Consider the following 57,671-nt stretch of genomic DNA (forward strand, 5'->3'; position numbering starts at 1 on the left):
CCGAAAGGCATCCTAAATCTCACAGCCGTTTACACAAGTTTTTATACTGAACCTTTATTATTGCAATTTACGAAAATAAATTAACTGAAATTTTGACGAAAAAATAAACCCAAGCTTTTTGCTTAGGTTTAAATATTAATCGATATTATTTCTGTAAAGGCCAACTACTTTACCTAAAATACTTACTTTGGATAAGATAATTGGTGCCATTGTATCGTTTTCTGGTTGTAAACGGTAGTGATCGTCCTCTTTATAAAAACGTTTAACTGTAGCTTCATTTTCATCAGTCATGGCTACGACGATTTCGCCGTTATTAGCGGTATTTTGCTTTCTGACAATGACGCTGTCACCGTTTAAAATTCCCGCATTAATCATACTCTCACCGTGAACTTTTAACATGAAGAGTTCACCAGCATCGTTTTCAAGATCAGGTGGAAGTGGAAAATATTCATCTATGTCTTGAACTGCTAAGATAGGTTGACCAGCAGTGACCACACCAACAACTGGGATTTTCTTTGGCTTAATGCCTAATTCCTTTTTACCTTCATCGGTAATTTCAAGTGCACGAGGCTTAGTTGCATCCTTGATTAAAAGACCTTTGCGTTCTAAGCGGGCTAGATGACCGTGAACAGTAGATGTAGAAGAAAGTTTGACCGCAGCACAAATCTCTCGCACTGTTGGTGGAAAACCACGGCGTTCTACAGTATCATAAATATAGCGTAAAATTTCTAGTTGTTTAGTATCGTTGTTTTTCTTAGACATAATTTTTCTCCGTTATTGTAAAAAAGATAATATTTATGATTATTTTAACAAATAAATAGCATAATCTCAAACAAATGTTCTATAAAAAGCATCTTTTTTTATTGTATAAAATACGGTAGACTAAAGATTGTTAATGTGAGGTGAATATAAAATGAATAAAGATGCAATGAGTAAAGAAGAAGAAAAAAAGGTAACTGATCGAATTAATGAACTTTACCATAAGAAAGAAAAAGAAGGCTTAACTCCCGAAGAGGAACAAGAACGTAAAGAACTTCACAAAAAATTCCTTGCCAACTTCAGAGCTGCATTTAAGCAAGACGTTGAAAATATGGTAATTATCGATAAAAACGGTAAAGAAGTAACCTCAGAAAGAGCAAAACGTGCTCAAAGAAGAAAAGGTCTTAGAAAAGATTAATTAAGCCTTTTAAAAAAGTGAAAAATTATGTAAGATATTATTGTTAGTTAGATGGAGGATATAATATGAATTTAGGTTTAGCAATATTTTTGATTATTATTGCACTTTTAGTTGGTGCAACAGCAGGTTTTTATGGTGCAAGAGCATACATGAAGAAGTATTTTAAGGAAAATCCTCCTATTAGTGAAGATATGATCGTTGCTATGATGTCTCAAATGGGACAAAAGCCTTCTAACAAGAAGGTTCATCAAGTAATGAACATGATGAAGCATCAACAAAAGTAATTATTAGATTATTTTGTGGTGTTAAGGCGAGGGATTATTCCTTCGTCTTTTTTGGTGTTCTTTTTAAAGAATGGAGTGAGTAAATGAACATATTTAAAAAACTGGGTTGGTTTTTTAAACAAGAAAGGAAACGTTATATTATCGGAATTACTTTTCTTGCTTTAACCTCTTTAGCCAACTTAATTCCGCCAAGAGTATTAGGACTGATGGCAGATCAGCTGGATCAAGGTCACATCTCATGGGGGCAATATGGGATGTTGGTTCTAGCTGTTTTGGCTGCCGCCTTCGTTTTATATATTTTGCGCTACTTTTGGCGTAAGCAAATTTGGGGCGGGGCCGCAGAACTAGAACGACAAATGCGTTCTAAACTGTTCGACCACTTTATGATCATGGACAGAACATTTTATCAGCGCCACCGAACCGGTGACTTGATGGCCCATGCAACTAACGATGTGACTTCTATTCAAAACGTAGCCGGTGATGGCGTTTTAACTTTAGTTGACTCTCTTGTCATGGGATTATCAACTATGATTGCCATGATCATTTTCGTTGATTGGCGTCTGACTATCGTTGCTTTATTGCCACTGCCATTTTTGGCACTAGGTGCTTGGAAGCTTGGGGGTCGTTTGCATGATGCTTTTGATAAATCACAGGCTGCTTTTTCACGTTTGAATAATAAGACCCAAGAATCCGTTTCAGGCATCAAGGTGCTGAAGACCTTTGGTCAAGGAAAAGAAGATACTCAGGCCTTTGACAAAATGGTCGATGACACAATTAATATCAATAAAAAAGTGTTTGTATGGGACTCCTTATTTGATCCATTGGGTACGGCAATTATCGGTGCAACCTATGTAATTACCATTATTTATGGTGGACTTTTAGTTACAAATAAAGTGCTATCGATTGGTCAGCTCGTTTCCTTCATTGCCTATATTGCCAACATGGTTTGGCCGATGTTTGCGATTGGTTATTTGTTCAATATTTTGGAAAGAGGTAGTGCGAGCTACGACCGTGTAGAAAAGCTACTTTATGAAAAGCCGTTAATTACTGATGCCCACGCTGATCAAAGTATTAGGGCTCAAGACTTACAAGGTGATTTGCATTTTGATATTAAGTCGTTTGCTTATCCTGATGAAAAGGATATTCCAGTATTAAAGAACATCGATTTCACCTTAAAACCTGGTCAAACTTTAGGTTTAGTAGGTCGTGTAGGTGCTGGTAAAACGACAATCATTCAGCTGCTATTGAGAGAATTCGACCAATATGACGGTGAAATCACCTTAAATGGCATCAATATCAAGAAAATTCCGCTTAAAGTTTTACTTAGCCAAATATCTTATGTTCCCCAGAACAACTTCCTCTTTTCAACGAGTATTGGTAGAAATATTGCTTTCTCAGAGGCAGATGCAGGCAAAAATGAGATTGCGGTAGCTGCTAAGAAGAGTGATTTGCACGATGATGTTTTACAAATGCCACAGGGCTATGAGACTTTAGTCGGTGAAAATGGACTTTCACTTTCTGGTGGTCAACGTCAAAGAATGTCCATTGCCCGTGCTTTGCTTAAAGATAGCCAAATTTTGATTTTGGATGATGCTTTATCAGCGGTTGATGCAAAGACTGAAACCGAAATTCTAACTTCTTTGAGAAATGAAAGAAAAGATAAGACCACGATGATTGCGGCACATAGATTGACATCGGTCATGGATGCCGATTTGATCTTAGTCTTAAAAGACGGTCAAATTATTGAACGAGGCAATCACCAAGATCTGCTCAAAGAAAATGGCTGGTATGCGGAAATGTGGCGTAGACAAGAATTGCAAGCAAAGGTGGGTGAAGATGTAGATGAATAATGAAGAAAAGCAAGAATCAGTGTGGTCTAAGGCAATCCCATTTAAAGAGCAGGTAGCGATTTTTAAACGTTTGATGGGCTTTGTTAAACACTTCAAGTTTGAAATGACCATTGCCTTGATTGGTGCCTTCTTAGTCAGCATTATCAATATTTTGCTTCCGCGTGGATTGCAATATTTCTTAGACAACTTTTTGCTTAAACAAAGTGCAACTGTCCAAATTATTCTGTTTGCGGGTTTGCTTTATGCAGTAGGTTCCATTTTAAAAGCGGTCATTCAGTTTACTTACCAATATTTCTTTGCTTTGGGTTCTGAAAAGACCTTGGAAAGCATTAGAAGAGCGCTTTATCGAAAATTGCATAAGTTAGGGATGCGCTATTTTGACCAAACTCCTGCCGGTTCAATCGTTTCAAGAGTTACTAACGATACGATGACTCTTAGCAACTTCTTGACTGTGCTTTCAACTGTAGTAATTGGTGCTTTTTCTGTGGTTACAGCATTGGTCGCAATGTTTACTACGAACGTGATTGCGGGCTGGATTGTTTTAGCGTTTGTGCCAATTTTGCTCTTTGTTATTTGGCTCTATTCGCAAAAGAGTTCGCGGCTTTATCGTAACTATCGTGAACGGTTGAGTAGAATTAACGCTAACTTGAATGAGTCAATTGAGGGCGTCTCGATTATTCAGCAGTTTAACCAAGAAAAGAGAATGACCAACCAATTTGAGGGTGAAAATGGTGGGTTGATGAATACGCGTTTCAACATGATCCGTATTAACTCATTGCTGCTTTCACCTTTGACTAGTTTGCTTTATTCATTGGCTTTAGCTGTAACGTTGATGTATTTCGGTTTTCCATTGCAGGCAACATTTGTGCCAGCTGGTGTGGTATATGCTTTCTCACAATACTTATCACAATTGTTTAATCCAATTTCAACTATGATGGACCAGATGACTTTCTTCCAAGATGGTATCGTAGCCGGTAAGAGAATCTTTGCGATTTTAGATGATGAACAATATGAGCCAAAGCAAAATGCTCAAGAAGGATTGACTATCAGTCGCGGCAAGATTGAATTCAAGCACGTTAGTTTCTCATATGATGGTAAAAATGAAATTTTGCATGATATTTCATTCGTAGTAAATTCAGGTGAAACTTTAGGTATTGTGGGTCATACTGGCTCTGGTAAAAGCTCGATTATCAATGTAATGATGCGCTTTTATGAATTTGGTAAGGGCGAGATCTTAATTGATGATATAGATATCAAAAAATACCCTAAAGAAGAACTGCGTAAAAAGCTGGGGCTTGTTTTGCAGGAACCATTCATGTTTTATGGTGATATTTCTTCTAATATTCGTTTATATAATAAGAATATTACCGATGAACAAATTAAAGACGCAGCTAAGGCAGTTCAAGCAGATCAATTTATCGAAAAGATGCCAGGTAAATATCACGCAAAGGTAATTGAAGGCGGCGAAGAATTAAGTCAAGGTCAGCGTCAATTAATTTCTTTTGCTAGAACATTGGTTACAGACCCTAAAGTTTTGGTATTGGACGAAGCTACAGCTAACGTTGATACCGAAACTGAAACTATGATCCAACAGGGACTTAAACGTTTACGTAAAGGTAGAACAACTTTAGCGATTGCTCACCGTTTGTCTACAATTGCCGATGCGGATCAAATTATCGTGTTAGACAAGGGGAGAATCATTGAACGTGGTAACCATGAACAGCTTCTTGCTAAGAAGGGTTACTACTACAATTTGTATACTCTGCAGAATAATGAAAATAAAGAGTAGTTAATAAAAGACGTTTTCCATGATTGCAAACGTCTTTTTGTTATAATGATTAAAAAGAATGAAATAATTATTAATATTCATAGGAGGAAAAATGAGAAGATTTTACGCTGTTCGCGGTGGTGCGGGCGATGTTGCAGAACCAGATGTTAATGCTAAGCCACAAGATAATTTATATTTGGCTGTTAATTCAAATTGGCTTTCTAAAGCTGAAATCCCTGCTGACCGTACTTCAACTGGTGTCAACTCAGAACTTGACATTAAGATTGAAAATAGAATGATGAAAGACTTTGCCGATATTGCTGCAGGCAAGGAAAAGATGCCTGATATCAAGGAATTGGATAAGGCAATTGCTTTGTATAAGATTGCTAAGAATTTTGAGAAGAGGGATGCAGAAGAAGCAAACCCTATTCAAAATGACTTGCAAAAGTTATTATCATTAACTGATTTTGCTGACTTTGGTAAAAAAGCTAAGGACTTATACATGGGTCCATATATCTTGCCATTCGTCTATGGCGTCGATGCCGATATGAAGAATACCGACGTTAATGTCTTATACTTTGGTGGTCCAAGTACCTTCTTGCCAGATACAACAACTTATAAGACAGAAGATGCTAAGAAGCTATTAGACATTTTGCAAGATCAAAGCATTAATTTGTTAATGATGGCCGGTATTGGCAAGACCGAAGCAAGAGTATACGTTGATAATGCATTGGCTTTTGATGCAAAAGTTGCCAAGGTTGTTAAGTCTACTGAAGAGTGGGCCGACGATGCTGCTATTTATAACCCAGTTTCATATGACAAATTTATTGCTAAGTTTAAGTCATTCGATATGACAAAATTCTTAGATGAACTTTTACCTGAAAAACAAAAGCGTGTAATTGTGATGGAACCACGCTTCCTTGACCATGCAGAAGAATTAATCAATGCTGAAAACTTTGACGAAATCAAAGGCTGGCTGCTAGTTAAATACATTAATAGCGTAGCTAAGTACTTGTCACAAAAGTTTAGAGAAGCAGCCTTTCCATTTAACCAAGCAATTACTGGCGCACCAGAAATGCCATCACAAATTAAGCAAGCCTATCGTATTGCCAACAGTGCCTTTGATGAAGTAGTTGGTATTTTCTATGGTAAGAAGTACTTTGGCGAAAAGGCTAAGCATGACGTTGAAGATATGATTCACAACATGCTTAAGGTTTATGAAGAAAGAATCAACCATAATACTTGGCTTTCTGATGAAACTAAGAAGAAAGCAATTGTTAAATTAAATGCTTTGGTTCTTAAGATTGGTTATCCAGAAAAAATTGAAAAGATTTTTGATTTGTTACAAGTAGATCCTGAAAAGAGCTTATATGAAAATGAAGCTGCTATGGATAAAGTTCGTACCGAATATGAACTAGAGAAATTGACTAAGCCGGTTGATCGTTCAGTATGGCTCATGCCAGGTAACTTGAACAACGCTTGTTACGACCCACAAAGAAACGATTTAACTTTCCCAGCTGGTATTTTGCAAAAGCCATTCTATGATATTAACCAATCAAGAGGTGCCAACTACGGTGGTATTGGTGCTACTATTGGTCACGAAGTTTCTCACGCCTTTGACAACAACGGTGCCAAATTTGATGAAAATGGTAATATGAACAACTGGTGGACCAAGCAAGACTTTGCCGAATTTAACAAGCGTGTGGGCCAAATGATCGACATTTTCGATGGTTTGCAATATGGTCCAGCTAAGATTAATGGTAAGCAAGTTGTTTCTGAAAATATTGCTGACCTTGCTGGTTTAGCTTGCGCCGTTCAAGCAGGCAAAAATGATGGTGCAGATTTGAAGGATTTGTTTGAAAACTACGCTAGAAGCTGGATGGAGAAACAACGTCCAGAGGCAATTAAGACTGAAGTTCAAACCGATGTTCATGCGCCACAACCAACTAGAGTAAATATTCCGGTTCAATGCCAAAATGAATTCTATGATGCATTTGGCGTTAAGAAGACAGATGGTATGTGGCTTGATCCAGAAGATAGAATTACAATCTGGTAAAAATAACAAGAATCTATATTGGCCTAAGTGAATAAGATGAAGATAACCCATTAGGTTATGTAGCATTGACCTTTGATAAGCTTAACCACCAAATTTTAGGTGGGGTCGGAATGTCTACTTATGATTTAACAGGTCAAGGAAATGTCCTTAGTTTAGCTATTAGCCATAGACTTACTTTAGAAGATTTTGCAGAACAAGATTTCTTCTTCTCACCAAGTTTTGACCGTCAATGGAGTATACTTAACTTGGCGGCCCAACATACCTTAGGCTGGGCTAAATTTTAATTTAATGAAAGTAGGTCTCAATATGAAGTATCCAGAAACAAAAGAAAAGTTAAATGAATTAGTCATTAATTTATTGCATATGCATATGATTGTTCGCCGTCACCATTGGTATATGCGCGGCAGTCAATTCTTGAAGTTGCACCCATATCTTGATGACTTAATGGATGAACTAGATGATCAGATTGATGGTCTTGCAGAAAGACTAATTACCATCGATGGTTCACCTGTTGCCACTTTAAGGGAAGTTGTTCAATTAAATAAAATTCCTGGTGAAAAGGGGAGTTGGGACTTCACTAATACACAAAGACTTGAAAAGATCATTTCAGGCTATCGTTATTTAGATAAGCTCTATGAAGAAGCGCTTGAAGCTTCTGATAAAGAAGGAGATTACTCTACTAATGATATTTTGACTGGTTTCCATACAGATCTTGAAAAGCGGCTTTGGATGTTAACGGCTGAACTTGGTCAAGCTCCAGATATTGATGCATAAGTCGTAAATTTAGAGAAAATAGCGAATCTGTAGTGGTTCGCTATTTTTTATGGCAAAAAGCTCTATCACAATTTACGTAAGCACCTGAAATTTGGACTGTAATTTCGAGGCTTTTGTTATGTCTAAATTATCTGAACGAGACATTAATTATTTCTGAAACTTGCGAACTCTGTTCGCGGGTGTGTCATTGTTTCATAGCTTCTGCTTTAGTTTTACGCTTTCCTTCAGGTCTTTGTCTGTGTTGCAGGTTTATCCATCATTTGGCCCGACTAGACATCTATACGCGCACACGAAAAAATTGATGGTCAATTCCTTCATTAATAACGTCACTATTAGTGATACACAAGAAAAATGCTACCAAATCAGTCAGATTTAGTAGCATTTTTTAGATTAATTAAAGTAAATTTTAGAAAAGATATTTATTAGGCAAGACAGTTAGGTAATGTTTATTTTACAAACCCTGCACTAAACCAGTTAGTTGCGCTTGGTTTAACTGACCATCCAGTTACTTTTTTATTAACAGCGGTTAGTGAATATGAATTAGTGGTAGGTACAACATAGGCCTCATTGTACATCCATTTTTGCCATTTTCTGAATGCGTCAACACGATACTTATGGTTGAAAGCTTTTTCTGAGTCAATATCAGCTAAAAGCTTAGTTTGCTTAGGTGAAACGAAACGAGCAAAGTTGTATGGTGCAGCTTCATTGTAAAGGTCGTTAGGGGATGGTTCACTTGAAAGTGACCAGCCACCTTCAAAGACATCAATTTTTGGATCATCAGATTGAACTGCTTGTACCCAATTGTTAAATTCCATTGGACGACCGCCAACAAACTTAACGTTCAAACCGATTTTCTTCCATTGTTGGATATAATTACGCCATACGGGCTCTGCGGTAGTAGCATTGTTTCTAACAGCTAAATTAATAGTAAGCTTCTTTCCGTTAGGTTGAACTCTGAATTCGCCTTTCTTTTTATATCCGGCTTTATCTAGTAATTGGTTGGCTTTCTTCAAGTTATATGGGTAACCTTTAATTGAACTATCGGAAAAGTCACCAAATTGTTCTGGAATCAAAGTATTAACACGGAATGCTAATCCTTGGTAATAGCGTTTAGCAACAGCATCAATATTCATTGCATAGGCCATTGCTTTACGTAATGCTGGATTATTCATCTTGGCATTCTTATTTTCAACATTCTTTCCTAGCTTCTTATCCCATTTACCAACTTTAAAAGCTAAGTAGCTATAATTAAGTGGAACTTCACCAATAAAGTTAGTATCAGTTGCATTCTTAGTTTGATCCCATTGTGTATTAACCACATCAGCAATATCAAATTTATGATTTTTAATGGCTTGGGTAGCAGAACTGGAGCTGACAACAGATGCAGTTACTTTTTCAAAGTTTGGTGTACCACGCCAGTAATAAGGATTACGCTCCCAAGAAACAGATTGACCACGAACAATATTAGATACACGGAATGGTCCAAAAAATAGTGGGGATTTTCTGACCTTGTCACTAGATAAAAGCTTTGAAAAAGGTACATCCTTTAAGTAATGATAGGGTTCAGCATATTCCCAGAAATATCCATTACCTGATTGAAGCATACCAGGCTTCATTTGCTTGAAATGGAGTACGACTTTGCGTCCATTTTCACCATCAGGCATTTCAATTCCAGAAATTTTCTTGCTTTTGCCTTCATGATATTCAGCTAAGCCAACAATATCAGCTAAAGATTCAGTATATCTTTGTGATTTAGAGTCTTTATTTGCAATAATTTCATAAGCAAATTCAACGTCTTTAGCATTCACTTGCTTACCATCTGACCACTTAACTCCTTTTTTCACTTCGATTGTGATAGTCTTAGCTTTCCGATTTAGTTTAAAAGTAGCAGCTCCTTTATTATTGATCTTATATTGATCATCTGTTGAAAATAAAGTTTCTAGACCTGGGCTTTGTACCTCACCATCAATTGTAGTATCTGATAATTCTGGTAAGAAAATACCAGTGAATGGACTGTCTGTTTCAAGAGCATAGGTTAAAGTTCCCCCTTTTTTAATACTTTTTACGGGAACAGTTTCGCTAAACTTATGATTAGTTTTATTTGCATTACTACTGTTTGTATGTTTGTTATTACCACATGCAACTAAACTTAAAGCTGCTCCAGAAATAAGTGCTAATGCACCAAAATATTTTCTTGCTTTAGTCATGATAAAGCGTACCTCCAAAGAAATTTTATTAAATTATATTTTAATTTTATTATATGATTATTAAAAAAGCAAATCGTTTTTTTTACTTTTGTTAAAAAATATAAATAAAATTAAAAAGATTAGATCTTAGGATACTTAAAACATGATAGAGATAAGTCAGATCCCTGAACTCTATATAGCAGAATATGCAAAGTGCTAGGGAACATAACGATCGTAAGTTGATGAAAATTAGGAAAGATAAATGAAAGTATTTTTTCACTTTTAGCTTATTATAATGCGGAAAATAGAACATGCATTTTAGTAGGATTTCAAACCGCTTAGAAATGACAATATTAACATATAATGGTGTATTGATGGACAAGCTTTAATTAGCACCAAGCGTACATCTTATTACTACAATTATGATAGTATCAAGACATTAGAAAAACCATACTCCGATAAAATATCGAAATATGGTTTTAAAATAGAGTGATCTAAAATATGTCCCAAATTTGGCGTTCGCATCAAATTCAACTAGCCTTAAATTTAAATTAATTATTTGAATTTTATTCTTCTGGTGCAACAGCCAAGTTTGGCATAGTTGCAATGTCGTTCATATCAATGTATGACTTTTGACCCTTAATGCCGTATAAAGTCAAAGTTTGGTCGCCATTTTTAATAGTCTTAGTGCGGTCAACACTAACTTTGCTGCCAGCAGTTAATTCTTGGCTAACTGTTTTACCTTCGGCATCGTAAACAGGGACTTTAGATTCATTGCTATGCTTACCTAAAGTTACAGTTTGGTATGCAGCATATAATGGTTCATTATTTACGTAACTTACATTAGATACGCGGATATATGCGTTTTTACCGATGCTGTAATATTGGTGGCCCTTAATAGTCTTAGTTGATAAAGCCATCTTTTTGCCATCATTTACTAAGAAGCGGTATGCATCACTAGCAGCTGTTTTAATCAAGCCGGTGTAGTTTACAATTCGAGATCTACGCAATAAGACACGCTTAGAGTTCTTAGTTACGCGCTTACCATTTTTGTCGTAAACATATGAATTATTAGCAATATATAAGATGCTCTTGCCGTTTAATGTTGAAATTGCGGAAGTCGGAACGTACTTGTCTTTAGCGATCTTATAAGTATATTCATTGTTGATTAACTTAGGAGCGCCGTAGTATTTAAAAGTAGTGCCGTTCTTAATCTTTTGATTCTTTTGTTTGCCAGCAGCATTGTAGACACCGATTACACTACTATTGTTATTGCCAACAGTAATTGTGCCAGTTGACTTTTTAGTAGCAGCTTGAGCAGTGGTGATTGATGGATTTACAAGTGCAATAGCTGGTGCTGTTAAAGATAATGTGGCAGCAGCTAAGCTGATTGATTTAATGAGTTTCATGGATATTCCTCCCTTGAAAATATCAATATTTTATTTGCTATTATTATACGCTATTATTATACGCGTGGTGCTAGTTAAATTGTTTTAGTTAACAAAAAAAGTCCAATCTTGTTAGACTCGACTTGTAAACATATTAATAGAAAAGAGTCTGACTAGATTGAACTACCCTAAGCTTAAGCGTTTTTCTCATCCTAACACAAGTTAGTTTTAGTCGTTTAAATATAATTTGTCGCTGTTTGTACAAACTTCATGCCCCAGATGCATTAAAGCAAAGACGAAATATCAATCGATGTAAAATATTTGACAGTTCTATTCTGGCCTTGCTTATTTGGCAGGCTTCATTGGGCGTTGAATCTCAAAGAAGATTTTGTGAAAAGCTTGTTAATTTATCTCACTCTCGCTTTAATCGCAGAGCACGCATGCTTTTGCCATTAATCTATTTAATTCGACATGGCTTTAATGAGGAAGTAGATCTGTCAGGCGACATCTTGATTATTGGTAGCTTTCCTGTGCCAGTCTGTCAGCCAATTCGCAATCGTCGAGCAAAGATCTTTCGCGGCTATGCCGATATTGGCTATAAGGCAACCAAAAAAATCTATTATTATGGTTTTAAGGTTCACGCTATTGTTAGCGACGACGGCTACTTGCTAGATTATATCGTAACCAAGGCCTCAGTTCATGATGCTAAGGAAACAGTAGAACTGATTACTAACGCTCATCCTGACAATCGTTACCTTTTGGGCGATGAAGGATATTTGGGCAAAAACCTGCATCAACGCTTAGAGCAAATGGGCTATACGCTTTGGACACCATATCGTAAAAACATGAAGAATGCTCAAAAGCACAATAAGCACTATTTAATGGCACTCAGAAGGACCATCGAGAGTGATTTTTCGCTTTTGTCTTACTACAACGCTGAAAATAATCGAGCTAGAAGTTTAGCAGGTTTTCAAGAGAGACTCGAAACTGCCATTTTAGCTTATAATATGGCATATTGTCTAGAACGATTTAACTAGCACAACGTGTATTTGAATATATAAAAAACCCCATCTTAGCATGAACTGGATGGGGTTTTAAGATACTTCAGTTTTTGACGCTTACTTTTCTGTTTTAATTACTTAAGCATGTAATTTCTAGTCATTGGTAAGTTCTTGCCAGAAGGGCCCTTGGTAAGCAAGTATTGGATGACATCGATATTGCCTGATTCAAATGAAGCAGCACAAGCATTTAAGTACATGTCCCACATACGAGTGAAACGTTCGCCCATTTTATCTTCAACTTGATCACGAACAGCATTGAAGTTCTTGTCCCAAATTTCAAGAGTTCTTTGGTAGTGACGACGAAGAGCTTCCATATCAGTGATTTGCAAGCCACTGTCAGCGATGTCGCCGACAATTTCTTGCAAACCTGGAATGTAACCACCTGGGAAGATGTATTTGTTGATCCAAGCGTTAGTAGCACCACCTTGTTGACGAGTAATACCGTGGATCAAAGCAATACCATCTTTGTTTAAGTACTTGTAAACATCTTGGAAGTATTTAGGTAAGTTCTCTGAACCAACGTGTTCAAACATACCAACTGAAGTTACGTAATCCCAGGTTTGATCACCAAGTTCACGGTAGTCTTCAAGTCTAACTTCAGCTACATCTTGCAAGTTTTCATCGTAGATACGCTTTTGTACTAATTTGTATTGTTCTTCACTCAATGTAACACCGGTAACCTTAAGACCATATTCGTTAGCAGCAGTGAGCATCAATGTACCCCAGCCACAACCGATGTCGAGTAAAGTTTTGCCTTTTTGTGGGTTTAATTTGTTTAAAATGTGGTGAACTTTAGCAATTTGAGCTTGTTCAAGATCATTTTCATTACTATCTTCAAAGTAAGCACAAGAGTAAGTCATAGTAGGATCAAGCCATAACTTGTAGAAGTCGTTACCGATATCGTAGTGGCTTTGTACGTCTTCTTCACTTTGCTTTTCAGTGTGCTTTTGCTTTGGTAAAAATTTGCGGAACTTTGAGGAACGCATGAAACTGTCGGCACTTTCGTAAGCACCAAAAATTAATTTTTGAATATCCCCGTGGATTTCAATTTTCTTATCCATGTATCCTTCACCAAGTGCGAGTGAAGCATTTCTAGTAATGTCGCCCATAGGGATCTTTTCGTTAAAGACAATTTCGATTTCAGGAGTACCATTACCGTAGACTTCGCTTTTACCGTCCCAGTAGGTTACTTTAACGGGAAAAGGGAAGGACTTGCTAAGCATCGTTTTATAAAAAGTTTTTTCTAACAATTGCTTTTTCCTCCAATATTTAAAACCTAAAAGTATTTTAACACTTCTTTCTTTTTATTTGCTAATGGGATGAGAGCAAAATAAAAAACAGCTAATAGCTGTTTTATTTGGCAACATAATGGAAATTAGGGTCTAATTCTTTATCCAAGCTATTCCAGGCATCTTCAAGTTGCTTGAATAAAATTTGTTCATTTTCATGAGTTAATTTAGTTTTACGATCAATTGTAATTGGATCACCAAAGTTAACTTCTAGGGGTTTGCGCTTAAGCAGTCCTTTAAAAGTTAATGGACCTTGATAAACGACGGGTACCATTGGCTTTTTGGACATTTTAGAAATTAAAAGTACGCCACCTTTTAATTCAGCAGAGTGTCTTGTGCCCGATGGAAAAATGATTAATGATAATTCCCCTTTTCTTAATCCTTTTACTGGGATTTTTAATGCAGATGGTCCTGGATTTTTTCGATCGACAGGAAAGGCATGGGCATGATCTAAAATAAAACGTAAAACCGGATTTTTGAATAGTTCGATTTTAGCCATGAACATAAATTCCATTGGACTAGCACCTAAGGCAAACAAGATAGGTTCCCACCAGGTACGGTGAGGTGCTACTAAGATATAGTTACCTTTAGGTAAACGATTCTTGTGATGAATATGTAAGTGTCCATTTAGTACCCATACGATAAAGCGGGCAATCGGACGAATTATTTTATAAAACATCTTTTTGTTCCTCCAATTGTTGTAATATTATAAAAATAGATAGACAAGAAAGGCAAATATTTTTATGGTAGAACTTAAAGATAATGAACGAATTGATTATATGTACAGTGATGATTTGCGGATTATCCAAGATAAAACTGCCTTTAGCTTTTCTATGGATACATTGCTTTTGGCTTATTGGGCTAAGAATCAAATTCGTGATCGCGATAAAGTAGCAGATTTATGTGCGGGAAATTGTGCTGCAACGATTTATATGGCTTACTTCAATCGTGCGCACTATGATGCAATTGAGATTCAAGACGAAATATATTCGCAAGCTAAGCGTTCTATTGAACTTAATCAAATGGAAAATCGTATAGCAGTGTATAAGGATAATGTACTGAATGCCGCAAAATTTTTGCGTAAGGATAGCTACGATGTAGTAACAGTTAACCCACCTTACTTTAAGGCCCCTGAAGGGCATGAGGTAAACCCAGATAGAAAAAAAGCAATTGCTCGTCATGAATTGTTAATTAATTTAGAGCAAATTATTGAAGTTGCCAGTGGCTTATTAAAAATGAAGGGGAAGATGTTTATGGTGCATCGACCTGAGCGATTAGGCGAGATTTGTTACTACTGCATGAAGCATGATTTGAGTGTAAAATTAGTGCAACCATTTGTGTCTCACCGCGGAGATGATGCAAATTTAATTATCGTTGAAGCCGTAAAGCACACTGGGACAGATGGAACTGAACTTAGGGATGCAATCGAAGTTCATGACAAAAATGATGAATTTAAGCCATTAATTCAAAGAATAGTTCGAGAGACCCCTGAAGATAAAGCTAAACATGACGCCCGAGGTAAATACTATTTTTACGTTTTGCTTTGTAATGATGGTAGTTTTTATGGTGGCTTTACTAATGATTTAGATCATCGCCTGAAAATGCATAATTCTGGCAAAGGCGCTAAATACACCAAATCTAGGCGACCAGTTCGTATGATTTACCATGAGCAATTTGACGATAAAAGATTAGCTTTAAAAAGAGAGTATTGGTTTAAGCACCATTCACGCGCTTGGAAAGAAAATTTTTTAAGAGAGCATAATATTAATTTTTAGCTTGAAAAATAAAATTATTTTTTGTAAAATAGGCGAGTATGCTGTGTTAGCATATAATTTTTAAAACACATCAAGAGCGATCATCATCGTGGTGCCCTAGGTAGTGGTTTGATGATGAAATGAACGCTTGAGAGGATATAAAACCATAGGAGGAATATAAATATGGCAGACGTTGTTACAATGAAGCAATTGCTTGAAGCTGGTGTCCACTTTGGTCACCAAACTAGAAGATGGAACCCAAAGATGGCTCCTTACATTTTTACTCAAAGAAATGGTATCTACATCATTGACTTGCAAAAGACTATCAAGATGTTAGATGATGCTTACAACTTTATGAAGGCTGTTGCCGAAGACGGTGGCGTATTCTTATTTGTAGGTACTAAGAAGCAAGCTCAAGACTCAATTGCTGAAGAAGCAACTCGTGCAGGTCAATACTACGTAAACCAACGTTGGTTAGGTGGTACTTTGACTAACTGGACTACTATCCAAAGCCGTGTTAAGAGATTAAAGCAATTAAAGGAAATGTCACAAGACGGTACCTTTGATGTTCTTCCAAAGAAGGAAGTTGCACTTTTAACTAAGGAAATGGACAAGCTTGAAAGATTCTTAGGTGGTATCGAAGATATGCCAAGAATCCCAGATGTATTGTTCGTAGTAGACCCTAAGAAGGAAAAGATCGCTGTTCACGAAGCAAACATTTTGGGTATCCCAGTTGTAGCTATGGTGGACACTAACACTGATCCAGATCCAATTGACGTAGTTATCCCATCAAACGATGACGCTATTCGTGCTATCCGCTTAATCGCTGGTGCTATGGCTGACGCTATCGTTGAAGGTAAGCAAGGTCAAGATGACGAATCTGTTGAGGTTGACTTTAAGGAAAATGCTGATGGTTCAGAAGAAATCGTTAGCGCTGAAGAAAATCCAGAAGACTAGTTTTTACTGTTAGTTCCGTAGGAGGATCTATTAATGGCACAAATTACTGCAAAATTAGTTAAAGAATTACGTGAACGTACTGGTGCTGGCGTTATGGACGCTAAGAAGGCATTGGTAGAAGTTGAAGGTGACATGGACAAGGCTATCCAATATCTTCGTGATAAGGGTATGGCTAAGGCTGCTAAGAAGGCTGACCGTGTTGCAGCTGAAGGCTTGACTGGTGTTTACGTTAATGGTAATGTAGCAGCTATCACCGAAGTTAACTCAGAAACTGACTTTGTTTCTTCAAATGATAAGTTTGTTAACTTAGTAAAGGACGCAACTAAGACCATTGCTGAAGGTCAACCTGCTGATATGGAAGCAGCTAAGGAATTAAAGATGGACGATGGTTCAACTTTAGATCAAGCATTCGTTAATGCAACTGCTACCATTGGTGAAAAGATTGTTTTACGTCGCTTCGCTTTGGAAAAGAAGAATGATGATCAAGAATTTGGTGCTTACCAACACAATGGTGGCCAAATCGGTGTTATTACCGTTTTAGAAGGTGCCGATGCAGCTACTGCTAAGCACTTGGCAATGCACATTGCAGCTATGAAGCCAAAGGTTATCTCACCTGACGAATTAGATGATCAATTTATTACTGATCAATTAGCTGTAATGAACCACAAGATTGATCAAGATAATGAAAGTCGTGCATTGGTACACAAGAAGCCATTGCCACACCTTGTTTATGGTTCAGAAAAGCAATTAGCTGATGATGTTTTAGCTAAGGCTAAGGAAGACATTAAGGCTGAACTTAAAGAAGAAGGCAAGCCAGAAAAGATCTGGGACAGAATTATCCCTGGTAAGATGCAACGCTTTATCGATGATAACACTCAAGTAGATAAGCAATTTGCAGTCTTATCACAAGACTACATCATGGATGATAGCAAGACTGTTGGCGAATTCTTGAAGGATAAAGGCGCTAAGTTAGTTGCTTTCCAACGTTTCGAAGTTGGTGAAGGTATCGAAAAGAAGCAAGAAGACTTTGCTGCTGAAGTTCGCGAACAAATGAAGTAATTTAAAAATTACATTATGATAGAAAGGAGGAGTACATTAAGTGCTTCTCCTTTTTATTTTTTATTATGATTGTTTTTACTATCAAGACATTGTTGAGTTAGATATGGTAGAATGATTAAAGCTATTAGAGGAGGTCACTATGAGTCAAGTTAAATATAAACGTATCATTTTAAAAATATCAGGTGAAGCTTTAGCAGGTGATAAGGGAAATGGAATTAATCCAACTGTAATTGGTCATTTAGCTAAAGAAATTAAATCTGTTCATGATTTAGGTGTTGAAATCGGCATCGTATGTGGTGGCGGTAATATGTGGCGCGGTGAAACCGGTGCTAAGTTAGGCATGGAACGTGCACAAGCCGATTACATGGGTATGCTTGCTACCATTATGAATGGATTAGCATTACAAGATGGTCTTGAAAAAGTTGGTGTTCCTACTAGAATGCAAACTTCAATTGAAATGAGACAAATTGCTGAACCTTATATTAGAAGAAGAGCACTCCGTCATCTTGAAAAGGGGCGCGTAGTTATTTTTGGTGGTGGTACAGGTAACCCATACTTCTCAACTGATACTACTGCTGCTCTTCGTGCTGCTGAAATTGGCGCTGATGTAATTTTGATGGCCAAGAATGGTGTAGATGGTGTTTACTCAGCTGATCCTAAGACTGATCCAACAGCTACTAAGTTTACTGAATTAACTCAACTTGATTTGATTTCAAAAGACTTGAAGGTTATGGATAGAACTGCAAGTTCACTTTCAATGGATACTGAAATTCCATTAATTGTATTTAACGTTAATACTCCAGGCAACATTAAGAAGGTTGTTATGGGTGAAAATATTGGTACTGTTATTAGAGGTGACAAATAATGAATAACGAAACTATTAAAAAAGCACAAGATAACATGGATAAATCTATTAAGGTTTATCAAAAGAGATTAGCTTCAATTCGTGCCGGTGTAGCCAATGCTGCTCTTCTTGACAATGTTCAAGTTGAATATTATGGTGCACCTACTCCATTGACTCAAATGTCAAGTATTACTATTCCAGAACCACGTGTTTTGCTTATTACTCCATATGATCAAAATAGTTTGGATGATATTGAACATGCTCTTTTAGCCTCTAATTTAGGCTTAACTCCAGCCAATGATGGTAAGGTTATTAGATTAGTTATTCCTCAACTTACTGGTGAAAGAAGAGAAGAAATCGCCAAAGAAGTTGGAAAATACGCTGAGGATGCTAAAATCGCCGTTAGAAATGTTCGTCGCGAAGCTATGGACGCTTTGAAGAAAGAACAAAAAGACGGCAATATTACTGAAGATGAACAACGCAATTTAGAAAAGCAAGTTCAAAAGGTAACTGATGATTCTACTAAAAAGATTGATCAACTTGCTGATGAAAAGCGTAAGGAAATTACTCAAGGTTAAGCATGAGCAAGACGGATAATGAATTAAATCATTTAGCCATTATCATGGATGGTAATGGACGCTGGGCTAAGAAAAGGCACAAGCCTCGTTTTGTAGGACATCGTGAAGGCATGGATAATGTTGAGCGAATTACCCTAGCGGCTAATAAGTTAGGAATTAAAGTGCTAACTTTATATGCTTTTTCTACTGAAAACTGGGCTAGACCTAAAGAAGAAGTAGCTTATTTAATGAATCTTCCCGTGCGCTTTTTCGACAAATACATGCCGACTTTGATGGAAAATAACGTTAAAGTAAACATTATGGGTTACTTAGACGAATTGCCAGAAAAGACTTATAAAATAGTACAACGAGCAATGTCAGAAACTGCTCATAATACTGGCTTAATTCTTAATTTCGCTTTTAATTATGGCTCTAGAAGAGAAATAACGACTGCAATGAAAGAATTAGGTGGCATGATTGAAGCTGGTGCACTAAAAAGTGAAGACATTACCGAGAAAATGATCTCCCAGCACTTGATGACCAAAAATTTTGGCAAGTATCAAGATCCTGACCTGTTAATTAGGACATCAGGAGAACAAAGAATATCTAATTTCTTATTGTGGCAATTAGCTTATTCAGAGTTGGCTTTTAGTGATAAAAATTGGCCAGATTTTGATGAAGATGATTTAAGAAAATTTGTAAATGATTTTAAGCACCGTAATCGGCGCTTTGGTAAGGTAGACGAATCGGATAGTTAAATATGAAACAACGTGTAATTACGGCAGTTATTGCCTTGATTTTATTTATTCCAATTGTGCTTGCAGGTGGCCTTTGGATGGATTGGTTGACTGTATTATTTGCTGCAGTCGGCATTAGTGAGATCTTTTTAATGAAAAAACAGATTTTGGTCTCATTTGATTTCTTGCTAGCATTGCTTGCAACTTTGACATGGACAGTGCCGGATGCATTTTTTAAGGCATTCCCACCTAATATAACCAAATTCGGAGTATTCTTTGGAATTGTTATGCTGTTCTTAACCTGGACAGTACTTTCTAAAAATAAGACTACTTTCGATGATGTTGGTGTTTACATCTTGGCATCACTTTATATAGGGATTGGCTTCCACTACATGGCAGCCATTAGAGCTTACCCGCAAAATGGTTTAGCTTTATTGGGTTACGTGTTCGTAGTTGTTTGGTCAACTGATATTGGTGCTTACATGATCGGTCGTAAGATTGGTAAACATAAGTTATGGCCAGTAATTAGCCCTAATAAAACTTGGGAAGGATCAATTGGTGCCGTTATTTGTGCATTGATTTGTAGTGCAATTTACCTAGCAATTTTGAGTCACTTTAACATTGTTTTTGGAGTTTCCGAATTAACTATGGTAATTTTGGCATTCTTCCTTTCAATTGTAGGTCAAATGGGTGACCTAGTTGAGTCAGCATATAAGCGTTTCTACGGTGTTAAAGACTCTGGTAAAATTTTACCAGGACATGGTGGTATTTTAGACCGATTTGATAGTATGTTATTTGTTTTACCCGTAGTAGCTGCTATCTTAGGTATTGTTCACTAGGAGAATTTTATTGAAAGGTATACTAATCTTTTTAATCGTTTTTGGCTTATTAGTTTTTGTCCATGAATTTGGACATTTTATTGTAGCCAAAAAGTCAGGTATACTTGTGCGAGAATTCTCAATTGGTATGGGACCTAAGTTATTTCAGATTAGAAGAAATCCTACTACTTATACTATCAGGTGGCTACCACTTGGTGGTTATGTTCGATTAGCAGGATCTGATGATGAAAGCAAATTAGATCCGGGCATGACTGTAATTTTGCAGTTAAATGATCAGGATGAAGTGGTTAGAATAGATGCTTCTGAATCTGACATGCCAATAGAGGGTATTCCCGTTCAAGTTACTAAGGCAGATTTAGTAGATAATTTAGTAATTGAAGGCTATGAGAATGGCGATGAAAATAAACCGGTAACTTACCATGTTAATCATGATGCAACTATCATTGAAAAAAATGGTACCGAATTAATCATTGCACCTCGTGATACTCAATTTAATGAAGCAAAGGTCTGGCAAAAGTTAGCAACTAATTTTGCTGGTCCTTTTATGAATATTGTATTAGGTTTTGTTGTGTTCTTAATCTGGACATTTACGGTGCCAGGTCCAGCCACAACTACTATTCAATCTACTACGAATGGTTCACCTGCTCAGATTGCTAAAATTGAACCAGGTGATCGAATTGTAGCGGTTAATGGTCAAAAGATTAATAGCTTTGAACAGGTAACTGAAAAAGTTAATCAAAGCAAAGGTAAGAGTCTTAAATTTGAATTAAGTAAAGATGGCTCTACTAAAACTGTAATAGTTAAACCAAAGGCTCATCGAATTCAGAAGCAAAAAATTTATCAAATAGGTATTGTTGCTAAAAGTAATGAAAATGCTGGCGTAAAATTAAAAAGAGGTTGGGATACGGCTGTTTCTACAACCGGTTTGATTTTTAATGCAGTAGGTAACTTATTTAGACATTTTAGTCTTAATAAATTATCTGGTCCTGTAGGAATTTACTCTCAAACTTCGCAAGTTTCACAAATGGGCTTTACATATGTATTAGCCTTTTTAGCAATGATCTCAATTAATTTGGGAATTGTTAATTTAATTCCAATTCCAGGTTTAGATGGTGGTAAACTTTTATTGAACTTAATTGAATTAGTTCGTGGTAAACCAATTTCAGAAGAACATGAGGCAATTGTTGAATTAATTGGCTTTGGTTTATTATTAGTATTAATTATTGCAGTTACAGGCAATGACATTTATCGCTATTTTATAAAATAATTAATAATAGTTAGTTTTGTTTTTACTTTAGGAGAAAGTAATGCGTCAATCAAAATTTTTTATGCCAACTTTAAAGGAAGCTCCATCAGATGCTGTGGCAGAAAGCCACAAGTTGATGATTAGAGGGGGATATATTCGTCAGGTTACTGCTGGTGTTTATGCTTATCTTCCATTAGGTTATCGTGTATTACGTAAGGCTGAAGGAATTATTGAAGATGAAATGGAAAAAATCAATGTTCCTGAAATGATCATGCCTCATTTATTACCAGCTACTTTATGGCAAGAATCAGGTCGTTACAAGAAGTACGGCGCTGAAATGTTCAAATTGAAGGATCGCCATGGCCGTGAAAGTTTGCTTGGACCTACCCATGAAGAGACTTTTACTGAAATTATTGCTAAGAACCTTAAGAGTTATAAGCAAATGCCATTAGCTTTGTACCAAATTCAAACTAAATTCCGTGATGAAAATCGTCCTCGTTTCGGTTTACTCCGTGGTCGTGAATTTGTCATGCTTGATGGTTATAGTTTTGCCGCAACTCGTGATCAATTAGATGAGCAATTTGATGATCAAAAGAGTGCATATAAGCGAATCTTTAAGCGTGCCGGTGTTACTGTACACCCAGTAATTGCTGACTCAGGTACAATGGGTGGTAAAAACTCAACTGAATTCCAAGCACCAGCTGCTATTGGTGAAGATACTATTGCTACTAATGAAAAGGGAACATATGCTGCTAACCTTGAAATGGCTAAGAGTATTGATACCTTTAAACAAGAACCAGAAGATGCCAAGGAACTTACTAAAGTAGCAACTCCAGATTGTGATACAATCGAAAAATTAGCTAAGTTCTTGAATGTTCCAGCAACTAGAATTGTTAAGAGTATTCTTTATATTGCGGATGATCAAAAAGTTTTGGTTTTAATTCGTGGCGATAAGCAAATCAATGAAGTAAAACTTGGACATGTTCTTGACGCTGATGAAGTCCATGAAGCAGACACTGCTGATTTGAAAGAAATTACTGGTAGTGAAAAGGGCGGCGTTGGTCCTGTTAATGCTGATTGGGCTGACAAGATTATTGCAGACGAAACTGTTAAGAATCTTTACAACGTAGTCGTTGGCGCTGGTGAAACTGATTACCAATTTGAAAATGCTAACTTGGGTCGTGATTTTAAGGTTGATGAATTTGCTGACATTAGAACAGCAAACGAAGGCGAACCAGATCCTGTTGATCATTTGCCACTTAAGTTCACAACATCAATCGAAGTTGGTCATATTTTCAAGCTTGGAACTTATTACACTAAGACTATGGGTGCTGATTTCTTGGATCAAAATGGTAAGGCTAAGCCTGTTATCATGGGTTCATATGGTATTGGTGTTACCAGAATGCTTTCAGCAGCTGTAGAACAACACTTGACTGAACACGGTGTTGCTTGGCCAAAAGAAATTGCACCATTTGCAATTCACATTGTTCAAATGAAAATGAATAAAGAAGATCAAACCGAATTAGCTGAAAAACTTGAAAAGAGGTTCAGTGAAAAGTATGATGTTTTATACGATGACCGTAAGGAACGTGCTGGTGTTAAGTTCGCAGATGCAGATTTAGTCGGTGCACCTATTAGAATTACGGTTGGTAAGAAGGCTGCTGATGGTATCGTTGAGGTTAAGAGACCTACTGATGATAAGGCAACCGAAATGTCAATTGATGAATTAGATAAGTTTGTAAATCAAGAGTTAGGATAATTTTTGTGGCAAATAAAAATGATCTTTTCTTAAAATTGCTCAAACAAGTTCATTTCCCTGATAGTTTTGAAGATAATGATCTTCTTCAAAAGGGAAAGGTTGAAAACGTGGATGTTTACGCTAAAGAACATAGGTGGGATATCCATGTTTTTTTTGATACTCCTTTGAAATATGACACTTATGTAGCATTAAGAAAAGCAATAGAAGAAACTTTTTCAGCATTTGTAAATGTAAGATTTTTTGTTGGTACAGGTGATGGTTCTGATCAATACTTGCCAGATTACTGGCATTATGCGGTACAGAATTCAAATACTTTATCTCCCGTCGCTAGAGAATTTTTAGCTGGACAAAAACCTAAAAAAGAAAATGGTCGTTGGGTTATTCCAGTAGATAACAATGTAATTGATGGATTAATCGAACAAAAGGCTTTAGATGATTTGGCTGAAGAGATGCGTGACTTTGGTTTCTTTAATTTAAAATTTATAACCGAAGTCGATCAAACTAATTTACAAAACAGTTTAGAAAGTTTGCAAGAGCTTCAGCATGAACATGAAAAAAGTATGCAGGAGGCTTTTAACAATACTCCGGAAAAGCCGAAGCCTAAACCAAAGCAGCAGTACCAAACCAAGCGTACTAGTTATGGCAATCGAAAACTAGATGAAAATGCTCCGATTACGCAAATTCAAGATGTTGAAGATGGTACTCGAAATGTTGTAATTGAAGGTAATATTTTCAATATTGAAAGTAGAGAATTGAAAAACGGTTCAGTAATTTTTACAGGTGAAATTACTGACTATAGTGATTCAATTGCGTTTAAGAAATTTGCTTCAAATAAGGAACAAATTGAGCAAATGGCTGCAATTAAGCCTGGTACTTGGGCTAAAATGCAAGGTTCAGCAATCGATGATCAATGGGTACATGATGTAGTATTCAACATTAGCAGCTTTGAAACAGTTGAACATATCGGACGAACGGAAAAATATGAGGGTGAGCAAAAGAGAGTAGAACTTCATTTGCACACTAATATGAGTCAATTAGATGCAACTAATGCACCAAGTGATTTTATTAAAACTGCTAAAAAATTTGGTCAGAAGGCTATCGCTATTACAGATCATGGTGATGTTCAGTCCTTCCCAGAAGCTTATAGTACAGGTAAAGCTACAGGCACAAAAATCTTATATGGTGTTGAAGCGAATATGATAGATGACCATGCATTATTGGTTATCAATCCAGCTCCAATGACTTATGAAGATCGTGAATTTGTTATTTTCGACGTTGAAACTACTGGTCTTTCATCTGTTTATGACACTATTATTGAAATTGGTGCTGTTAAGATGAAAAACGGTGAAGTTATTGAACGTTTTGATAAATTCATTAACCCACACCATCCTTTGAGTGAACAAACCATTAATTTAACTTCAATTACGGATGAGATGGTTAGTGCTGCTGATGATGAAGATGTAGTTATTAAGCAATTCCAAGACTTTTATGGTGATCGTCCTTTATGTGGACACAATGTTCAATTTGATGTCGGCTTTGTTAATGCCGCTTTAAGAAGAGCTGGTCTTAGTGAAATCACACAACCAGTTGTCGATACACTAGAAGTTTCTCGTTTGCTTCACCCTGAACAGAACCGTCATACTTTGGATTCATTAGCCAAAAAATATAATGTTTCCTTGGAACATCACCATAGAGCTAATCAAGATGCGGAAGCAACTGGTTACTTAATGTATAAGCTGCTAGATGCATTTAAGAAAAAATATAATGAAGATAATTTGAATAACTTAAATGGTTATGCTGCACATGGTGAGGTTTATAAGCGAGCTCGACCATCTCACATGACGGTTTTGGCTAAAGATCAAAAGGGATTAAAGAATTTATACAAACTAGTTTCAATAGCAAGTACGAAAGACTTTTATCGAATTCCGCGTACTCCTAAATCAGATTTAGCTCGTTTGCATGAAGGTCTGTTTTATGGCTCAGGTTGTTGGCAAGGTGATGTCTTTGTAGCAATGATGCAGAAAGGTTATGACGAGGCTAGAGAAAAAGCTAAGTTTTATGACTTTTTGGAAGTACAACCTCCTGCAAATTATTCTCAATTAATCGAGGATGGATTAATTAAAGATGAAGCACAACTTGAAGAAATTATTGGGAATATTTATAAGTTAGGTAAAGAATTGAATAAGCCTGTTGTTGCAACAGGAGATGCACACTATGTTGAACCACATGATGCTATTTACCGAACTATTTTAATTTCAGCGCAACGATCTAATCCAAATAGAAATAAACCGCAACCTGATTTGCATTTTTATTCAACTCAGGAAATGCTTGATGCATTTAGTTTCTTAGGTGAAGATGTAGCCAAAGAAATCGTTATTGATAATACAAATAAGATTGCTGATGAAATTTCTGAGATTCGGCCAATTAAGGATGGATTATATCCACCTCATATTGAACACGCTGATGAAGAAATGAAAAAGTTAACTTATGATAAGGCGTATGAACTTTATGGCAAGCCGTTGCCTAAAATCGTAAAAGACAGAATTGATCTAGAATTAAATTCTATTATTTCTAATGGATATGCGGTTATTTACTTGATTTCTCAACGTCTGGTGGCCAAGTCAAATAAAGATGGTTACTTGGTAGGTTCTCGTGGTTCTGTAGGTTCCAGTCTGGTAGCTACTATGTCAGGAATTACAGAAGTTAATCCACTTGCACCACATTATCGTTGTCCTAAGTGTAAATATTCGCAATTCTTTGAAAATGGTGAATATGGTTCTGGATTTGACTTACCTGATAAGGATTGTCCAAAATGTGGAACGCCTTTAGTTAAAGATGGACAGGATATTCCGTTTGCGACTTTCCTAGGTTTCCATGGGGATAAAGTTCCTGATATCGATTTGAACTTCTCAGGAGACTATCAACCAGTTGCGCATAACTTTATTCGAGTAATGTTCGGTCCAGATAATTCTTATCGTGCCGGAACTATTGCGACGGTTGCAGATAAGACTGCATATGGTTATGCAAAACACTTTGATGAAGAGCGTGATTTGAAAGCTAGAAATGCGGAATTGGATCGCCTGGCTAGTGGTATTCGTGGAGTAAAAAGAACTACAGGTCAGCACCCTGCTGGTATTGTTGTAGTTCCTGATGACATGGATATTTATGATTTTACTCCTGTATCTTATCCAGCTGATGATGTTAATGCAGCATGGTTAATTACACACTACGACTTCCACTCAATTCACGATAATATTTTGAAGTTTGATATTCTGGGTCACGATGATCCAACCATGATTCGTCACTTGCAGGACCTGTCAGGAATCGATCCACTGACTATTCCACCAGATGATCCAGGTGTTATGTCATTATTCTCAAGTACTAAGGCTTTAGGAGTTACTCCTGAACAAATTGGTTCACAAACAGGTACTTTGGGAGTACCAGAATTTGGTACGCGTTTCGTTAGAGGGATGCTTGAAGAAACTAAACCAACAACTTTTGCGGAATTATTGCAGATTTCTGGTTTGTCACATGGTACCGATGTATGGTTAGGAAATGCAGAAGATTTAGTCAATAACGGTACTTGCAAATTAAAGGATGTTATTGGTTGTCGTGATAACATTATGATGGACTTGATTCACTGGGGAGTTAAACCAGAAGTTGCCTTTTCAACTATGGAGTCTGTTCGTCACGGACGTGGTATTAGTGATGAAAATATGGCAATTTTGAAGAAGAATAAAAATATTCCTGATTGGTATATTCCTTCTTGTTTAAAGATTAAGTACATGTTCCCTAAAGCTCACGCCACTGCTTATATTTTAATGGCTTTACGTATCGCCTGGTTTAAAGTATATTACCCAGAAATTTATTACACTGCTTATTTCTCAGTGCGTGCTGATTTATTTGATTTAGTTGCAATGAGTCATGGTAAAAACACTGTTAAAGCTGCAATGAAAGAAATTCAAGATAAAGGGAACGATGCTTCAGCCAAAGATAAAAGTTTATTGACAGTTTTGGAAATTGCTAACGAATGTCTTGAACGCGGCATTAAAATTAAAATGGTTGATATTGATCAATCAGAAGCTACGGATTTCAAGATTTTAGATAAGCATACTATTTTGGCACCATTTAATGCGGTTCCTGGTTTAGGTGACAATGCGGCTAAGCAAATTGTCGCTGCGCGTGCTGAAAAGAAATTCTTATCTAAAGAAGATTTAGCAAAACGCGGCAAAGTTTCACAAACAATCATGAATTATTTCGAAGACAATGGCGTACTGGAAGGTATGCCCGATGAAAATCAATTATCACTTTTCTAGGAGTTATTATTACATTGTTATGTAAAACATGGTATACTAATAGAGAAGTTCGAATAGGTAAATTCGAGTGAGCAGTAATGCTCACTCTTTTTATTACGGAGGAAATTTTTTGTCTAAAGTTATAGATCTTGTTCGTCCAGTTGTCGAAACAATTATTGACGAGCATGGCGACATGTTAGTTGATATGGAATACGTTAAGGAAAAAGGTCAAAACTATTTACGAATTTATGTTGATCGTCAGCCCAATGGTATCGATATCGATGAAATTGCGGCTTTAAGTGAATTGGTTTCTGAAAAACTTGATACAATTGATCCTGATCCGCTTCCTGATCCATATGTTTTAGAGTTATCATCTCCAGGTGCTGAACGCCCTATTAAGACTGAAGCTGATTGGGAGAGAGCACTGAATGATTATGTTCATATTGGTCTTTATCAAAAAATTGAGGACAAAAAAGTGTATGAAGGTACGCTTAAATCCTATAATAATGATGAGATTGTATTAGAAGTAAAAGATAAAACAAGACGAAAGAAATTAACTATCCCTCGTAAGTTAATTGCAAAGATTCGTTTTGCAATTGAATTTTAGAAAGGTTGATCAAAAACTTATGTCTAAAGAAATGCTAGAAGCGTTTGCTACCTTGGAAAAGACCAAGGGCATTAAACAAGATGTTATTGTTGATGCAATCAAGGCCGCTTTGGTAGCTGCATACAAGAAAAATTATAATCAAGCACAAAACGTTGAAGTTGACTTCGATGAAAGAAGAGGTAACTTCAAGGTAATGGCTGTTAAGACAGTCGTTGATGAAGTACAAGATGACCGTCTTGAAGTTAGTTTGAAAGACGCCTTGGCAATTAATCGTGCTTATGAAGTTGGGGATGAAATTCGATTTGAAGTTACACCAAAGAACTTTGGTCGAATTGCTGCTCAAACTGCTAAGCAAGTTATTATGCAACGGCTTCGTGAAGCAGAAAGAAGTCATATTATTGACGAATATTCTCAATATGAAGATGAATTAGTTACAGGTACTGTTGAACGACGTGATAATCGTTTTGTATATGTTAATATTGGCAATGTTGAAGCTGTGATGCCTCAACGTGACCAAATGCCAAATGAAGTTTACAACCCACAAGATCAAATTCGTGTACTTGTAACTCATGTTGGCTCAGATTCTAAGGGTGCACAAATCGTTGTTTCAAGAACTGCACCTGATGTTGTCAAGCGATTATTTGAACAAGAAGTTCCTGAAATTTATGATGGAACTGTTGAAATTGTATCAATTGCCCGTGAAGCTGGCGACCGTACTAAGATGGCTGTTAAGTCAAATGACCCTAACATTGATCCAGTTGGTACTTGTGTAGGTCAAAAGGGTGCCCGTGTTCAAAATGTTGTTAATGAACTTGGTGGCGAAAATATTGATGTCGTTAAGTACGAAGAAGATCCTTCTGACTTTATTGCTAATGCATTGAATCCAGCAGAAGTAATTGCTGTTCAATTTGGTGATAATGAAGAAGAAAAGAGTGCGTTAGTAATTGTTCCAGATTACCAATTGTCACTTGCCATTGGTAAGAAGGGACAAAATGTACGTCTTGCTGCTCGCTTAACAGGCTATAAGATTGATATTCGTCCAGAATCTGAAGTAGAATTTGTTGATGAAGAGTCAGACACTGCAGCCAAATCTGCTGATACTGAATCTGATGAGGATAGTTCAGTTGATACAGATGAAGCAGCTACACAGGTAGAAGAAAGTTCAAGCGAAGATAATACTGAAGAATAGGTGATTTTTTGAAAAAAAGAAAAATCCCAATGCGGAAGGATTTATTAACCGACACTATGCAACCTAAAAAAGAGTTGGTACGTGTCGTAATCGATAAAGAAAAGAATATTGCTGTTGATCCTACTGGCAAAAAAGCAGGACGCGGCGCATATGTTTCACTTGATCCAACCAAGATTAAAGCCGCTAAAGAAAAGCATATTTTAGATCGTAGCTTAGGGGCTAAGGTTCCAGATAGTTTTTATGACGAGCTTTATTCATATGTTGATCATCAAAAAGCAAGAAAAGAATTGTTTGGTGATAAATAAGTTTGCAAAATAGACAAAAAGCGATTAATTTGTTAGGTTTAGCACAGCGAGCTGGTAAATTAATTACTGGGACAGAAACTGTGATTGCCAAGCTTAACAAAGGAAAAATCACCGCGGTCATCATGGCGTGTGACGTTCAAGACAACACCGCTGAAAAAGTTGATCGTGCTGCCAGAAAAGTTAATGTTCCTATAATAAACTTATTTTCAGCTGATGAGCTTTCCAAAGCTATCAGCAAAAAACGTAAAGTTTTAGGATTAACCGATGTCGGTTTTACCAAGGCATTGATTAAAAAAATAAATGAAGGAGTGTGATTGGATGGCAAAGAAAAGAATTTATGAAGTCGCAAAAGAAGTGGGCGTCGATAATAAAGTTGTAGTCCAAAAAGCAAAGGAATTGGGCTTCGATATAAAGAACCATATGTCATCAATAGATGATGCACAAGTTGCAAAATTAAAAGGTAGTTTCCAAAACTCCGCTCCCGCTGAGAAAAACAATAAAATAAAGATCTCTGTTTCTTCTATTCGTAAGAACGAAAAGAAACAAGAAGATAATGCAGGTTCAAAGAAGCCTAGAAGACGTAACAATAAGCGTCGTCAAAATAATAATGATCGCAATCGCAAAAATAGAAATGATCGCGATCATAACTCAAATTCAGGTAAGCCAAAAGCAGCTGCTTTGTTGCAACAATTTAAGCAAAAGCAACGTGCAGAGGAAGGCCTGCTTAATCGAGAAGCACAAAAAGCTAAAAAAGAATATCACGAACAATTGAGACATCCGAAAAAAGAACAACCAGTGAATAATAAGAAGAAAACTAACAAAGAAAACAATACTAAGAAGTCAGAATCAGTAGAGAAAAAAATTATTGGTCCAAAGATTTTGAAACCATCTCCAGCACGTTTGAAGAAGAATCAACCTTCAACAAATGATAAGCCTGCAGTGAAGGTTTCTATTCCTGAGCCTCCTAAAGATGAAAAACGTGGCAATGGTCGCGGTAAGAATATGGGTAAGCCAGGACGTAAAGGTAAGAACCAATTCTTTAATAATCATAATGAACATTCTGATCGTTCAGAAAGAAAACGTCGTAAGAATAAGAAACGTCAACAAGAACAAAAGCCAAAGAAGCAACCTACTAAGCGTAAGGAACGTCCATTACCAGAAACTTTAATATATGAAGAAGGTATGAACGCTCAAGACATTGGTAAGTTGATTCACCGTGAACCAGCTGAAATTGTTAAGAAATTATTCATGCTTGGTGTGATGACTAACCAAAACCAATCTTTGGATAAGGATACCATCGAATTATTAGCAGCTGAATACGGTATTAATGCTAAGCAAAAGGTTCATGAAGATATTTCTGATATTGATACTCTTTATGACAAGAGAATGGAAGCTTCTAAGAAGTCTAAGAATCAAGTTAAGCGTCCACCTGTAGTTACTATTATGGGGCACGTTGACCATGGTAAAACTACTTTGCTTGACCGTTTGCGTCATACCCATGTTTCAGCTCATGAAGCTGGTGGTATTACCCAGAAGATCGGTGCTTACCAAGTTCGTCTTGATGACCGCTTGATTACTTTCCTAGATACTCCTGGACACGCAGCCTTCTCAAACATGCGTGCACGTGGTGCTGAAATTACTGATATTGTTGTCTTAGTTGTTGCAGCCGATGATGGTGTTATGCCACAGACTGTTGAAGCTATTGACCACGCTAAGAGCGCCAATGTTCCAATTATTGTAGCAATTAACAAGATGGATAAGCCAGGTGCTAACCCACAACACGTAACTGAAGAATTGATGAAATATAATTTAATTCCTGAAGATTACGGTGGTGACACCATCTTTGTAAATATCTCAGCTAAGACTGGTCAAAATGTTGATGATTTATTACAAATGATCTTGCTTCAAGCTGATGTGATGGAACTTAAGGCTAACCCAACAGAAATGGCAATTGGTACTGTAATTGAAGCTCGCTTATCACGTGGTCGTGGACCAGTAGCCGACGTTTTGATTCAACAAGGTACTTTAAATGTTGGTGATCCAATTGTTGTTGGTGATACTTTTGGCCGTGTTCGTACTATGACTAACGATCGTGGTCGTCAAGTTAAAAAGGCTACTCCATCTGAACCAGTTGAAATTACTGGTTTGAATGACGTTCCAGAATCAGCTGATAAATTAGTTGAATTTAAGGATGAAAAGACAGCACGTTCAGTTGGTGAAGCTAGAGCACAACAAGCTTTGCAAAAGTCTCGTGAAAATGTTCAACATGTCACTCTCGATAACCTCTTCGATACTATGAAGAAGGAGAATATGAAGGAAGTTGACATTGTCTTGAAGGCTGATGTTCAAGGTTCTGTTGAAGCTTTGCAACAATCTCTTGAAAAGATTGAAGTTGAAGGCGTTCGTGTTAACATCATTCACTCAGGTGTAGGTGCTATTAATGAGTCAGACGTAACCTTAGCCGGTGCTTCTAATGCATTTATCATTGGATTTAATGTTCGTCCAACTGCAACTGCTAAGAGTCAAGCTGAAACTGAAGGCGTCGACATTCGTTTGTACAGTATCATCTACAAGGCAATTGATGATGTGACTGCAGCCATGAAGGGTATGCTTGAACCAACTTACGAAGAAAAGGTTATCGGTAACCTTACTGTTCGTGAAACTTGGAAAGTATCTAAGGTTGGTACTATTGCTGGTTCCTTTGTTGATAAGGGATTGGTTAAGAATAACGCCAAAATTAGAGTTATTCGTGATGGTATTGTTAAATACGATGGTGAAATTGCTTCACTTAAGAGATTTAAAGATGATGCCAAAGAAGTTAAGCAAGGTAACGATTGTGGTTTAACTATCAAAGACTACAACGATATTAAAGTCGGCGACGAATTCGAAGTTTACGAAATGCAACAAGTTGAACCTAAGTAATAATTTTTAGGAGGCAAACATGAAGCATAGAATTGGTCGTGTTGAAGGAGAAATTCTTCGTGAATTAACCAAAATTTTACAAAAGAATATTCGTGATCCTCGTTTGAGTGAAGTAACTATCACTGCAGTGGAATGTACGAATGATCTTTCATATGCAACTGTTTACTATAGTCTTTTAACTGAAAATGCCGATAAGGAAAAAGAAGTTCAAGAAGGACTAGAAAAGGCTAAAGGTATGATGCGTCACTTATTAGGACAAACTTTAACCGTTTATAAAGTTCCTGAATTAATTTTTAAACGAGACAATTCAGTAAAATATGGTAGTAAAATTGACCGTTTAATTGCAGAAGTTAAAAAGCAAGATGCTGAACGGGCAAGTAAATAAAAAAAGCGCCGTTTAGGCGCTTTTTTCGTTTAGATAGAAAAGGATTATTTATGTTAAATGGAATTTTAGTTATCGATAAAGATAAAGGGATGACTAGTGCTGATGTAGTTTATCATTTACGCAAAGCTCTGCATATCCGAAAAATTGGACATGCGGGTACACTTGACCCCGAGGTAACAGGTGTATTACCTATTGCAATTGGACAAGCAACTAAACTGATTGAACTTATGCATACTAGACCTAAAGAATATATTGGTAGTGGCCTTTTTGGATATGCCACTGACAGTTATGATTCAACTGGCACAGTTTTGAAAAAGACCAAGTTAACCAAGGCATTTACTTCTGAAGATATTCAGAATCATATGAATGAGTTTTTAGGGGAAATAGAACAAGTACCACCAATTTACTCAGCCGTAAAGGTAAATGGTAAGCATTTATATGAGTATGCTAGAGAAGGTATTGAGGTAGAGCGACCAAAACGTAAAGTTGATATTTTACAATATGATTTAACCAATAAACCTACATTCAATGAAAAAGATGGACAAGAAGAATTTGATTTTAAAATTAAATGTAGTAAAGGTACATATGTTAGATCCTTAGTAAATGATTTGGGCGAGAAAATGAATTGCCCAGCAGTTATGACTTACTTAAGAAGAGTAGCTAGCTCAGGTTTTGATATTTCTCAGGCCGTTAAGTTAAGTGAAATTGAAGAGAATCCTGAAAAAGCTGCAGAATTGATTCAACCAATTGACGCTTTCTTTAAAGACTATCCTCAAGTTGATCTAAGTGAAGGAAAATGGCTTAAAGTGAAAAATGGAGCAGGTATTTCGTTAGAAATAGATGCTAAAAAAGTCGCATTAAGGTACAATAAAAAAGTCAAGGCGATTTATGAGAATAAGGGAAAATTATATCGCCCAAGTTTAATGTTGATTCAAAATGAATAACTGAAATGAAGGGATTAGTTGTGAAAATCATTCATTTAACTTATCCAGTTAGCGAAAATACCATATCTTCAAAAACTATTCTAGCCTTAGGTTTTTTTGACGGCGTTCATTTAGGTCATCAACGCTTAATCAATAAAGCCAAAAAAATAGCTGATCAAAAGAAATTACCATTAGTAGTATTAACTTTTGATCGTCATCCGAAGGAAATTTATGCTGCCAAAAAAGACTTTAAGTATTTAGAAACTTTAGATGAAAAGGCAGATAAAATGGCAGAACTAGGTGTAGATTATCTAGCCGTAATGCCATTTACTAAAAAGTTTAGCGAGATAGATGCACAGAGTTTTGTAGATAATGTAATAATTAAACTCAATGCAGATACAGTAGTAGCTGGATTTGATTATACATATGGTCCTAAAGAGACTGCTAATATGAAGAATTTACCAAAATTTGCGAAGGATAGATTTGAAATTTTCGTTATGCCTAAGCAGATTTTTAATGGTAAAAAAATAGGTTCAACTGAAATTAGACAGGCAATTAGGGAAGGTAAGATGGAATTAGCTTTTCAATTAATGGGTCACCATTATGTGATGAGCGGGATCGTTGGTCATGGTAAAAGAAATGGCCATAAATTAGGCTTCCCAACAGCTAATTTAGTTTGGGCTAGTCATAAGGTAATTCCCAAAATAGGAGTATATGCCACTAAAACGCAGGTAGCTGGAAAGTGGTATGAATCTATGACTAGTGTCGGTTATAATGTAACGATTGGCCAACCTGAACAAATTTTTATTGAATCATATATATTTAATTTTAAACAGGATATTTATGATCAGCCAATAAAAATTAAATGGTATAAATATACTAGAGGCGAAATTAAATTTAGCAGCCTTGAAGAATTGAAAAAACAATTAGAGAAAGACCAAATAGAAATTGAACATTATTTTGCACAAGAAGCACGAAGTAATGCGTAACGAGAAGCTGAAGAACTTAGCAATTTTGAACTAAGTTCTTCAGTTTTTATTTTTTGAAATAATTTGAAGAAATTTTAGCACTCCTCTTGTTTTTCTGCTAATTTATAGTATCATATTAATTGTTAGCACCTGAGAATTACGAGTGCTAAAAGTGAGGGCGATTATTATGTTGACCGAGCGTCAAGAGCTTATTTTAAAAACAATTATTACAGACTTCACACAAACGCATGAGCCTGTTGGCTCTAAGACGGTGATGAAGCAGTTACCAATTAAAGTATCAAGCGCTACTATTCGAAATGAAATGGCGGTCCTAGAAGATCAAGGCTTAATTGAGAAGACACACTCTTCTAGCGGAAGAATTCCGTCAAGTGATGGATATCGTTATTATCTTGATAATTTAGTTGAACCGCTTCAGTTGCCAGAGTCTGTTTATAACACGATTGGGACACAATTAGATCGACCTTTTCATCAGGTGAATGAAATCGTACAAGAAGCAGCACGCATTTTATCTGATTTAACTAATTACACTGCTTTTGCTGAAGGACCTGAGAGTAGGGATGTTAAAATTACAGGTTTTAGGATTGTTCCCCTGTCTTCTAGACAAGTGATGGCAATTCTAGTGACGAGTGATGGCAATGTCCAAAATCAAGTTTATGCTTTACCACATAATATTCATGGTGAAGAAATTGAAAAAGCGGTTCGAATGATTAATGACCAATTAGTTGGTAAGAGTTTAAAGGAAATTAATGTTTCATTGCTAAGTGAACTTGCTAAAAACGAATTAGGTAGTGATCATGCTAACGAATTATTTAGCTTAGTTGAAGACGTGTTAAAAGATGCGGCTAGTGAGCAGATGTATGTTGATGGACAAATTAATCTATTGAACAATACAACTGAGAATAATGTAAATGATATACGTTCACTCTATGAATTAATTGATCGAGATAATTTGTTTTCTAATTTGATGAATATTAAGGCTGATCCTAAGACTGAAAAATACCCAGTTAAGGTAAAGTTAGGATCTGAATTGCCGAATGATTTATTAAAAAATTATAGTTTGCTGACAGCTGAATATAGTGTCGGCTCCCATGGTAAAGGAACAATAGCTTTACTTGGGCCAACAAATATGCCGTATTCTCAAATGATAGGGCTTCTAGAATACTTCAGAAATGAATTAGCCAAGAAGTTACTTGATTATTACGGTAAATTTCAATAATAGAGGAGGTTAGCCGTGAGTAAAGAAGAGTTTCCTAGTGAAAAGAATTTAGATGAAAAAGAAAATGCTTCAACACCTAAGGATGTTAAGAAAAAGGCAACTGAAGGTAAGGAAGCAAAAAATGATAAACATGATGAAAAATTAGCTAAAGAATTGGCTGATTTAAAAGATAAGAATAAGGAGCTTGAAGATAAGTATCTTCGTAGCGAAGCAGAAATTCAAAATATGCAAAATCGCTATTCAAAAGAAAGAGCTCAACTTATTAAGTATGAATCTCAAAGCTTAGCTAAAGATATTTTGCCTGCTGTAGACAATTTGGAGAGAGCTTTAAGCGTAGAAGCCGATGATGATGTTTCCAAGCAACTGAAGAAGGGCGTTAAGATGACGCTTGATTCATTAACTAAAGCATTGAAAGAACATGGCATCGTTGAGATTGAAGCTGAAGACGTAAAATTTGATCCGACATTGCATCAAGCTGTTCAAACTGTAGCAGCCGAAAATGATGATCAAAAAGATCACGTTGTTCAGGTTTTACAAAAAGGATATCAATATAAAGATCGGACACTAAGACCAGCAATGGTTGTAGTTGCTCAATAGGAGAGGAAGTTTATACATGTCAAAAGTTATTGGTATTGACCTCGGAACTACTAACTCAGCAGTTGCAGTTCTTGAAGGTAAAGAACCAAAGATTATTACTAACCCAGAAGGTAACCGTACTACTCCATCTGTAGTAGCTTTTAAAGATGGTGAAATTCAAGTTGGTGAAGTAGCTAAGCGTCAAGCTATTACTAACCCTAACACTATTGTTTCAATTAAGCGTCACATGGGTGAAGCAGATTACAAGGTTAAGGTTGGTGACAAGGAATACACACCACAAGAAATTTCTGCATTTATTTTACAATACATCAAGAAGTTCTCAGAAGATTACTTAGGTGAAAAGGTAACTGATGCAGTTATCACTGTTCCTGCTTACTTTAACGATGCACAACGTCAAGCTACTAAGGATGCTGGTAAGATCGCTGGGTTGAATGTACAAAGAATTATCAACGAACCTACTGCTTCAGCATTAGCCTTCGGTTTAAACAAAGACCAAGATGAAAAGGTCTTAGTTTACGACCTTGGTGGTGGTACTTTCGATGTTTCCGTTCTTCAATTAGGTGACGGTGTCTTCCAAGTATTATCAACTAACGGTGATACTCACCTTGGTGGTGATGACTTTGATAACCGTATCATGGATTGGTTGATCAAGAACTTTAAGGATGAAAATGGCGTTGACTTGTCTAAGGACAAGATGGCTATGCAACGTTTGAAGGATGCTGCTGAAAAGGCTAAGAAAGACTTGTCAGGTGTTTCTTCAACTCACATTTCACTTCCATTCATTTCTGCTGGTGAAGCTGGTCCATTACACCTTGAAGCTGACCTTACCCGTGCTAAGTTTGATGAATTGACTAGTGACTTAGTTGAAAAGACTAAGGTACCATTTGACAATGCATTAAAGGATGCTGGTTTAACTGTAAACGATATCGATAAGGTTATCTTAAACGGTGGTTCAACCCGTATTCCAGCTGTTCAAGCAGCAGTTAAGGAATGGGCTGGGAAAGAACCCGACCACTCAATCAACCCTGACGAAGCTGTTGCCTTAGGTGCAGCTATCCAAGGTGGTGTTATTTCAGGTGACGTTAAGGACATCGTTTTGCTTGATGTTACTCCATTGTCACTTGGTATTGAAACCATGGGTGGTGTCTTCACTAAGTTAATTGACAGAAACACTACTATCCCAACTTCAAAGAGTCAAATCTTCTCAACTGCTGCAGATAACCAACCAGCAGTAGATGTCCACGTATTGCAAGGTGAACGTCCAATGGCTGCAGATGATAAGACCCTTGGTCGCTTTGAATTAACTGATATTCCACCAGCACCACGTGGTGTTCCACAAATTCAAGTTACCTTCGATATCGATAAGAACGGTATCGTAAATGTATCTGCTAAGGATATGGGTACTGGTAAGGAACAAAAGATTACTATTAAGAGTTCATCCGGTTTGTCAGATGAAGAAATCAAGCGTATGCAAAAAGACGCTGAAGAACATGCTGAAGAAGACAAGAAGCGTAAAGAAGAAGTTGATCTTAGAAATGAAGTTGATCAATTAATCTTTACTACTGATAAGACTTTGAAGGACACTAAGGATAAGCTTTCTGATAGTGACCGTAAGCCAGTTGAAGATGCTCTTGAAGCTTTGAAGAAGGCTCAAAAGGACAACAACTTGGACGAAATGAAGGAAAAGAAGGATGCTTTATCAAAGGCTGCACAAGATTTAGCAGTTAAGCTTTACCAACAAAACGGTGGAGCACAAGGCGCTGCAGGTCAAGCTGGCCCACAAGCCGGTCCTCAAGGTCCACAAAATGGCCCACAAGGTGGTAACAATGGTGGTGCCCAAGATGGTGAATTCCATAAGGTAGATCCAAACAAGTAATGGGTTTATAATTAAACAAAAGGAGAAAAGAACTACCCATTGAGTAGTTCTTTTCTTTTGAAAATATAAGGAGTTCAATTAATGGCACAAGAAGATTATTATAAAGTGCTTGGCGTAGATCGTAACGCCAGTGACCAAGAAATTAGTAAAGCATATAGAAAGTTAGCTAAAAAATATCACCCAGATTTGAACCATGAACCTGGTGCTGAAGAAAAATATAAACAAGTTAACGAAGCTTATGAAGTTTTGCATGATAAGCAAAAGCGTGCACAATATGATCAATTTGGCTCCGCTGGTGTAAATGGCCAAGGTGGTTTTGGTGGCGCTGGCCAAGGCTTTGGCGGTGCTGGATTTGATACTTCTGGATTTGGTGATTTTGGCGACATTTTTGGTGATATCTTTGGTCAAGGAAGACAACAAAGAGTAGATCCGACTGCTCCACAACGTGGTCAAGATTTAGACTATACTTTGACTATTGACTTTATGGATGCGATTAAAGGCAAGAAGACGCAAGTTAGCTATACTCGTAGTGAAACCTGTGGTACTTGTGGCGGCAATGGTTGTGAAAAAGGCACTCACCCAATTACCTGTGATAAATGTCACGGTACAGGTTATATGACTGTTACTCAGCAATCTATGTTAGGGATGATTCGTCGTCAAACCATCTGTGATAAATGTCATGGTCGCGGTGTAATCATTGAACACCCATGTAAGACTTGTGGTGGTAAAGGTACTGTTCAAGGAAAGAATACTATTGAAGTTGATATTCCAGCAGGTATTGATAATGGCCAACAACTTCGCTATCAAGGCCAAGGTGAGGCTGGTATAAACGGCGGACCTTACGGTGATTTGGATATTAATTACCGTATTAAACCATCTAAGATTTTCCAACGTCGTGGTCAAAACATTTATACTGATGTTCCAATTTCATTTGCTCAAGCTACATTAGGTGATGAAATTACTGTTAAAACTGTCCATGGTGATCAAAAATTAACTATTCCAGCTGGTACTCAACCAAATAAGAAGTTTACTCTTCGCGGACAGGGTGTACCATATCTTCGCGGAAATGGTAATGGTGATCAAATTATTACAATTAATATCGTGATTCCAAAGCATATCAATGAAAAGCAAAAGCAAGATTTGACTGACTTTGTTCATGATGGTGGCGGAGATATTACACCAAAAGAAAAAGGATTTTTTGAACGACTTAAAGACAAATTAAGTGGTGAAGATTAAGAAAAATGACATTGCATCAGGCAATGTCATTTTTGTATATCTATTCGTTTTATAAGATTAAGGACCTTTGCTATAATATTAAGGATAGTAAAGGGTGAATAAATTTATGGATTTAGAAAAATTAAAAGATTATCAAAAGCATATTCGTAATTTTGCCATAGTTGCCCATATTGACCATGGTAAATCTACGATCGCTGATAGAATTCTAGAATTAACTGATACAGTAAGTCAGCGCCAACTTAAAAATCAAATGCTTGATGACATGCCACTTGAACGTCAACGTGGTATTACTATTAAGATGAACTCCGTTGAAGTTAAATATCATGCTAAGGATGGAGAAGATTATATTTTCCACTTAATTGATACACCTGGGCACGTAGACTTCTCTTACGAAGTCTCAAGATCACTTGCAGCCTGTGAAGGTGCTTTAATGGTTGTTGATGCTTCTCAAGGTGTGCAAGCGCAGACTTTAGCCAATACTTATTTGGCTATTGATGATGACTTGGAAATTTTGCCTGTCATTAATAAGATTGACTTACCTTCAGCAGATATTCCTAAAACTAAGGAAGAAATAGAAGAAATGTTAGGCTTGGATGCTTCAGAAGCTGCCGAAGTTTCAGGTAAAACAGGCCAAGGCATCGAAGATATGCTGGAAAAGGTAGTAAAGGATATTCCTGCTCCATCTGGTGATATTACAGCACCACTTAAAGCCTTGATTTTTGACTCCAAGTACGATGATTATCGCGGTGTTGTTATGTCTGTCAAAATTGAAGACGGTGTAGTTAAGCCTGGCGATAAAATTAAGATTATGAACACCGGAAAGGAATATGAAGTAACCGAAGTAGGTGTTTCAAGTCCTCATCCAGTTAAGAAAGATCTTTTAATTGCCGGGGATGTAGGTTATATCACTGCCAATATTAAATCAGTTCGTGAAACTCGTGTTGGTGATACCATTACTGATGCAACTAATCAAACTGAGGAACCATTAGAAGGTTATCGTCAGATTCCACCGATGGTTTATTCCGGTATGTATCCAGTTGACAACCGAGATTACGATGATTTAAAGGAAGCTTTGCAAAAGTTGCAGTTAAATGATGCTGCTTTGGAATTTGAACCTGAAACTTCAACTGCCTTAGGTTTTGGATTCCGTTGTGGTTTCTTAGGTTTGCTTCATATGGATGTTGTGCAAGAACGACTTGAGCAAGAATTTGATCTAGGGTTAATCATGACTGCTCCAAGTGTTGACTACCACGCAATTATGAATGATGGATCTACTAAGGTAATTGATAATCCATCTGATTTACCAGATGCCGGTGAATATCAAGAAGTACAAGAACCTTATGTTAAAGCAGAAATTATGGTACCGAATGATTTCGTTGGCCCAGTAATGGAATTGTGCCAACGCAAACGTGGTGAATTTGTTACTATGGACTACCTTGATAAGTATCGGGTTAATGTAATTTACAATATGCCATTAGCTGAAATTATCTTTGACTTCTTTGATGATTTGAAGTCTTCAACTAAGGGGTATGCTTCTCTTGACTATGAAATTACCGGATATCGTTCAACTGATTTGGTTAAGATTGATATCTTGCTTAATAAAGAGCCAATCGATGCTTTGAGTTTCATTGCTCATAGATCTGAAGCACAAGACCGTGCACGTCAAATGACTTCTATGCTTAAGAAGTTAATTCCACGTCAAAACTTTGAAGTTGATATTCAAGGTGCGATTGGTGCTAAGATTATTTCGCGTGCAACCATTAAGCCATATCGTAAAGATGTTACTTGGAAGATCCATACCGGTGACCCAGACCGTCGTGCCAAGCTTTTGGAAAAACAGAAGCGTGGTAAGAAACGAATGAAGGCAGTTGGTAGGGTAGAAGTGCCACAAGACGCCTTTATGGCAGTACTTAAGATGAATGACGATGATATCAAAGGTAAGTAATTATGGCAAAAAATAAACATAAAACAAGTATTAGCACGATCGTCATTAGAATTCTAGCGATCATTTTGTTAATTGTTGGTCTTGTTCTCATCTTTAACAAGCAGATTAGCAATCACATGATTAGTCATAATCAGCAATCGACTTTAACCGGCTTGACTAAAAAAGAAGTTGAAAAAAATCAACGTAAAAAAGGAATGTATGATTTTAGTAAAGTAAAGTCGATGGATATGGCTCGAGCTACGAGATCGCAGATAAAAAAGACTTCAGGTGCAATTGGTGCTTTAGCTATTCCTGATGTAAATATGCATTTACCAATAATGCTAGGGATGTCAGACGATGCTATGTCCACCGGTGGCGGTACAATGCGTGCTGACCAAAAAATGGGTGAAGGTAACTATCCATTAGCTGGTCACTATATGACTGCTAAAGGTATTCTTTTCTCACCACTAGAGGATGTCAAGAAAGGTGAATTGATTTACCTTACTAATTTAAAGAAGGTTTATGTTTACCGAATTTATATGAAAAAAGTTGTTGATCCATCAGCCGTTTGGTTAGTTAATAATACTAAGAAAAAGATAGTGACCTTAATTACTTGTGCTGATGGTGGTGCAAATCGTTGGGCTATTCGTGGTAATTTGATTAAAACGGAAAAGGCTAACGCAGAGAATCTTCGAGTCTTCAAAATGAAGTAAAATCTTCGAACTTTTATGCAAACAAAATTTGCGTTAGAATAAGAATTAGATTTTTCAATAAAGACACTCAATTATGAGTGCCTTTTAATTTTTATGAAATGTAAGGTGTTTTGAAAGTAATGAAGTGGCAACAAAGAACAGCTGAAGAATTAGCGCCAGATTTAATAGAAAAATATCAACTTAGCCCAATCTCAGCACGGCTTTTTGCATTACGTGGTATTAATACAGATAAAAAATTAGATTTTTGGTTTAACGCAACCGAAGAAAACTTAGCCGATCCAACTTTGATGCATGATATGGATAAAGCGGTCGATCGAATTAATCAAGCAATTGATAATGGCGAAAAGATTACCATTTATGGTGATTATGATGCTGATGGTATCACGGCCACTACAATTATGACTGAGACGCTGAGTATTTTAGGTGCAGATGTTCATTACTTTATACCAGACCGTTTTAAAGATGGATATGGCCCAAATCTTGATCGCTATAAGGATATCGTGGCTGATGGTACTAAGTTAATCATTACTGTAGACAACGGCGTAACTGGAATTGAAGAAGTTGAATATGCTAAAAATAATGGCGTTGATACGATTGTTACCGATCACCATACTTTTCAAGAATCTAAACCCGATGCCTATGCAACAGTTCATTGTAATTACCCCGGACAAAAATATCCTTTCGATGACTATTGTGGTGCAGGCGTGGCTTACACAATTTGCCGTGAACTTATGCAGGATCCTGTACCAGAATTGCTAGATTTAGCAATGATTGGCACCATTGGTGATATGGTTAAAGTGACGGGTGAAGGTCACATTATTGTGAAGCGCGGTTTAGATGTGCTTAATCAAACCGAGCGACCTGGTTTAAGAGCTCTGATCAAAAATGCTGGATTAACGCTAGGAACGATTAATGAAACAGATGTTGGCTTTAATATTGCTCCTCGGCTTAATGCAGTGGGGCGCTTAGCTAATGCAAATTTAGCGGTACAACTTTTGCTTAGTGATGATGATCTTGAGGCTCAGAAAATTGCTGATCAGATTGAAGATTTAAATAATAAGCGCAAAGAGCTAACTACTGAAGTTTATGATCGCTGTATGGAATTAATTCGTGAAAATAGTTGGCAGAAGCAAAATACTTTGGTCTTATATGATCCTGATTTTCATGAGGGCGTTTTGGGTCTGGTCGCTAATAAAATAGTGGAAAAATTACATAAGCCAACTATCGTTTTAACTAAAAATGATGAAGGGGAGATTAAAGGTTCAGGTCGTTCATTTACTGGCTTCAATCTTTTTGATGCCCTTAATCCTTTAAAAGAGAGTTTGCTGACTAAATTTGGTGGTCATGATTTTGCTTGTGGTTTATCCATGGAAGAAGATAAAGTAAGTGCTCTGCGAGAAAAGTTTGAGGCTGATTTTCACGTTGAAGGTGGATTAGAGACTAAAGAGTATGATATGGAATTGCCTATGCATGGTTTATCGCCTCAAACTTTAGCTCAGATTAATCAAGTTGGACCATTTGGCACTGGAGATCCGCAACCAATTTTCAGTATTTCGGATCCAACTATTACTAATTTTTTCAAAATAGGGAAAGATAAGAATCACGTTAAATTAACGGCTAATAAAAAAGACGGTAGTTTAGCAATTGTGGGCTTTAATAAAGACTATTTAAATAATAATCTATTGCCGTTTATTGCTAAAATTTTCGTTACTTTGTCTTTAAATACCTATCGTAAGCAGGTATCTTTGCAAGGCATTATAGAAGGGATAGCATTCGCATCCCCAAAGTTAGCAGTTCCAACGTCAGTGATCGACTTAAGACAGGAAAAATTTGTCATGGGCTTTGCAGATCGCTATTTGCTGTTTGATAAAAAGAATATTCCGATCGTTAAAAATCGACTTCAAATTGATGATGATAAGATTAGCTTGGTCCAAGATTATGATCAATCTGGTGAAACAGTTGCTTTACTTGATGTACCACGCAATCAAGTAGAATTGAATACTGCTTTAGAAAAAGATTATCAACAAATCTATTTACGCTTTTTATTGGATCAATTACCTGTAGAGCATATTCCTGCAAAAAGTTATTTTGGCAAGGTATTAAAGTATATATATGCCCATCCTGCATTGAAGCCTGACGACTATCGAACTGTAGCACCTTATTTAGGCTTGGATTATGATAGTGTGTTGTTTATTTTACGAGTATTCTTTGAATTAGGCTTTGTTAAATTGGATGATCAAAAATTGGTCGGTGAATCTAATCCAAAAAAGCAACCCTTGACTGCTTCTAAATATTTAATGGCGACGGAATCTCAAATTAAGTTTATTAATCAACTGAGGACGATGCCTACTCAAAAATTGATTACATATGTTAATAATTTTGTAAAAAAGTAGATAAATATCAAGATTTCAGTGCTTTTATAACAAATCTTTGGTAAAATATACAAGTCAAAAGTGTTTGAATACAAACACAGATAATTATGGAGGTTTTTCTTCTTATGGCGATTGATTTTAGTAAGTATATTGCAAGTGTTAAGGACTTTCCTAATAAGGGAATTGTCTTTCGCGATATTACACCTATTTTGCAAGATGGTGATTTATATCGTGCTGCTACTCATGAATTGGCAGAATATGCAAAGAGTAGAAAGGCAGATGTGATCGTAGGTCCTGAAGCACGTGGCTTTATTGTAGGCTGTCCTGTTGCAACTGAGTTAGGCTTAGGCTTTGTCCCAGCAAGAAAGCCACACAAGTTGCCAAGAGAAGTTGAACGTGCTTCATATGACTTGGAATACGGTTCAAATAGCCTTGAAATGCATAAGGATGCAATTAAGCCTGGTCAAAGAGTTGTTATCTGTGACGATTTAATGGCCACAGCAGGTACTTTAAGAGCTTCTAAGGAATTAATTGAAAATCTTGGTGGTAAGCTTGTAGGTGCCGCATTTTATATTGAATTACCTGATTTAAAGGGTAGAGAAAAGTTGCCTGATGTTGATATTTACTCACTTGTTCAATATCACGGTGCATAAAATAATCATGCATCATTAATTATTGATGCAAAATCAACAGAAATTAAAAAATACTCCTAGGGGAAATTCCCTTAGGAGTATTTTTCATAATATTAAGATTTAATCATTAAATAATGCAGTTGAAAGGTAACGATCGCCGCCATCTGGAACTACGGTAATGACAGTATGTCCTTTACCTAATTTTTTAGCAATTTCAATTGCACCATGAATATTTGCACCGGCTGAAATACCAGGTAAGAATCCTTCATTTTTAGCGACTTCACGAGCAGTAGCCATTGCTTCATCAGTAGAAACAGTGACAACATCGTCGTAAATATTCTTATCTAAATTCTTAGGGATGAAACCAGCGGCAATTCCTTGAATACCATGTTTCCCAGTCTTACCATCTTTTAATAATGGAGATTCAGTTGGTTCTAATGCAAATACCTTAGTAGCTGAATTTTCACGTTTAAGAGCATGTCCAATTCCTGATAAAGTACCACCAGTACCAACACCAGCTACAAATGCGTCAATTGATTTACCAATTCCGTTCATTGCAGCAATAATTTCCGGTCCTGTAGTTAATTCATGAATATTAGGGTTTTCAGCATTATTAAATTGCATTGGCATGAAGTAACCTTTTTCTTTAACGAGTTCTTCAGCCTTGGCAATTGAGCCCTTCATACCGTCTGCACCTGGTGTCAAAATGAGTTCAGCACCGTAGCTCTTCATCAATTTACGACGCTCAATGCTCATAGTTTCCGGCATCACAATGATAATATGATAACCTTTAGCTGCGGCAACCATAGCCAAACCAATACCAGTATTGCCTGAAGTTGGTTCTACGATTGTACCGCCTGGCTTTAAAATACCATCTCGTTCTGCTTTTTCAATCATGGCTAAAGCAATTCTATCTTTAATTGAACCAGCTGGATTTTCAAATTCCAACTTTACGTAAACATCTGCCGCATCGTCAGGGACAACACGATTTAGCTTAAGTAATGGGGTGTTTCCGATAAGTTCTGTAACTGAATTAAAAATTGTAGACATAATGTATACCTCTCTTATTTATCTAACACTAATTTGCTTTTTTTGACCTGGGTTAACCAATTATCAAAGAATATTTTTTGAGTATCTTTCCACTGAAAAAGTGGAGCAGATAATGAATAATTTTCAGGCCTTTTGTAATGTCGCTCTGGATGTGCGGCAATTTCTCTTTCATATTCCTTCTTTAAACCTTCACGATCATATTCAATGTGAGAGAAAACGAAATTTTGCTCTGGTTTTGTTAAAGAAGATACCATAAATAGATGGCCGTTGTCGTCTACTGAATTAATAGTTAAGCGTGGATCTTGCATAGTCTGTGCTTTGTCCATTTCAGCGTAACGAGCATGTGGAGCAATAAATCCTTGGCTAAGACCATTTAATAAGGAATTTGGTTCGATTATTAAGTGAGGAAAAGTACCAAAGATTTTTTCCGCCAAAATTCTTTTTTGAATATCGTAAAAGTAATCTAAAGCTACCATTGCGCCCCAGCAAAAATATAATTGCTGTAATTTGTATTTATCTAATAACTGAAGCAAACATCGGACTTCCTCGATATAGGTGACTTGCTCAAAATCCAGGTGATCTAACGGAGCACCAGTAATAATAAAGCCATCGAAATCTTGGATATGATTAAGATCTAATGGTTGAGAAATTTTAGCAACTTCGGGTGGAACAGGACGATTTTGATAATGCATACGTGGGTAAAAGAAAGTCAGGTCTGCGTCTGGTAAAACATGTGCAAATCTTTGTTGAGTATCTAACTTATCATGCATTAAATTCAAAACGCCTAGTTTTACTCTATTAGCCAAGTTTTATCCTCCTTACTTTTTAATAGTTAATATCATTATACAGCTTATAAAAAATAAGTAAAGAAATAAAACTGCATTATTTAGAAAACAAAATCCCTTATCAGATATACTGATAAAGGGTTTTTCGTTTTAAAAAATAGGTGATAATAATCTTGAAAAGTATTGTTTGAATTTTAACCATGAAGACTGTTTGGCGAAGTATTCATTAGTTAAAAGAGTACATTTATCTAAGTCTTTTTCAAAAATTTCTTTTAATTCTTGAGTTAGGGCAGGATTATAATTGAATGAATTTACTTCGAAGTTTAATGTATAACTCCGGAAGTCTTGATTGGCAGAACCAACTGAAGAAATATTAGAGCCACTCACCATCGTTTTAGCATGAATAAAGCCATCATTATATTTATAAACTTTAACATTGTGAGCTACTAAGTATTTAGCATAATATTCCGTAGCTCGGTAAACAAATGGGTGATCAGGCATACATGGGATCATAATTCGCACATCAATTCCACTATTAGCGGCAATAATTAAAGCTTCAAGAATTGATTCTTCAGGAATTAAATAAGGCGTTTGAATATAGATATATTTTTTGGCTCCTGCAATGATTCCCTGGTAGCCTCGCCTAATTCCATAGTGTTGGTTGTCGGGACCTGAGGAAACAATCTGCATTGCTACATTCTTACTATCATTAATGTCCTTGCGGTTAACTCTAAATGATTTGAGTTCTTTTAATTCAAATTTAGGTAAATTAGTTCTTCTGATTGAAGTGTTCCAATCCATTGCAAAACGGACTTCCATTAAAACAGATGATTGTCCAATTACGCGCAAGTGAGTGTCGCGCCAATGACCAAATTTGGGTGATTTATTAACATATTGATCTCCAATATTAAATCCGCCAATATAACCAATGTGGTGATCAATAATGACCAATTTTCTATGCAAATGATAATTAAGTCGAGGTGTAGTAAACCAGTGCTTTTTGGAAGTAGAAATGAATGGTTGAGCCTCACCACCTAATTCACGCAGATGGTCAAAAAAAGCAGGCTTAGTGCCACGTGATCCAGAAGTATCATAAATCACCCGTACTTTAGCACCATTAGCTGCAGCCGCTTCTAGAGCCTTTAAAACTCGCTTGCCCAATTGATCAGAATAAAAAGTATAAAATTCCAAACTAATAGATTTTTTAGCATTTTTAATATCAAGGATCATTTGATCAAAAAGCTCTGGCCCAGAGGTAAAAACCTTAACTTGATTGTCAAAAGTTAAAATTGCATCATCATTGTTAAGATTTAATTCTGAAAGCATTCTTACCCGTGGAAGTCGTTCTTTTTCAGGCAAAAGATCATGTTCTTTAAGCATATCGCGCTGTTCAGCTAAATAATGTCTTTGCACCTTTTTCTGTTCTTCTTGAATAGCAAAAATTTCATCATGTGAAAGCTGACGTCCAAAGAAGAGATAGAGAATAAAGCCAATACCTGGCAAAACAGTTAATACCAGCATCCATGCCCAAGTTGCAACAACACTGCGACGACTTCTAAAAACCGTCCAAACAGCGAATGCAATGTTAATAATCCATAGTACTTCAATAGTTCTACGAATTATATCCCAAGTTAAAATCATAAGTAATTACTCCCTTGTAAGTAGTGTTATAGATAATTTTAGCAGAATTAAAGAAATAGTTATAAAACAGTTGAGTAAAAAATGCTTCTAATTGAATTATTTTTGATAAAATAAAGGTGAAAAATGGTATAAACACTACGGGGGTGGATTATGATGAGAAAGCAAATTATTTCTGCTGCAGGTATAATGTTGGCAGTTATTGGATTGGGCGTAGCAACTACACAAAGTGTTGACGCAGCCATTACCAATCCAGTTAGACAAGGTAAAAGATTAAATCTAACTAGAAATGCTACTGTTTATAATAAGCATGGTGTTAAAGTTGGACATCTGAGAAAGGGAAAACTTTACAAAGTACGTGCTATAAAGATAATTAATGGTGATACTTATGTAAAGATTCGTAAGAATAGATTTGTTAAAGAAGAAGCATTCTTGCCATATATGAAGTCCACTATAAAGGTAGTTAATAGAATTAAGAAGCCTTCCTTTATTTATGATGAGAAGGGCGAAAAAATTCCAGGCAAGTTTTTGAAGCGTGGCGCTAAGGTTAATTACTTAGGTCATAAAGAAATTAATGAAAAGCCATTTATTAAAATTGCCGATGGCGAATATGTTAAAGCTTTAAACGTCTTGACTACAGTTTCTAATTATTAGTCAAAATAAAAAGCACTCTGAAACTACAATGTAGTAATCAGAGTGCTTTTTTTATATTTTATAATTATCTATTTTTCATTACAGGTTGGTAAATCAAATCAATAATGACTGCAGCAACCAATGCCACTACAACCGTAATTAATAAGTTTTGCCAACTAATTTGAGCCATTGCCAAGCCACACAAGGCTAAAATAAATGTTAATGCGACGTCAGCAATTTGGACGATACCAACTAATTTAGATGGATAATCTTGCCAGAAGTATTTACGAGTTCTAGTAATCAATACAATTAGCATTGCACTAAGAACTAAGTAAACATAAACCATGGTAGAAATTGAATTATGACTCCAGCCATGTAAGTTTAGGTAGCTGACAAATGCGAAACCGATAATTGTCCAACCTGCAGCAAGTGAAAATGCAATTTTAGCTAATCTTGCCATATTCCAGTTTTCAGGCTTGTAAGTAATATGAGTCCGGTCAGTACCGATCATCATAGTTACCATATTATTCATAACTGTATAAATAACCATTGCGTTTAATGCCATTGGAATATAGTTGAAGAAGAGGTAACCAAAGGTTAAAAGCATAGTTAATTCGGCAGTTCTAGCGAGTTTAGTAAGTGACCAAGTAGTCATTCTTTGGTATACACGGTGACCCGCATCAAGAATCTTAACAATAGAACTTAAGCCGTCATCCAGAAGTACCATCTTACTTGAACGTTTAGCAACATCGGCAGCGTTAGAAACAGCAATACCAACTTCAGCTTGCTTTAAAGCAGGAGAATCGTTAACACCATCACCAGTCATACCAACGATGTAGCCTTTTTCTTGGAAGAATTTAACCATTTTAAGTTTGTCTTCAGGCAAAACATCGGCGATACCAGCTAATTCACCAACATCAGTGCTTTCATCGAAGTCATGAATAGAGATAACATTCCCAGTTAAATCAACTTGTTCAGCGACAGCTGCAGCCGTTCTTTGGTTATCACCAGTTAACATAATTGGACGTACGCCACGCTTTTTAAGTTCTGCCAAAGCAGCCTTGGAATCTTTTCTTACCTTATCTTGTAAGATAAAGACTCCTGCAAGCTTATCATCGATCAACACAGCAACTGAACGTCCAGCCTTAAAGTTAATACCTTCGACCACTTCATTAGCATTTTTATCGATTAAGGAAAGTTGCTTAAATGAACCTAACTTAACGTTATGACCATCAACTTCTGCCATAGAATAACCGGTGTCAGAAGTAAATGGGGTGAAGTGATCAGCGTCCATGACAGGGATGCCATTTTCTTTTAAGTATTCATCAATAGCAATATCAATAATACCTGCATTACGTTTGTCGGTTGCACTACCAGCTAAAACTAAAACGTCTTGATCAGGTAAATCACTTAAATCGCTCCAGCTAGCAACGGCTGTTTTATTTTCAGTGATTGTACCGGTCTTATCAAGTAAAAGTAAGTTTAAGTTAGCCGCATCTTGAATACCGGTTAAATCGGCAGTTAAGACGCCTTCTTTACTTAAGCGAGTTGCTTCAAATGAGTTGGATAATGCAAAAGTTGATGGCATGGCAACAGGAATTGAAGCAATAAACATCATAGCCAAGAATGGCAACATATTAATAAAGGTATCGAAATTGCCGCCCTTAAAGAATGAAGCAATGATGATAACTAAGGTAAGTACACCATCGAGTAAGCAAAGGTAGTAGATAATCTTTGTTAAAAGTTGTTGCAAGTGACCAGGTGCAGCTGAGTTGTTAATCAAATTAATGGTTTTACCACTTCTAGAATCCTTACCAGTTGCAGTAACGATTGCTAAGCCGTCGCCCTCAACTACAGTGGTACCAGCATAAGCTGTATCATCGATATTCTTTTTAACAGCTTTAGATTCACCAGTAATTGAACTTTCGTCACAGGCAATGTTGCCACTAACTATTTTTACGTCAGCAGCTAAAACATCCCCACGTTGAAGTGAAATTAAATCGCCTTTAACCAATTGCTTAGAGTCAATTTTAATCCACTTACCATCACGCTCTACAGCAACTTTAGGCGTTAATTCGTGTGAGATGGTATTTAATACCCGTCGTGATTGCTTCTTCTTTGATGCACCGTTAAAAGCTGCAAAAAGAAGCATGAATAAAACAAATAATGATTGAATCCACTTGCCGAGGATACATTCAAGGATTAATGCACCTTCAAGAATCCAAGCAGAGAGATTCCATAATTTTGATAAAAATTCCTTAAAGAAGTTGTATTCAGGTTCAGGAACTTCGTTTAGACCATCTTCTTTAAGTCGTTTTTCTGCTTCGGCTTGAGTTAAGCCGTGAAATTTTTCAGACATTTTATTCCCTCCAAATCTACCTTAATAAAGTAGCACATATGTTGTGGAGATGAAAATACTAAATTAAAATATAAGATATAAAAAATTTTAATAAGACCTGTAACCAAAATAAAAAGGATAGATCAATGAATATTAAACAATTACGTTACTTTTTAGTAGTAGCCGAAGAAAAACAAATCACGTCTGCGGCTAAAAGACTTTATATTGCGCAACCACCGTTAAGTTATCAATTAAAGCAATTGGAAAAAGAATTGGGAGCACAATTATTCAAGCGGACTGCTCATGGTATCGAATTAACGGATGCGGGACAAATTTTACAGAGCTATGCTAGTGAAATCTTATCGCTATCTGAAAGTGCTAAGAATCAGGTCCACAAGACCATTTCTGGCGAATTAGGCACAGTTGCAATTGGAATGGCTTCTTCATCAACTGGTCTTATTCCTATGAAGAATTTTCAAGCCTTAACTGAATTTTATCCTGAAATTAACTTTGATATTTATGAGGACAATACTTTTGGTATTATCGATAAATTGGAAAAGAAAACAATCGATTTAGGTATTGTTCGTACTCCCTATAATCGTAACGGTTTAAAGGCGAAAACTTTAACTACAGAAAGAATGATGGCAGTTACTGTTGATCCTAAATTTAAGGATAAAACGGAATTAAGAATTAAAGATTTAAATGAGCAGCCTCTTATTATCTACCGGCGATTTGAAGAGATTTTTAATCAAACTTTTGCTCATCATGGAATTAAACCGTTTTATGCTGTTAAATGTGATGATTCCAGAACAGCGATCACCTGGGCTAAACGAAAAATGGGAGTGGCTCTTGTTCCGGAATCCATTGCCTCTACATATGCTCCTGGTGATCTTATTCCGATTAAGCATAGTAACTGGATAACACATTTACAATTAGCATGGCGTAAAGATCAAAAGGTTACGCCATTAATGAAAAGAATAATTGATGCTTTAAGCCTTTAAGATTGTAACTTGTAACTAATTGATCCATAATTATTGTAAGCGGATACAATGAGACGGTATAATGACTGACTTAATTCATGTTTATTCCGAAATTGGCAAATTGAAAACAGTTATGTTACATCGGCCAGGAAAAGAATTAGAAAATCTTTCACCGGATATTTTAAATCGGATGTTAATTGATGATATTCCGTATTTGAAAATTGCACAAAAAGAACATGATTATTTTGCCCATACTTTGGAAAAACAGGGAGTTCATGTCGCTTATTTAGAAGATTTATTAGCACAATCTTTGACTAATAAAGATGTCCGCACGAAATTTGTAGATCAATTATTAGAAGAATCTAACATCAAAAAAGAAGATCCATTACATCAACTGTTAATGGATTATTTAATGGCCTTGCCAGTAAATGACATGGTTAAACAGATAATTGCTGGAATTAGAAAAAATGAAATACAAAATATAACACCTTCATTAGCCGATCTAGCTGAAGATCCAGATTATCCATTTTACTTAGATCCGATGCCAAATGTATATTTTACCCGTGATCAACAAGCGGCAATTGCTAATGGCATGACTATTAATAGGATGACATTTAGAGCTAGAAGACGTGAATCTTTATTTATGGAAGCTATATTGAAGCATCATCCCAAATTTAAAGATGCCAATATTCCTGTCTGGCGAGATCGTTATACTCATGGACGCTTAGAGGGCGGCGATGAATTAGTTTTGAACAATCATGTTTTAGCGATTGGTATTTCTCAAAGAACTTCAGCAGCTGCCATTACCGATCTTGCTCATAGTCTTTTTGGTCATTCTAGTTATGACATAATTTTAGCAATCAAAATACCGCACAATCATGCTATGATGCACTTAGACACGGTCTTTACAATGATTAATTATGATCAATTCACCGTTCATCCTTTTATTTTAGATAAAGCAGGGAAAATTGATATTTATGTTTTAGAGCAAGACGATCATGGTGAGGTTAAAATTACGCCAGAAAATGATTTGGTTAAAGTTTTAAAGAAATACTTACACGTATCAGAGATTGACTTAATTCCGACTGGCAATGGTGATTCGATTGCGGCTGCTTGTGAACAATGGAATGACGGCTCAAATACCTTGGCTATTGCACCAGGTGAAGTCGTTACTTATGATCGTAATTATGTATCAAATGATTTGTTAAGAAAACATGGCATTTTAGTTCATAAGATTCATTCAAGTGAGCTTTCTCGTGGTCGCGGAGGATCAAGATGCATGTCATGTCCACTTGTTCGTGAAGATTTGTAAGAGGCAGAAAAATGAAATATTTATAAAACGTTTTTCAAGGTAGAAGTTTTCTCGATTGTAAAGACTATACTCCAGCTGAAATTTCATATTTAATTGATTTTGCATTACATTTAAAAGAACTTAAAAAAGAGCATATCCCGCATGAATATCTGAAAGGTAAAAATATTGCACTACTTTTTGAAAAAGCATCAACTAGAACGCGATCTGCTTTTGTAGTAGCTTGTAATGATTTAGGCGCTCATCCAGAATATCTAGGCGCAAGCGAGATCCACTTAGGTAAAAAAGAAAGCGTCAAGGATACGGCTAAAGTCCTAGGCTCAATGTATGATGGAATTGAATATCGCGGTTTTGCTCAAGAAGATGTAGAATAGCTGGCTAAATATTCTGGCGTTCCTGTTTGGAAATGGGTGATGGCCGCGATAATGTTGCCGACAGTCTTTTAGTTTGTGGCTCAATGTTAGGTGTTAATGTACATATTGTTACACCCAAGCCTTTGTTTACACATCCTGATGTACAAAAAATTGCTCAAAATTTTGCCCAAGATTCAGGTTCAAAAAATTTGATCACAGATGATATTGCTCAGGGCGTTAAAGGAGCCAATGTTGTTTATACCGATGTTTGGGTTTCGATGGGTGAAAATGATTGGTCTGAACGAATTAAATTATTAAAGCCATATACGGTCACAATGAAAATGATGCAAATGACTGGTACACCAGATGACCAATTGATCTTTATGCATTGTTTGCCAGCTTTTCATGATCGAACAACTCAGGTGGGAGAAGAAATCTATGAAAAATATGGCTTAAATGAGATGGAAGTAACTGATGAGGTCTTTAATTCAAAGTATGCTTGGCAATTTACAGAAGCTGAAAATCGATTGCATTCAATTAAAGCAGTGATGGCGGCTACTTTAGGAAATTTATTTATTCCGATTGCCTGTGGCGGTGGTGGCATCCCTGTTATTGTGAAAGATGGGCATCTCAGAGGTGTTGCCGGCGTAATTGATAAAGATTTTTCCGCTGCTAAAATGGCAGAAGATATCAACGCTGATGAATTAGTAATTCTAACAACGGTGGATCATGCATTTTTGAATTATGGCAAAGAAAATCAACAAGCAATTGGTAAAATAAAAGTTGAACAGCTCAAACAATACCTAGCAGAAGGTTATTTCGCAGCTGGGAGTATGAAGCCTAAGATAGAAGCTGCAATTGAATTTGTAGAAAAAACAGGTAATTTAGCAATTATCACCTCTTTGAGCAATGCCAACAAACTAGCAGACGGAGTCGGCACAATCGTTTATAATTAACTGGGTGATAAAAATGAATATTTTTAATGAAGGAAAAAAGCAGGATATTGCCCAAGTTTTAGCAGCTAAAGATAGGCGAGTAGCTGTACAACATAAGATTTTTAATAAGTATCCTAATCAAACTCTAGTCGACATTAAGATGAATATCCCAGGACCAATCAAGAATAATCGCTATTTAACTAAAATGTTTATGTTTGGTATCAATGAGCTGGAAAATGCTTGGACTAACCTAGGTTATCATTTTAAATTGGTGACACAGCTTAATGATGATAGTGGCTGTGAAAACTTCTATGTATTATCTTTGTCAATTGAAAAAGTAAAGCGCTCAACAATTGATTTTGAAGATCAGACATCATTGGGACGTCTCTTTGATGCAGACGTGTTGGTAAAAAATAAACAAGCTGCAATTTCACGCAGAGATTTGGGCAGGCAGCCACGTAAGTGCTTTTTATGTGATCGCCCTGCTAAAGAATGTGCTCGCAGCCGGAGACATTCAGTGGAACAGATGCAGGCATTTATCTCTCAGCTTTATCAAGAATACGTTGCGTAAAATAAACCGGGATTTTATGATTCCGGTTTATTTTTATGAAAAATCTAGTTAAAAATTAAAAAAATGAACTAAAATAGTAATGAATAAATTTATAGATGTACGTATAGGAATAAGCATGAAATTAAAGAAAAATAAGAATAATTTAAAGCAAATTACGGCATTAATTCAATATGCATTTTTGAAAAATAATGATTTGACTAAAGACGAAAATTTTATGAGTCGTTATGATCATAGTACAGGTTATGGCTATTTTGATAAGGAAAAATTAGCTAGCTATATTATGGTTAATCGATTTAAAAGTGATGTTTTTGGGCATCATTTACCGATGGCTGGAATAGGTTATGTAGCTTCATATCCTGAGTATCGTGGCCAAGGTCATATTTCCCAATTAATGAAAGAAATTTTGCATGACTTACATAGGCAAGATATTCCGTTTGCTAACCTGGCACCATTTTCGGAGAGCTTTTATCGCCAGTACGGGTTTAGCAATAGTATTTATCAAAAAGAATATCGCTTTGATGGAAGCGCATTGCGTAGTTTTAAATTACCACGTTCTGGTCATATAGTGCGTGGCAAGTGGGACAATTTAGCTGTTCAAAATGGTGTGATTCAACTTTATGAACGTCAACTGCATACTGATGATGAACGTAACACGGTTATACGTGAGGCATGGTGGTGGAATAGACTTGATTCTTATTATCATCACCGCAATGTAGCCGTTTATTTTGACGCGGATGAGCGGCCAATTAGTTACTTGATTTATCGCATTAGAGACAATACTTTTTTAGCTGATGAAATGTACGCAATTACGCCGCAGGGATTACTGAGTATGTTTGGTTTTATGGGTTCGCACGCGGGCAGTGTTAAGCAATTTAAAATGAGCGTACCAGAGAAATCGTTACGAGCTGAACTTTTTCCTGAACAAAACGAACTCCAAGTTGATTTGCGTCCTTATATGATGAGTCGAATTATTGATTTTGAAAAAGTTTTGGCTTGTATGCGGCCAATGCAAGAAGGTGATTTTAATCTGGAAGTCAATAGCGATGAACAGTGTCCTTGGAATATTGGAGTTTGGCAATTAAGTAATCATGGACGTAAGGTAGCGGTAGAACGTAAGGAAGATGCATTGGTTGATTTTTCGGGATCAATTACCGCGTGGACCCAGGTACTATTAGGTAGACTAACCATGAATGCTGCTGTTAAACTAGGATTAATTACAGATTACCGCATCCAAAAATTAGATTTCGTTAAAGGCGATGTATCATTTTATGATTATTTTTAGTTGTGAGGTTAAAAAATGAGCAAAGAAAAGA

General features: G+C 36.4%; 47 protein-coding genes and 3 pseudogenes (1 of these 50 running past the window's edge). 41 read left to right on the top strand and 9 right to left on the bottom strand.

Annotation, left to right across the window (positions count from 1 at the left end):
• Nucleotides 1–135: 135 nt before the first annotated feature.
• Nucleotides 136–762 (bottom strand): transcriptional repressor LexA, encoded by a 627-nt coding sequence (gene lexA / locus CP355_RS02000; protein WP_098043773.1) that lies wholly within the window; start codon nt 760–762, stop codon nt 136–138.
• A gap of 151 nt (nt 763–913) precedes the next feature.
• Between lexA and CP355_RS02005 the strand changes: the two genes are divergently transcribed.
• The 7 genes and pseudogenes from CP355_RS02005 (at nt 914) to CP355_RS02035 (ending at nt 7,909) form a co-directional block, all read left to right on the top strand.
• Nucleotides 914–1,177, top strand: coding sequence for a DUF896 domain-containing protein (locus tag CP355_RS02005; protein WP_081776580.1), 264 nt, complete (start codon nt 914–916; stop codon nt 1,175–1,177).
• A gap of 65 nt (nt 1,178–1,242) precedes the next feature.
• On the top strand, nt 1,243–1,461 hold the full coding sequence (locus CP355_RS02010) for a YneF family protein (protein WP_013438154.1): 219 nt from the start codon (nt 1,243–1,245) through the stop codon (nt 1,459–1,461).
• An 83-nt stretch (nt 1,462–1,544) separates the two neighbouring features.
• Complete coding sequence (locus tag CP355_RS02015) at nt 1,545–3,311, top strand: ABC transporter ATP-binding protein (RefSeq protein ID WP_098043774.1); 1,767 nt, start codon at nt 1,545–1,547, stop codon at nt 3,309–3,311.
• Nucleotides 3,304–5,100, top strand: a complete 1,797-nt coding sequence (locus tag CP355_RS02020) for an ABC transporter ATP-binding protein (protein WP_199161199.1) — start codon at nt 3,304–3,306, stop codon at nt 5,098–5,100. Before CP355_RS02015 ends, CP355_RS02020 begins: the two co-directional genes overlap by 8 nt.
• 91 nt (nt 5,101–5,191) lie before the next feature.
• Nucleotides 5,192–7,135 (top strand): M13 family metallopeptidase, encoded by a 1,944-nt coding sequence (locus CP355_RS02025; RefSeq protein WP_098043775.1) that lies wholly within the window; start codon nt 5,192–5,194, stop codon nt 7,133–7,135.
• Between the two features lie 35 nt (nt 7,136–7,170).
• Nucleotides 7,171–7,419: pseudogene (locus CP355_RS02030) on the top strand (FAD-dependent oxidoreductase); the annotation flags it as partial.
• A gap of 22 nt (nt 7,420–7,441) precedes the next feature.
• Nucleotides 7,442–7,909, top strand: a complete 468-nt coding sequence (locus tag CP355_RS02035; RefSeq protein WP_025006478.1) for a DNA starvation/stationary phase protection protein — start codon at nt 7,442–7,444, stop codon at nt 7,907–7,909.
• 446 nt (nt 7,910–8,355) lie between these two features.
• On the opposite strand, the gene CP355_RS02040 is transcribed toward CP355_RS02035, so the two are convergent.
• A complete protein-coding gene (locus CP355_RS02040) occupies nt 8,356–10,116 on the bottom strand; it encodes an oligopeptide ABC transporter substrate-binding protein (protein ID WP_098043776.1) in 1,761 nt (586 codons plus the stop codon).
• Between the two features lie 545 nt (nt 10,117–10,661).
• Complete coding sequence (locus CP355_RS02045; protein WP_098043777.1) at nt 10,662–11,504, bottom strand: SLAP domain-containing protein; 843 nt, start codon at nt 11,502–11,504, stop codon at nt 10,662–10,664.
• A 157-nt stretch (nt 11,505–11,661) separates the two neighbouring features.
• Here CP355_RS02045 and CP355_RS02050 point away from each other — a divergent pair.
• Nucleotides 11,662–12,520 (top strand): annotated as a pseudogene (locus CP355_RS02050) (IS982 family transposase).
• 98 nt (nt 12,521–12,618) lie between these two features.
• Here CP355_RS02050 and CP355_RS02055 read toward each other — a convergent pair.
• Together CP355_RS02055 and CP355_RS02060 are read right to left on the bottom strand one after the other, a co-directional pair.
• Nucleotides 12,619–13,794, bottom strand: coding sequence for a cyclopropane-fatty-acyl-phospholipid synthase family protein (locus CP355_RS02055; protein WP_098043778.1), 1,176 nt, complete (start codon nt 13,792–13,794; stop codon nt 12,619–12,621).
• Nucleotides 13,795–13,897: 103 nt separating this feature from the next.
• Nucleotides 13,898–14,512, bottom strand: a complete 615-nt coding sequence (locus CP355_RS02060) for a 1-acyl-sn-glycerol-3-phosphate acyltransferase (protein WP_098043779.1) — start codon at nt 14,510–14,512, stop codon at nt 13,898–13,900.
• Nucleotides 14,513–14,576: 64 nt separating this feature from the next.
• Between CP355_RS02060 and CP355_RS02065 the strand changes: the two genes are divergently transcribed.
• From CP355_RS02065 to CP355_RS02190, 26 genes are all read left to right on the top strand, one after another.
• Nucleotides 14,577–15,608, top strand: coding sequence for a GIY-YIG nuclease family protein (locus CP355_RS02065; RefSeq protein WP_098036244.1), 1,032 nt, complete (start codon nt 14,577–14,579; stop codon nt 15,606–15,608).
• Between the two features lie 162 nt (nt 15,609–15,770).
• A complete protein-coding gene (gene rpsB / locus CP355_RS02070; protein ID WP_056945437.1) occupies nt 15,771–16,544 on the top strand; it encodes a 30S ribosomal protein S2 in 774 nt (257 codons plus the stop codon).
• Nucleotides 16,545–16,577: 33 nt separating this feature from the next.
• On the top strand, nt 16,578–17,603 hold the full coding sequence (tsf, locus tag CP355_RS02075) for a translation elongation factor Ts (protein ID WP_098043780.1): 1,026 nt from the start codon (nt 16,578–16,580) through the stop codon (nt 17,601–17,603).
• A gap of 139 nt (nt 17,604–17,742) precedes the next feature.
• Entirely contained in the window at nt 17,743–18,468 is a 726-nt protein-coding gene (pyrH, locus tag CP355_RS02080; protein ID WP_025005930.1) for a UMP kinase, read from the top strand.
• On the top strand, nt 18,468–19,025 hold the full coding sequence (gene frr, locus CP355_RS02085) for a ribosome recycling factor (protein ID WP_025005931.1): 558 nt from the start codon (nt 18,468–18,470) through the stop codon (nt 19,023–19,025). The genes pyrH and frr overlap by 1 nt, the downstream gene beginning before the upstream one ends.
• 2 nt (nt 19,026–19,027) lie before the next feature.
• Nucleotides 19,028–19,762, top strand: a complete 735-nt coding sequence (locus CP355_RS02090; protein WP_025005932.1) for an isoprenyl transferase — start codon at nt 19,028–19,030, stop codon at nt 19,760–19,762.
• Between the two features lie 2 nt (nt 19,763–19,764).
• Complete coding sequence (locus CP355_RS02095) at nt 19,765–20,580, top strand: phosphatidate cytidylyltransferase (protein ID WP_056945435.1); 816 nt, start codon at nt 19,765–19,767, stop codon at nt 20,578–20,580.
• A 10-nt stretch (nt 20,581–20,590) separates the two neighbouring features.
• Nucleotides 20,591–21,847, top strand: a complete 1,257-nt coding sequence (rseP, locus tag CP355_RS02100; RefSeq protein ID WP_098043781.1) for an RIP metalloprotease RseP — start codon at nt 20,591–20,593, stop codon at nt 21,845–21,847.
• A 40-nt stretch (nt 21,848–21,887) separates the two neighbouring features.
• Nucleotides 21,888–23,585 (top strand): proline--tRNA ligase, encoded by a 1,698-nt coding sequence (locus CP355_RS02105; protein ID WP_098043782.1) that lies wholly within the window; start codon nt 21,888–21,890, stop codon nt 23,583–23,585.
• Between the two features lie 5 nt (nt 23,586–23,590).
• A complete protein-coding gene (locus CP355_RS02110; protein ID WP_098043783.1) occupies nt 23,591–27,901 on the top strand; it encodes a PolC-type DNA polymerase III in 4,311 nt (1,436 codons plus the stop codon).
• A gap of 109 nt (nt 27,902–28,010) precedes the next feature.
• On the top strand, nt 28,011–28,487 hold the full coding sequence (rimP, locus tag CP355_RS02115; RefSeq protein ID WP_098036248.1) for a ribosome maturation factor RimP: 477 nt from the start codon (nt 28,011–28,013) through the stop codon (nt 28,485–28,487).
• A 19-nt stretch (nt 28,488–28,506) separates the two neighbouring features.
• A complete protein-coding gene (gene nusA, locus CP355_RS02120) occupies nt 28,507–29,676 on the top strand; it encodes a transcription termination factor NusA (protein WP_025005937.1) in 1,170 nt (389 codons plus the stop codon).
• Nucleotides 29,677–29,684: 8 nt separating this feature from the next.
• Complete coding sequence (rnpM, locus tag CP355_RS02125) at nt 29,685–29,981, top strand: RNase P modulator RnpM (protein WP_025005938.1); 297 nt, start codon at nt 29,685–29,687, stop codon at nt 29,979–29,981.
• A gap of 2 nt (nt 29,982–29,983) precedes the next feature.
• Nucleotides 29,984–30,295, top strand: a complete 312-nt coding sequence (locus CP355_RS02130; protein WP_098043784.1) for a ribosomal L7Ae/L30e/S12e/Gadd45 family protein — start codon at nt 29,984–29,986, stop codon at nt 30,293–30,295.
• A 4-nt stretch (nt 30,296–30,299) separates the two neighbouring features.
• The gene (infB, locus tag CP355_RS02135; protein WP_098043785.1) at nt 30,300–32,903 is read left to right on the top strand and encodes a translation initiation factor IF-2; all 2,604 of its coding nucleotides are present in this window, start codon (nt 30,300–30,302) and stop codon (nt 32,901–32,903) included.
• 19 nt (nt 32,904–32,922) lie between these two features.
• Nucleotides 32,923–33,288, top strand: coding sequence for a ribosome-binding factor A (locus CP355_RS02140; RefSeq protein ID WP_025005941.1), 366 nt, complete (start codon nt 32,923–32,925; stop codon nt 33,286–33,288).
• A 50-nt stretch (nt 33,289–33,338) separates the two neighbouring features.
• Nucleotides 33,339–34,232: a tRNA pseudouridine(55) synthase TruB gene (truB, locus tag CP355_RS02145; RefSeq protein ID WP_098036250.1), complete on the top strand. Its 894-nt coding sequence runs from the start codon at nt 33,339–33,341 to the stop codon at nt 34,230–34,232.
• 5 nt (nt 34,233–34,237) lie between these two features.
• Complete coding sequence (ribF, locus tag CP355_RS02150) at nt 34,238–35,200, top strand: riboflavin biosynthesis protein RibF (RefSeq protein ID WP_199161200.1); 963 nt, start codon at nt 34,238–34,240, stop codon at nt 35,198–35,200.
• 166 nt (nt 35,201–35,366) lie between these two features.
• Complete coding sequence (hrcA, locus tag CP355_RS02155) at nt 35,367–36,416, top strand: heat-inducible transcriptional repressor HrcA (RefSeq protein ID WP_025005944.1); 1,050 nt, start codon at nt 35,367–35,369, stop codon at nt 36,414–36,416.
• A 15-nt stretch (nt 36,417–36,431) separates the two neighbouring features.
• On the top strand, nt 36,432–37,013 hold the full coding sequence (gene grpE / locus CP355_RS02160; RefSeq protein ID WP_025005945.1) for a nucleotide exchange factor GrpE: 582 nt from the start codon (nt 36,432–36,434) through the stop codon (nt 37,011–37,013).
• A gap of 16 nt (nt 37,014–37,029) precedes the next feature.
• Entirely contained in the window at nt 37,030–38,889 is a 1,860-nt protein-coding gene (gene dnaK / locus CP355_RS02165) for a molecular chaperone DnaK (protein ID WP_098043787.1), read from the top strand.
• Nucleotides 38,890–38,970: 81 nt separating this feature from the next.
• Entirely contained in the window at nt 38,971–40,125 is a 1,155-nt protein-coding gene (dnaJ, locus tag CP355_RS02170; RefSeq protein ID WP_098043788.1) for a molecular chaperone DnaJ, read from the top strand.
• A gap of 106 nt (nt 40,126–40,231) precedes the next feature.
• A complete protein-coding gene (gene lepA, locus CP355_RS02175) occupies nt 40,232–42,070 on the top strand; it encodes a translation elongation factor 4 (protein ID WP_025005947.1) in 1,839 nt (612 codons plus the stop codon).
• Between the two features lie 2 nt (nt 42,071–42,072).
• A complete protein-coding gene (locus CP355_RS02180) occupies nt 42,073–42,762 on the top strand; it encodes a class A sortase (protein WP_025005948.1) in 690 nt (229 codons plus the stop codon).
• A 119-nt stretch (nt 42,763–42,881) separates the two neighbouring features.
• Nucleotides 42,882–45,155 (top strand): single-stranded-DNA-specific exonuclease RecJ, encoded by a 2,274-nt coding sequence (recJ, locus tag CP355_RS02185; protein WP_098043789.1) that lies wholly within the window; start codon nt 42,882–42,884, stop codon nt 45,153–45,155.
• 104 nt (nt 45,156–45,259) lie between these two features.
• Nucleotides 45,260–45,787, top strand: coding sequence for an adenine phosphoribosyltransferase (locus CP355_RS02190; RefSeq protein WP_025005950.1), 528 nt, complete (start codon nt 45,260–45,262; stop codon nt 45,785–45,787).
• Nucleotides 45,788–45,886: 99 nt separating this feature from the next.
• On the opposite strand, the gene cysK is transcribed toward CP355_RS02190, so the two are convergent.
• The 3 genes from cysK to cls all read right to left on the bottom strand — a co-directional run bounded on the left by cysK (nt 45,887) and on the right by cls (nt 49,242).
• Nucleotides 45,887–46,816 (bottom strand): cysteine synthase A, encoded by a 930-nt coding sequence (gene cysK / locus CP355_RS02195; RefSeq protein ID WP_098043790.1) that lies wholly within the window; start codon nt 46,814–46,816, stop codon nt 45,887–45,889.
• Between the two features lie 14 nt (nt 46,817–46,830).
• Nucleotides 46,831–47,622, bottom strand: a complete 792-nt coding sequence (locus CP355_RS02200) for a homoserine O-succinyltransferase (protein WP_098043791.1) — start codon at nt 47,620–47,622, stop codon at nt 46,831–46,833.
• Between the two features lie 129 nt (nt 47,623–47,751).
• Entirely contained in the window at nt 47,752–49,242 is a 1,491-nt protein-coding gene (gene cls, locus CP355_RS02205) for a cardiolipin synthase (protein ID WP_098043792.1), read from the bottom strand.
• A gap of 150 nt (nt 49,243–49,392) precedes the next feature.
• On the opposite strand from cls, the gene CP355_RS02210 reads away from it, so the two are divergent.
• Nucleotides 49,393–49,893 carry an SLAP domain-containing protein gene (locus tag CP355_RS02210; RefSeq protein WP_025005953.1) on the top strand — a complete coding sequence of 167 codons (501 nt, stop codon included), beginning with the start codon at nt 49,393–49,395 and terminating at the stop codon, nt 49,891–49,893.
• A gap of 64 nt (nt 49,894–49,957) precedes the next feature.
• On the opposite strand, the gene CP355_RS02215 is transcribed toward CP355_RS02210, so the two are convergent.
• Nucleotides 49,958–52,231 (bottom strand): HAD-IC family P-type ATPase, encoded by a 2,274-nt coding sequence (locus tag CP355_RS02215; protein WP_098043793.1) that lies wholly within the window; start codon nt 52,229–52,231, stop codon nt 49,958–49,960.
• Between the two features lie 125 nt (nt 52,232–52,356).
• Here CP355_RS02215 and CP355_RS02220 point away from each other — a divergent pair, with 125 nt between their 5' ends.
• From CP355_RS02220 to CP355_RS10350, 6 genes and pseudogenes are all read left to right on the top strand, one after another.
• The gene (locus CP355_RS02220) at nt 52,357–53,211 is read left to right on the top strand and encodes a LysR family transcriptional regulator (protein WP_087176044.1); all 855 of its coding nucleotides are present in this window, start codon (nt 52,357–52,359) and stop codon (nt 53,209–53,211) included.
• Nucleotides 53,212–53,272: 61 nt separating this feature from the next.
• Entirely contained in the window at nt 53,273–54,502 is a 1,230-nt protein-coding gene (gene arcA, locus CP355_RS02225) for an arginine deiminase (RefSeq protein WP_098043794.1), read from the top strand.
• An 80-nt stretch (nt 54,503–54,582) separates the two neighbouring features.
• A pseudogene (locus CP355_RS02235) lies at nt 54,583–55,808 on the top strand (peptide transporter).
• Nucleotides 55,809–55,821: 13 nt separating this feature from the next.
• Complete coding sequence (gene citX / locus CP355_RS02240) at nt 55,822–56,358, top strand: citrate lyase holo-[acyl-carrier protein] synthase (RefSeq protein WP_013086469.1); 537 nt, start codon at nt 55,822–55,824, stop codon at nt 56,356–56,358.
• A gap of 115 nt (nt 56,359–56,473) precedes the next feature.
• Complete coding sequence (eis, locus tag CP355_RS02245) at nt 56,474–57,640, top strand: enhanced intracellular survival protein Eis (protein WP_098043796.1); 1,167 nt, start codon at nt 56,474–56,476, stop codon at nt 57,638–57,640.
• Nucleotides 57,641–57,655: 15 nt separating this feature from the next.
• Nucleotides 57,656–57,671 carry the start of a hypothetical protein gene (locus CP355_RS10350; protein WP_005719234.1) on the top strand. 146 nt of this gene lie beyond the right edge of the window, so only the first 16 of its 162 coding nucleotides appear in the window; it begins with the start codon at nt 57,656–57,658; the stop codon falls past the right edge of the window.

Origin of the sequence: Lactobacillus sp. UMNPBX4 (genome assembly GCF_002554115.1) — a bacterium.
Classification (GTDB): Bacteria; Bacillota; Bacilli; order Lactobacillales; family Lactobacillaceae; genus Lactobacillus; species Lactobacillus gallinarum.

What these genes read in the sequence shown, in the direction of transcription:
- lexA (WP_098043773.1), bottom strand. Translation starts at nt 762, where the DNA reads ATGTCTAAGAAAAACAACGATACTAAACAACTAGAAATTTTACGCTAT.
- CP355_RS02005 (WP_081776580.1), top strand. Translation starts at nt 914, where the DNA reads ATGAATAAAGATGCAATGAGTAAAGAAGAAGAAAAAAAGGTAACTGAT.
- CP355_RS02010 (WP_013438154.1), top strand. Translation starts at nt 1,243, where the DNA reads ATGAATTTAGGTTTAGCAATATTTTTGATTATTATTGCACTTTTAGTT.
- CP355_RS02015 (WP_098043774.1), top strand. Translation starts at nt 1,545, where the DNA reads ATGAACATATTTAAAAAACTGGGTTGGTTTTTTAAACAAGAAAGGAAA.
- CP355_RS02020 (WP_199161199.1), top strand. Translation starts at nt 3,304, where the DNA reads ATGAATAATGAAGAAAAGCAAGAATCAGTGTGGTCTAAGGCAATCCCA.
- CP355_RS02025 (WP_098043775.1), top strand. Translation starts at nt 5,192, where the DNA reads ATGAGAAGATTTTACGCTGTTCGCGGTGGTGCGGGCGATGTTGCAGAA.
- CP355_RS02035 (WP_025006478.1), top strand. Translation starts at nt 7,442, where the DNA reads ATGAAGTATCCAGAAACAAAAGAAAAGTTAAATGAATTAGTCATTAAT.
- CP355_RS02040 (WP_098043776.1), bottom strand. Translation starts at nt 10,116, where the DNA reads ATGACTAAAGCAAGAAAATATTTTGGTGCATTAGCACTTATTTCTGGA.
- CP355_RS02045 (WP_098043777.1), bottom strand. Translation starts at nt 11,504, where the DNA reads ATGAAACTCATTAAATCAATCAGCTTAGCTGCTGCCACATTATCTTTA.
- CP355_RS02060 (WP_098043779.1), bottom strand. Translation starts at nt 14,512, where the DNA reads ATGTTTTATAAAATAATTCGTCCGATTGCCCGCTTTATCGTATGGGTA.
- CP355_RS02065 (WP_098036244.1), top strand. Translation starts at nt 14,577, where the DNA reads ATGGTAGAACTTAAAGATAATGAACGAATTGATTATATGTACAGTGAT.
- rpsB (WP_056945437.1), top strand. Translation starts at nt 15,771, where the DNA reads ATGGCAGACGTTGTTACAATGAAGCAATTGCTTGAAGCTGGTGTCCAC.
- tsf (WP_098043780.1), top strand. Translation starts at nt 16,578, where the DNA reads ATGGCACAAATTACTGCAAAATTAGTTAAAGAATTACGTGAACGTACT.
- pyrH (WP_025005930.1), top strand. Translation starts at nt 17,743, where the DNA reads ATGAGTCAAGTTAAATATAAACGTATCATTTTAAAAATATCAGGTGAA.
- frr (WP_025005931.1), top strand. Translation starts at nt 18,468, where the DNA reads ATGAATAACGAAACTATTAAAAAAGCACAAGATAACATGGATAAATCT.
- CP355_RS02090 (WP_025005932.1), top strand. Translation starts at nt 19,028, where the DNA reads ATGAGCAAGACGGATAATGAATTAAATCATTTAGCCATTATCATGGAT.
- CP355_RS02095 (WP_056945435.1), top strand. Translation starts at nt 19,765, where the DNA reads ATGAAACAACGTGTAATTACGGCAGTTATTGCCTTGATTTTATTTATT.
- CP355_RS02105 (WP_098043782.1), top strand. Translation starts at nt 21,888, where the DNA reads ATGCGTCAATCAAAATTTTTTATGCCAACTTTAAAGGAAGCTCCATCA.
- nusA (WP_025005937.1), top strand. Translation starts at nt 28,507, where the DNA reads ATGTCTAAAGAAATGCTAGAAGCGTTTGCTACCTTGGAAAAGACCAAG.
- infB (WP_098043785.1), top strand. Translation starts at nt 30,300, where the DNA reads ATGGCAAAGAAAAGAATTTATGAAGTCGCAAAAGAAGTGGGCGTCGAT.
- CP355_RS02140 (WP_025005941.1), top strand. Translation starts at nt 32,923, where the DNA reads ATGAAGCATAGAATTGGTCGTGTTGAAGGAGAAATTCTTCGTGAATTA.
- truB (WP_098036250.1), top strand. Translation starts at nt 33,339, where the DNA reads ATGTTAAATGGAATTTTAGTTATCGATAAAGATAAAGGGATGACTAGT.
- ribF (WP_199161200.1), top strand. Translation starts at nt 34,238, where the DNA reads ATGAAGGGATTAGTTGTGAAAATCATTCATTTAACTTATCCAGTTAGC.
- hrcA (WP_025005944.1), top strand. Translation starts at nt 35,367, where the DNA reads ATGTTGACCGAGCGTCAAGAGCTTATTTTAAAAACAATTATTACAGAC.
- dnaK (WP_098043787.1), top strand. Translation starts at nt 37,030, where the DNA reads ATGTCAAAAGTTATTGGTATTGACCTCGGAACTACTAACTCAGCAGTT.
- dnaJ (WP_098043788.1), top strand. Translation starts at nt 38,971, where the DNA reads ATGGCACAAGAAGATTATTATAAAGTGCTTGGCGTAGATCGTAACGCC.
- lepA (WP_025005947.1), top strand. Translation starts at nt 40,232, where the DNA reads ATGGATTTAGAAAAATTAAAAGATTATCAAAAGCATATTCGTAATTTT.
- CP355_RS02180 (WP_025005948.1), top strand. Translation starts at nt 42,073, where the DNA reads ATGGCAAAAAATAAACATAAAACAAGTATTAGCACGATCGTCATTAGA.
- recJ (WP_098043789.1), top strand. Translation starts at nt 42,882, where the DNA reads ATGAAGTGGCAACAAAGAACAGCTGAAGAATTAGCGCCAGATTTAATA.
- CP355_RS02190 (WP_025005950.1), top strand. Translation starts at nt 45,260, where the DNA reads ATGGCGATTGATTTTAGTAAGTATATTGCAAGTGTTAAGGACTTTCCT.
- cysK (WP_098043790.1), bottom strand. Translation starts at nt 46,816, where the DNA reads ATGTCTACAATTTTTAATTCAGTTACAGAACTTATCGGAAACACCCCA.
- cls (WP_098043792.1), bottom strand. Translation starts at nt 49,242, where the DNA reads ATGATTTTAACTTGGGATATAATTCGTAGAACTATTGAAGTACTATGG.
- CP355_RS02210 (WP_025005953.1), top strand. Translation starts at nt 49,393, where the DNA reads ATGATGAGAAAGCAAATTATTTCTGCTGCAGGTATAATGTTGGCAGTT.
- CP355_RS02215 (WP_098043793.1), bottom strand. Translation starts at nt 52,231, where the DNA reads ATGTCTGAAAAATTTCACGGCTTAACTCAAGCCGAAGCAGAAAAACGA.
- CP355_RS02220 (WP_087176044.1), top strand. Translation starts at nt 52,357, where the DNA reads ATGAATATTAAACAATTACGTTACTTTTTAGTAGTAGCCGAAGAAAAA.
- arcA (WP_098043794.1), top strand. Translation starts at nt 53,273, where the DNA reads ATGACTGACTTAATTCATGTTTATTCCGAAATTGGCAAATTGAAAACA.
- citX (WP_013086469.1), top strand. Translation starts at nt 55,822, where the DNA reads ATGAATATTTTTAATGAAGGAAAAAAGCAGGATATTGCCCAAGTTTTA.
- eis (WP_098043796.1), top strand. Translation starts at nt 56,474, where the DNA reads ATGAAATTAAAGAAAAATAAGAATAATTTAAAGCAAATTACGGCATTA.